Raw genomic sequence first — 57671 nt, forward strand, 5'->3', positions numbered from 1 at the left:
GCTTTAGGCTTTAAACCTTATACCCCAGAAATCTATATGTCTTTACAGAGTATATCTGAAGGGGGGGCAGGTCAGCTTGCTGGTCTTGAGGTTGGTGATGTTCTGACACATATTGATGGTCATCCAATCAATGACTGGCAGGAGGTCGTAACGGCTATCCAAAACAGTCCAGAAAAACCGCTTCAACTGAAAGTGGATAGACGAGGTGAAGAGTTATCACTGGTTCTAACACCTCAAGCAAAGAATGTTGCTCAAGGGAAAGTGATTGGTTTTGCTGGTATCGCACCTGAAGTCGCAGATTGGCCTGAAAATTATCGCTTTGATCTCCAATATGGTGTATTTGAATCGGTTGGCAAAGCAGTCGAGAAAACAGGGCAAGTTATTGGTTTAACCGTCAATATGTTGAAGAAACTTATTGTGGGTGATGTTGGTCTGAATAACTTAAGTGGTCCAATTTCGATTGCCAAAGGCGCAGGAACGACAGCCGATTACGGTCTGGTTTACTTCCTAGGCTTCTTAGCACTGATTAGTGTGAATTTAGGGATTATAAACTTGGTGCCATTACCGATGTTAGATGGCGGACACCTATTATTTTTTGCTATTGAGGGAATTACCCGTCGCCCGGTACCAGAAAAAGTACAAGAAATGGGCTATCGAATTGGCGGGGCAATCATTTTTTCTTTAATGGCAGTGGCATTATTTAACGATTTTACGCGCCTGTGATTGATTAGCATTAGGCAAAAGCGGTAGTAAGGAATAATTCAAATACATATGGCAATGAAAAAGATCCTTTTCGCGACACTGCTCGCAACCAGCGTGTCGGCGAACAGTGCCGAAAATTTTGTCGTACAGGACATTCAGATCAACGGATTACAACGTGTGGCACTTGGTGCAGCTTTGTTGAAAATGCCAGTTCGTATCGGTGATTCTGTTGACTCTCAAGATGTTGCAGGGATTATCAAAGCGTTATACGCATCAGGTAACTTTGAGGATGTGAAAGTTCTTAGAGATGGTGATGTGTTGGTCGTTGAGGTGAAAGAACGCCCGACGATAGCTACGGTCTCTTTTTCTGGTAACAAGGCAATTAAAGAAGAGCAACTTCAGCAAAACCTTGATGCTTCAGGCATTCGGGTGGGCGAAGCATTAGACCGCACTACGCTGAGCAACATTGAAAAAGGTCTTGAAGACTTTTACTACAGTGTCGGTAAATACAACGCGACGGTTCAAGCTGTTGTTACGCCTCTGCCACGCAACCGTGCGGATTTGAAGTTTGTTTTTACTGAAGGTGTGTCTGCAAAAATTCAGCAGATCAACTTTATTGGTAACCAAGTCTTTTCTGACGAAGAGCTTTTGTCTCGTTTTAACCTCAATGTTGATGTTGCATGGTGGAACTTCCTTTCTGATGATAAGTATCAGAAACAGGTTCTAGCTGGCGATATCGAGGCTCTTCGTTCTTATTATCTTGACCGTGGCTACTTAAAGTTTCAGGTTGAATCGACCAACGTTTCTATCTCTCCAGATAAGAAAGGGGTATACATCGCGTTGAACCTGACTGAAGGTGAACCTTATACAGTCAAGGGCGTAAAATTCCGTGGTGAACTTATCGGCAAAGAAGATGAGTTTAATGCCCTGATCCCGTTTGAAGATGGTGAAACCTATAACGGCTCTGCCGTTACTCAGCTTGAAGAGGGCGTAAAGCGGGTTCTTGGTGAGGCTGGGTACGCGTATCCTCAAGTTCGTACGATTCCAGAGTTTAATGACGAAACCAAAGAAGTATCGCTAGTTGTCAACGTAGAAGCTGGGAAACGTATTTATGTGCGTGACATTCGCTTTGTTGGTAACAACGCGACTCGTGACGAAGTGCTTCGTCGTGAAATGCGTCAAATGGAAGGAAGTTGGTTAAGTTCGAAAGCGATTGATACCGGTAAAGCGCGTCTAAGCCGTTTAGGTTTTTTCGAAACCGTAGACGTACAAACGGTTCGAGTGCCGGGCAGTGAAGACCAAGTTGACCTTGTTTATAACGTTAAAGAGGCCAACTCTGGTAGTGTCAACTTTGGTATCGGTTACGGTACTGAATCTGGCGTAAGTTTCCAAGTCGGTTTGCAACAAGACAACTTCCTAGGTACGGGTAACCGTGTTGGTATCAGTGCAATGACTAACGATTACCAAAAGAACGTCACCCTAGAATATCGAGACCCATACTGGAACTTAGACGGTGTAAGTTTAGGTGGTAAAGTTTTCTATAACCAATTTGAGGCTTCAGAAGCCGGTATTGTTGACTATACCAACGAAAGTTACGGTACCAACTTGACCTGGGGTTTCCCGTTTGATGAATTAAACCGTTTCGAGTTTGGTGTCGGTTATACTCATAACAAGCTCGGTAATTTATCACCTTATTTGCAAGTTGAACGCTTCCTGGTCGCGCAAGCAAGCAATGTCGATAGTGATGGTAGTCTGATAACGAATGATTTTGATATCAACTTATCGTGGACACGTAATAACCTTAACAAAGGCTATTTCCCGACAGCAGGTAACTATCAACGCGCATTTTATAAGATGACTGTACCTGGCTCTGACGCACAGTTCTTCAAACTGCAGTATGATGTTCGTCAGTACTTCCCATTAACTAAGAAACATGAGTTTGCATTGTTGCTTCGCGGTCGATTGGGGTATGGTAACGGTTATGGTCAAACGGATGGCAATGATAATTTGTATCCGTTCTATGAAAACTTTTACGCTGGTGGTTTCACTAGTCTAAGAGGTTTTGGTTCAAACTCAGCTGGCCCGAAAGCGGTGTATCGTGACTACTCGAGTTCAAATAACGGTACGGACATTGCTTCTGATGAGTCAGTGGGTGGTAACGCCGTTGCTTTAGGTAGTGTGGAGTTAATCTTCCCGACCCCATTTGCATCGGATGAAGCTAGAAACCAAATCCGTACCAGTATCTTCTTTGATATGGCGAGCGTCTGGGATACAGAATTTGATTACCGTGACGGCGGAGCAGGGTATGGTAATGAGTACTACTACGACTACTCCGATCCGACAAACTACCGCTCGTCTTATGGTGTCGCATTACAATGGATGTCACCGATGGGCCCACTGGTGTTCTCGTTGGCTAAGCCAATTAAAATTTACGAAGGTGATGATGAGGAATTCTTCACATTTACCATCGGTAAAACATTCTAATAGAGGAAAGTATTTTGAAAAATATGATGAAAGCTGCTGGTGTTAGTCTTCTTGTTCTTAGCTCATCAATGTTCGCAAATGCAGCTGAAGCAGCGCAGAAAGTGGGTTATATCAATACTGCTCAAGTATTCCAAGCACTACCACAACGTGAAGTTGTGCTGCAAAAAATGAAAGCTGAGTTTGAAGATAAAGCGGCGGAACTGCAGAGCATTCAAGCGCAAGCTAAAACTAAAATTGAAAAACTTAAGCGTGACTCTTCTCTAATGAGCCAAGATGAAGTTGAAAAACTGCGTATTGAAATTGGTCAGTTAGACAGCACATATAAAATCAAGGCTCAAGCACTGGATAAAGCTTCTGCAAAACGCGAAGCGGAAGAAAAACAAAAGCTATTCCACGTGATTCAGGAAGCTGTGAAGAAAGTGGCAGAGAAAGAAGGTTACGATATGATCATTGATATCAGTGCTATGCAATACGGTAAGCCTGAGTTCAATATTTCAGATAAAGTAATTAAAACAATCAAATAACTAGCTCTTATAGACAAAAATAGCAATTAGACATGAAAACACTGACTTTAGCTGAATTAGCAGCAATTACTGGCGGTGAGTTATACGGTGATAGCAACGCTGTTGTTCATCGTGTCGCTCCAATGGACAGCGCACAAGAAGGCGATGTGACCTTCTTGTCGAATCCTAAATACAGCAAGCACTTAGCCCAATCAAAAGCGACAGTGTTAATGGTGAAAGAGTCAGAGCGATCGCTGTGTCCGTCGAATGTTTTGGTGGTTGCTGACCCTTACGTTGCCTTCGCTAAAGTAGCGCAAGCGTTAGATTTGACGCCTGCACCGGCTGAAAATGGTGTGGCTGCAAGTGCCGTTGTCGCTGAAGACGTCGTCATGGGAACCAACGTTTCTATTGGTGCTAATGCCGTTGTCGAGTCAGGTGTTGAGCTGGGTAACAATGTTGTTATCGGTGCTGGCTGCTTTATTGGTAAAAATAGCAAACTGGGCAACAACACCAAACTTTGGGCGAATGTCAGTGTTTACCACGATGTTGAAATCGGTTCTGACTGCTTGATTCAATCAAGCACAGTCATTGGCTCTGACGGTTTTGGTTACGCGAATGAACGTGGTGAATGGGTCAAAATTCCTCAAATCGGTTCTGTTAAAATTGGCAACCGTGTAGAAATTGGTGCATGTACCACCATCGACCGTGGCGCTCTAGACGATACCGTGATTGAAGATAATGTAATCTTAGATAACCAACTTCAAATCGCCCATAACGTGCACATCGGATATGGTACAGCCATGGCTGGTGGTACAGTTGTCGCCGGAAGCACTCACATTGGTAAGTACTGCATCATAGGCGGTGCAAGTGTTATCAATGGCCACATTACCATTGCTGATGGTGTCACTATCACAGGTATGGGCATGGTAATGCGCAGCATCGAAGAAAAAGGTATGTACTCGTCAGGTATTCCTTTACAGCCAAACAAAGAGTGGCGTAAGACAGCAACTCGTGTTCATCGTATTGATGAGATGAACAAGCGTCTTAAAGAAGTTGAAAAGCAATTAGCGCAAAAAAACGACGCTTAAAGGCATATTTTACAGACCTTTGTCGATAAGGCTCGCAAAGTGCGAGTCTTTTTCTTCTATACTCAAATGACCTCAAGATACAGGTTTCAGAGCTTCACCAACGAGTTCAGTTCAAGATAAATAACGGTAGGAATGGCGTTCCCTTTCAACGTTATTTAGCGCAGTAATGGGCTCGTTGATGAGCTCCCGAAGGGCGAGTTTTATTCGCTCTTATGCTGCGTTACCGCTTTTCTACGTAGAATGGCTATGTATTCGAATCAGTGCCTTGTCTAAGAGCGAATAAATTCTCGTTGAACAAGCATCTTGAAGTCACTTGAGTATATAATGCCGAAAAGATTTTTTGAAAATTTAATGAATAGGAATATGACTTTGACTACTGAAAAGAAAACGATGAATATCACCGAAATTCAGGAGCTACTTCCTCATCGCTATCCGTTTTTGTTGATTGATCGCGTAACAGATTACGAAGAAGGCAAATATCTGGTAGGCCTTAAAAACGTTTCAGTAAATGAACCTCAGTTTACTGGTCATTTTCCACAGCTACCGATTTTCCCTGGAGTACTGATTCTTGAAGCTATGGCTCAAGCTACGGGTTTGCTAGCGTTTAAATCTTTTGGCGCATCGAAAGAAAATGAACTTTACTACTTCGCAAGTATCGATAATGCAAAATTCCGCAAGCCAGTTGTTCCGGGCGACCAACTGATTATCGAAGTAGAATTCTTGAAAGAACGTCGTGGTATCGCTCTGTTTAATGGTGTTGCGAAAGTAGACGGTGAAGTTGTATGTTCTGCTGAACTAAAATGTGCACGTAGAGAGTTTTAAGATGATTCACGAATCAGCAAAAATTCATCCAAGCGCAGTAGTAGAAGAAGGTGCGGTGATTGGTGCAAACGTAACTGTTGGACCTTTTACTTACATAACTTCTGGCGTGAAAATTGGCGACAACACAGAAGTGATGTCGCATGTTGTTATCAAAGGTAATACGGTTATCGGTAAAGAAAACCGTATTTTCCCTCACGCTGTTATTGGCGAAGAAAACCAAGATAAGAAGTACGGCGGTGAAGATACAACAGTTGTTATCGGTGATCGCAACGTTATCCGCGAAGCGGTGCAAATTCATCGTGGCACGGTGCAAGACAAAGCGACCACTATAGTGGGTAACGACAACCTACTTTGTGTTAACGCGCATATCGCTCATGACTGTGTTGTCGGCAATAACACTCACATTGGTAACAATGCGATTCTTGGTGGACACGTAACCGTTGGAGACAACGCAGGCGTAATGGCGCTATCTGCTATTCATCCATTCTGTAGTGTAGGTGCTTATGCTTATGTTGGTGGCTGTTCTGCGGTTGTTCAGGACGTACCTGCATACGTACTTGCACAAGGTAACCACGCAACGCCTTTCGGCTTGAACCTAGTGGGTTTGAAACGCAATGGTTTTGAAAAAGCGGAGATTCGAGCAATTCAAAAAGCGTACAAAGAGATCTACCGTTCAGGTAAAACGCAAGCAGAAGTGTTACCAGTATTGAAAGAGATGGCGCAAGAGTGGCCTGCTGTAGAACGTTTCATTTCCGTTTTGGAAACCACGGAACGTGGCATCATTCGTTAATTTTCGATTGAAATGACGATTGGAAAAGATCGCAGCTTAATTGCTGCGGTCTTTTTGTGTTTTAAGGCTAGCGATATTCAATTGCTATGCTCACTTTCTTCCACAATTTAAGGCGAAAAGTATGTCTGAAGCGAGAAAGCCGCTGCGCGTAGGTATTGTTGCTGGAGAGATGTCCGGTGATACGTTAGGTGAAGGCTTTATCAAAGCAGTTAAGCAGCAGTACCCTGACGCAGAGTTTGTCGGTATTGGTGGTCCGAAAATGATAGCTCAAGGGTGCGAGTCACTCTTTGATATGGAAGAGTTGTCTGTAATGGGCTTGGTAGAGGTGCTTGGTCGTTTATCTCGTCTACTGAAAGTCAAAGCTGAATTGGTTAAGTATTTTACCGCTAACCCGCCAGATGTGTTTGTGGGCATCGATGCACCAGACTTTAACTTACGCCTTGAGTTGGATCTGAAAAATTCGGGTATCAAAACAGTACATTATGTCAGCCCGTCAGTATGGGCTTGGCGCCAAAAGCGCATTTTTAAAATTGAAGCGGCGACCAACCTTGTTTTAGCATTTTTACCGTTTGAAAAAGCCTTTTACGATAAGTTTAATGTTCCTTGTGAATTTATCGGCCATACCCTAGCGGACTCGATTCCGCTGCAAAATGATAAATTGCCAGCACAAGAACAGCTTGGCCTTGACCCTACACGCCGTTGGTTAGCTGTATTGCCGGGGAGTCGTGGTGGTGAGATGAAAATGCTCGCACAACCATTTATCGAAACCTGTCAAAAATTGCGTCAGAAATACCCTGATCTTGGCTTCGTTGTTGCCTTAGTCAATCAGAAGCGTCGAGAGCAGTTTGAAGCCGCTTGGAAAGAGGTTGCTCCAGAACTGGATTTTGTATTAGTGGACGATACCGCGCGTAATGTAATTACCGCTTCAGATGCGGTGCTATTGGCTTCAGGTACGGTGGCGCTGGAATGTATGCTGTTAAAACGCCCTATGGTTGTTGGTTATCGCGTCAATGCATTAACGTATTTCTTGGCGAAACGATTAGTAAAAACACCTTATGTGTCGTTACCTAACATATTGGCAGAGCAAGAGCTGGTGAAAGAGTTGCTGCAAGATGATTGTACCGTTGAAAACTTGGTGCATCATGTCAGCCAGCTCTTGGATGGCGATAATCAAGCGATGCTGGAAAAATTTGCAGAAATGCATCAATGGATTCGAAAAGGTGCAGATGAACAAGCCGCTCACGCTGTGCTGAAATTAATAGAGAAAGCGTAATTATGTCGACGAATAAGACTACCTCGAAGAAGCCTGCTCAAGAGTTACCTCCGTTTGAAATACCTCAAGGCTACCAGTTTATTGCTGGTGTTGATGAAGTAGGACGAGGTCCTCTCGTTGGAGATGTGGTGACCGCTGCTGTGATTTTAGATCCTAACAACCCAATTGAAGGTTTGAATGATTCTAAAAAACTGAGCGAAAAAAAACGTCTTGCGCTTTTACCGGAAATTAAAGAAAAAGCTCTCGCTTGGTCTGTTGGACGTTGTAGCCCAAAAGAAATAGACCAATTGAATATCTTCCAAGCCACTATGGTTGCGATGCAACGTGCGGTTGAAGGTTTAGGCATTAAGCCTGATTTAGTACTGATTGATGGGAATAAAGTGCCACAGTTACCGATGGACGCGATTGCCGTTGTCAAAGGTGACTTACGAGTGGCGCAGATCAGTGCCGCTTCAATCATTGCTAAAGTCGTGCGCGATCAGGAAATGGAACAGCTAGACAAAGAATTTCCGCAGTTCGGTTTTGCTAAACACAAAGGTTATCCAACCAAAGCACATTTCGAGGCTATTGAACAACACGGTGTGATTGAGCAACACCGCAGAAGTTTTGGTCCCGTAAAACGCGTATTAGGCTTGGAATAAGCCCTGCAATACGTTTGGTATTGACGTAGAATACCTTCCAATAAAAGCGAATATTGAGTATCTAGGACAGAATTGAATGTCAGACCCTAAGTTTATCCACTTACGCATTCACAGTGATTTCTCCATGGTTGACGGCCTATCAAAAGTGCCTCCTTTGGTTAAAAAAGTGGCTGAAATGGGCATGCCGGCTATGGCATTAACCGACTTTACCAACTTGTGTGGCTTGGTTAAGTTCTACGGAACCGCCCATAACTGCGGTGTGAAACCCATTATTGGTGCTGATTTCACCATGCGCTCAGAAGAGTTTGGTGATGAGCTGACCCGAATTACTGTCTTGGCGAAAAATAATGTTGGTTATAAAAACCTGACTCTCCTTATTTCAGAAGCTTATCTGCGTGGTCATGTTCAACACCAACCTGTGATTGATAAAGAGTGGCTAATTAAATACGCGGAAGGTTTGATTATTCTATCCGGAGCCAAACAGGGTGAGATTGGTAAAGCTCTGCTTAAAGGCAACCAGCCACTGGTGGATAAATGCGTCGAGTTCTATCAAACCTACTTCGCTGACCATTTCTATATTGAGTTGGTAAGAACAGGTCGTGCGGATGAAGAAAGCTATCTTCACTTTGCATTGGAAGTGGCGGAAAAAGAAGGTTTACCGGTTGTTGCCACAAACGAAGTGGTGTTCCTGACAGAAGAGTTCTTTGATGCACACGAGATTCGCGTGGCTATCCACGATGGCTACACATTAGAAGACCCGCGCAGACCCAAACTTTACAGCCCACAGCAATATTTACGCTCTGAAGAAGAAATGTGTGAGCTATTTGCTGATATCCCAGAAGCACTGCAAAACACGGTCGAGATAGCTAAGCGTTGTAACGTGACTGTTCGATTGGGTGAATACTTTCTTCCAGCGTTCCCGACGGAAGGGATGCTGGAAACGGAATATCTGGTTAAGAAGTCAGAAGAAGGTTTGGAAGATCGTCTGGAGTTCTTATTCCCTGACCCAGAAGTGCGTGCTCAGCGTCGTCCTGAATACGATGAACGTCTGCAAGTTGAACTTGAAGTAATCAACAACATGGGTTTTCCAGGTTACTTCCTGATCGTAATGGAGTTCATTCAGTGGTCCAAAGACAATGATATTCCGGTAGGACCGGGGCGTGGTTCTGGTGCCGGTTCCTTGGTGGCATACGCACTGAAAATTACCGACTTGGATCCACTTGAATACGATTTGCTGTTCGAACGTTTCTTGAACCCAGAACGTGTATCCATGCCCGATTTCGATGTCGACTTCTGTATGGATAAGCGTGACCAAGTTATTGATCACGTTGCTGAAATGTATGGTCGTGATGCGGTATCGCAGATCATCACTTTCGGTACTATGGCGGCAAAAGCGGTTATCCGCGATGTAGGGCGTGTGCTTGGTCACCCGTTTGGCTTTGTCGATCGTATATCAAAACTCATTCCGCCAGATCCCGGTATGACGCTGGAAAAAGCCTTCAAGGCAGAACCCGCATTACCTGAGTTATATAACTCCGATGAAGATGTCAAAGAGCTGATTGATAAATGCCGAATCTTAGAAGGTTGTACGCGAAATGCAGGTAAACACGCTGGTGGTGTAGTAATTTCGCCAACCACAATTACTGATTTTGCGCCTATCTATGCAGATTCAGAGGGGCATTTCCCTGTTACTCAATTTGATAAGAATGACGTTGAAACTGCGGGTCTGGTTAAGTTCGACTTCTTGGGACTACGAACCTTAACCATTATCGACTGGGCGTTGGGCTTGATTAACCCTCGAATGGCGAGAGAAGGTAAAGAGCCTGTACGCATTGAGTCTATTCCATTAGATGATCCTGCGTCCTTCCGAGTGCTGCAGAATTCAGAAACCACGGCGGTATTCCAGCTTGAATCTCGCGGTATGAAAGATTTGATCAAGCGTCTTCAGCCCGACTGTTTCGAAGATATCATCGCATTGGTGGCACTGTTCCGTCCGGGACCTCTGCAATCAGGCATGGTAGATAACTTTATCGACCGTAAACACGGCCGAGAAGCTATCTCTTATCCGGATGAAACCTGGCAGCATGAATCTCTCAAAGAGACGCTTGAACCAACCTACGGCATTATCTTGTATCAAGAACAGGTAATGCAGATTGCTCAGATCCTTGCGGGTTATACGCTTGGTGGCGCGGACATGTTGCGCCGTGCAATGGGTAAGAAAAAGCCTGAAGAGATGGCAAAGCAGCGTGCAGTGTTTGAAGAAGGCGCGATAAAAAACGGCGTTGATGGCGAATTGTCGATGAAGATCTTCGATCTTGTAGAGAAATTCGCTGGTTATGGCTTTAACAAATCGCACTCGGCAGCCTATGCTTTAGTATCGTATCAAACACTGTGGTTGAAAACGCACTTTCCTGCGGAGTTCATGGCAGCGGTAATGACCGCTGATATGGATAACACCGAAAAAGTCGTTGGCTTGGTGGATGAATGTATCAGGATGGGGTTGAAAGTCCTGCCGCCAGATATTAACTCTGGCTTATACCGCTTTAATGTCGATGAAACAGGTGCCATCGTTTATGGTATCGGCGCGATCAAAGGGGTAGGTGAAGGCCCAATTGAAGCAATACAAGAAGCGCGAGAAAAAGGTGGTTACTTCAAAGACCTATTTGATTTCTGTGCTCGTATTGATTTGAAAAAGGTCAACAAGCGCGTAATTGAAAAACTGATTCTAGCGGGAGCATTGGATCGTTTAGGTCCACACCGTGCGGCTATGATGGCCTCACTGAACGATGCGGTGAAATCGGCAAGCCAACATCATCAGGCAGAGGCCTTTGGTCAGGCAGATATGTTTGGTGTATTGACGGACGCGCCGGAAGAAGTCGAACAAAAATATACCCAAGTTCCTGAGTGGCCAGAAAAAGTTTGGTTAGAAGGTGAGCGTGAAACATTGGGGCTTTATTTGACAGGGCACCCAATTAACGCATACCTGAAGGAACTTAATCGATATACTAGTTGTCGTTTAAATGAAGCGACGCCAACGCGTCGTGATCAATCGATTACAGTGGCTGGTTTAGTCATTGCAGCGCGTGTGATGACGACTAAGCGCGGGACCCGAATTGGTCTGATGACTTTGGATGACCGTTCCGGTCGCATGGAGGTGATGTTATTCTCCGATGCGCTTGAACGGTATGCAGAATTGTTAGAAAAAGATAAAATTTTGGTGATTTCCGGACAGGTCAGCTTTGATGACTTCAACGGTGGCCTTAAAATGTCGGCGCGCGAAGTCATGGACATGGGCAGCGCACGTGAAAAATATGCCCGTGGCTTATCAATCTCGATAGAGCAATCTCAAATTGATGAGCAGTTTTTTGAGCGTTTTAGTGAAATACTTACGCCTCACCGAGCAGGAACGGTTCCTGTCAATGTATACTACCAGCGCCCTGATGCGCGAGCACGTCTAGTACTTGGTACAGAATGGCGTGTCACACCTAGCGATACATTGTTAGACGAATTGCAACAGCTACTTGGCAATGATCAGGTAGAACTTGAATTTAACTAAAATTCAGCAATGCCAAAGGCATGCTGAGTAAAAAAGGATAGGTAGATGAGCCTAAATTTTCTAGATTTTGAAAAACCAATTGCCGAACTTGAAGCTAAAATTCAGGCACTGCGTGACGTCTCTCGTCACGGTGGTAACGACTCAGTTGACCTCGACAAAGAAATTGCACAACTAGAAAAGAAAAGCTTAGAGCTGAAAAAGAAAATTTTTGGTGACTTAGGTGCATGGCAAGTAGCGCAATTAGCGCGTCATCCAAAGCGTCCATACACGCTTGATTATATCGAGCATGTTTTTACTGAGTTTGATGAACTAGCTGGTGACCGCGCTTTTGCAGATGACAAAGCTATCGTGGGTGGTATCGCTCGTTTAGAAGGTCGTCCTGTGATGATTATCGGCCACCAAAAAGGTCGCGAAACTCGTGAGAAAGTAAAACGTAACTTCGGTATGCCAAAGCCTGAAGGTTACCGTAAGGCACTGCGTCTGATGGAAATGGCTGAGCGTTTTAACATGCCAATCATTACTTTCATTGACACTGCTGGTGCATACCCAGGTGTTGGTGCTGAAGAGCGTGGTCAGTCTGAAGCTATCGCAAGAAACCTCAAAGTGATGTCAGGTTTGAAAGTACCTGTTATCTGTAACGTTGTCGGTGAAGGCGGTTCAGGTGGCGCATTGGCTATTGGTGTGGGTGACTACGTAAACATGCTTCAATACTCTACGTATTCAGTAATCTCTCCAGAAGGTTGTGCATCAATCTTGTGGCGTGATTCAGATAAAGCGCCACAAGCAGCAGAAGCTATGGGTCTAGTTGCTCCTCGCTTGAAAGAGCTAGAACTGATCGACGAAATCATTGAAGAGCCTCTAGGTGGTGCGCATCGTAACCACGAAGAGACGGCTGCGAACATGAAAGCAACATTGCTACGTCAGTTAGCAGATCTAGAAAATCTGGATACAGATTCTCTACTTGATCGCCGTTACCAGCGTCTATTGAGCTATGGTTACTGCTAATTGTTGATTGAACACTTAGTAAACTGAAGCTAATTTCGTTGCTAAAGGGTTGGATTGATTCCAACCCTTTTTGTTTATCTGGCTTAACGTTACACTTAACCTCAGTTTCTTATTGATAGCCTTACTGGTTGAATGACCGATTATGCTCGATTTGTACTCTCACTTTTGCCAACAGTTGAACGCATACTCTTCCCACCGTTTTGTACTCGCTTTGAGTGGTGGTGTAGATTCTCGTGTTCTGCTGTCATTGCTCGTACGTTTTCGTGAGGAATTCGGAGTATCGGTTGCTGCAGTGCATGTTCATCATGGATTGAGCAGCAATGCTGACCATTGGACCGAGTGTTGTCAGGCATGGTGTGACAACTCCGATATCCCTCTGTTTGTTGAACGAGTAAATCTGGATACTCAATGCGGAGAGAGCATTGAAAAGCTTGCTCGTGATGCTCGCTATTCGGCTTTATCTAAATATGTACAAGCGAATGATGTACTGCTTTTAGGTCAGCACGCCGATGATCAGATAGAAACTTTCCTACTCGCCCTTAAACGAGGAAGCGGACCAAAAGGTTTGGCTTCTATGGCTCATTCTGCGCCATTTTCAAACGGTTTGATGTTACGGCCGCTATTGAACGTTAAACGCGCAGATATAGAGGCTTTTGCGGCGGAAAATCATCTAACTTGGGTCACCGATGAAAGCAATGATGATGTTCGCTACGAGCGCAATTTTATTCGTCATCAAATCACACCTATTCTCAGTCAACGCTGGCCATCAATTCATCAAGCGATTCAACGCAGTGCGGAGTTGTGTGCTGAGCAACAAGCTTTGCTCGATGAACTATTACGAGATGAAGTCGGACAAGCATTTCATAGTGACGAAAGTTTGAAACTCGATGTGTTAAGTACGAAAAGCGATGGTGTACGTCGGCAAATCATTCGTCAATGGTTAGCCAATCATCAAATGGTGATGCCAAGCCGCAAACACACAGAGATGATTTGGCAGGAGGTCGCTTTAGCCACTCCTGATGCCAATCCTAAGCTCAAACTTGGCGAGCGTGAGATCCGCCGTTTTGATCATCGTCTATATTGTGTTGAAGAGAACCGAGACATTTCAGACTGGAAAAGCCCAATTGTGCTTGAGCAAAACCTGCCATTGCCAGATGGGTTAGGTGCTTTGAATCTTACTTTGCAGAAGGGAGAGATTCGCCTCCCTGAAAGGGTGGAAGATCTGTGGGTGAGTTTTAATCCGGAAGGATTAAGTGCATGTCCAGTAGGAAGAAGCGGCTCAAGAAAGATGAAGAAGCTCTTTCAAGAATACGGTGTGCCGAGTTGGCTAAGACGCCGCACGCCGATACTCATGTATCAAGATAAAGTGGTAGCGGTGGCAAATTTGTTTGTTGATCGTGATTTCAGTGGGCAAGATTGCACGCTGGTTTGGGACAAGCGTTAATTTTCGTGCCAGAATTAACCCTAGTAGTAGCAGTGATATAAAAAGAAAATTCAATAACATAAGGAAGAGCAATGAATAAATTAGCATTGAGTGTTGTTTTAGGTCTTGGACTTCTAGCGGGTAATGCAGTCGCTGGAGACGTGGCCGCAGGGAAGGCAAAATCAGCGGTGTGCGCAGCGTGTCATGGTGCAGATGGTATTGCGGTTATTCCGGGGTATCCAAACCTTAAAGGTCAAAGTGAACAATACATAGTGTCTTCTATTAAAGCTTATAAAGCAGGTCAGCGCACAGGTGGACTTGCTCCTGTCATGCAAGCGCAAGCTTCTATGTTGAATGATGCAGATATTGCTAACTTAGCCGCTTATTTTTCAAGTTTGAAATAAGTTTTAAGCGACTTAATTATTTGATTGTTTTCAAGGGCTAGCGGATAATGCCGAGCATTGATACAAGTTTAAGGGATGAACATGAAAAAAATTGAAGCCATTATTAAGCCATTTAAACTCGATGATGTTCGCGAAGCGTTAGCTGAAGTGGGTATTACGGGTATGACGGTATCCGAAGTCAAAGGTTTTGGTCGTCAAAAAGGTCACACGGAACTGTATCGTGGCGCAGAATACATGGTCGATTTCTTGCCAAAAGTGAAGCTGGAAATTGTTGTTAACGAAGATGTTGTTGACCAATGTGTCGATACTATTATCGAAACCGCTCAAACAGGCAAAATTGGTGATGGTAAAATTTTCATTACTGATGTCGAGCGTGTTATCCGTATTCGTACTGGCGAAGAAGACGAAGACGCAGTTTAGAAAAAAGGAGCAAATGCTCCTTTTTTTACATCTCATTGCAGATGAAATTCAGATATCTTGTTTCCCCAACCATAATTTACCTCTGACCTGAACTCGTTATGAAAAAGCGCTATTGGCTGTTATTTGGCTTGTTGAGTTGCCTAGCGATAGTCTTCTCTGGCTATAAGCTGGTTTTTAACGTTCCAGAAAACCCTCAACTGCTGACTGTTGGTGAAAATAGCATCGGGCAACCGCTAGTCTGTTATCAGGACGACAATGCTTTGCCTTTAGACAAACAAGGCTATCTGGGCCTTCTAGTTTGGAATATCTATAAGCAGAACAGAGAAGGCTGGAGCGAAGAACTTAGCCGTTTAAGTTCAGATGCGCAGTTACTACTGTTACAAGAAACCAGTCTTAATTCAGGATTAAAACAATGGCTATCATCGCAAGGATGGGAAGGTAATCAAGTCAATGCGTTTAGAGTGATGGGAGAGTCTGCAGGGGTTATTAATCTTGCTCGGACGACGCCTAACTTAGCGTGTGGTTATACAGAGATGGAACCTTGGTTAAGACTTCCTAAATCAGGCATCTATGCTCTATACCCTCTTAGTAACGGGCAAGTACTCGCGGTCGTGAATTTGCATGCGGTTAACTTCACCTACGGCACAGATGAATATCAGGTTCAGTTAAAGGCGTTAGCCAGCGAATTGAGTCAGCATACAGGTCCCATCATTGTTGCAGGAGATTTCAATAGTTGGAGTGAGGAGCGAATGACTGTGATGAAGCAAGTGCTTACTTCTTTTAGTCTGAGTGAAGTCCAGTTTTCTCCTGATCATCGAGTGCGTTTTATTAGCGGACTGCCGTTGGATCATGTTTTTTATCGGGGCTTAAAGCTGGAAAATGCAAAAGCGCCCGAATCGGACGCTTCTGATCATAACCCTTTACTGCTTAGTTTTAGCTTATTGCAATAGTGATAGCCCAAATACCGTAGTAAGCAACCCACGGTAGGGTAGCAATAACGATTGCTTGAGCGCGTTCTATTCGCGTCCAAGTGATTACTGCTGCATAACCGAGGAAGATATACCAAGGCAATAGCAGAGGGAATGAACTGGTAAAGGGTGACCAAGGGTTGGTAAGCGGCAGCTTAATTAAGCCATTCAAACTGTTAAGATCGGCAGCATAGCTCATTACTTGTCCATGCTTTAATAGCATGCTTGCATAGCTGGCAAGATCGCCGATGACTGCAGGAAAAATGACAACAGAGCTTGCTGCAAACCATTTCCAGAAACCGAGTTTCGCCGAGCCTTGGCGAGTTGCTAGGTTAAACCACAGAGCCAGAAGAATAATGGTCAGGGTACGGCTCATCACGTCACTGATGATTTCACTCGCCAGTAAAGTATCAGCTTCTAGTAAGTGGATCAGGTCGGGATTAGTCGCTTCCATCTGAGCAGATAAGCCTGTTTTTAGCCATTCGAAATCGACGTTGGCGAAATAAGCCCCCCAGAACAGGAACGGGGTGATCAGCAGTACAATAAATGGTTGCCATCCCCATGCACTTCTCTCATACAGTGCAGCAAAGCAGTCTTGAGGTGAACGAAAAATGTCCACCAGCATAATTAAAGGATTACTGGACGGGTTCATACACTGACCTTAGTGACATCGACATAGAGTTTTAGATTCTGACCTGGTTTCAGGTATTTGTGGTTAGACAAGTCGTTCCATTTCACTATGTCTGTTGTTTTCACTTTAAACTTGCTGGCAATCGCACTGAGAGTATCGCCGTTACGCACTTTATAGAAAACTGTACGAATGATTGCACCATCGGTATTGTTTTTCCAAATCACCAGCTTCTGTCCGATACTTAAGGTATCTCGTGGCCCCATTCCGTTCCATTTCGCCAGTGAAGTAGTTGACACATTGTGTTTACGGGCGATTGTCCAAAGGTTGTCACCTCGCGTAACAGTATGAGTCAGTTTGTATTTGCCTCTGGCAATAGATTGGGTTTTCTGCAGACGGTTATTGGCACTCAGAACATACGCTTTCTCATCTTTCACCGATGTTGGAATCATTAAATATTGTCCAACACGGATAGCGTTGCCTGAAAGATTATTGGCTGTCTGAATTATTTTTGTTGTCGTGTTGTGATGCGCAGCAATCACGCTTAGGCTGTCGCCGCTTTTCACTTTATAGCGAACTAACTTCATGCCTTCACCACGGTGCTTTTCTGCATTCGCACGGAAGGTGTCTGCTTTATCTACTGGCAGGAGTAACTGGAATGGACCGTCCGGTGCGGTTGCCCATTGATTGTATGCTGGGTTATAGCTTTGAAGCTCTTTTACATCCAATCCGGCGTATTTTGCTGCGATAGCAAGATCGAGTTGTTCTTGAGGATTGACTAACTTCAGCACGGGTTTATTGGCAATGGCTGGAAGTTTAACTCCGTATTTTTCCTGATTCGCGATGATGTCTGCAAGGGCGAGTAGCTTTGGTACATAACCGCTGGTTTCTTCCGGCAAATCGAGCGAGAAGAAATCGATAGGTTTTCCTAACTTTTTGTTTTTACGAATAGCACTTGAAACTCGGCCACCACCACTATTATAAGCTGCGATAGCGTGTTGCCAGTCTCCGTCAAAACGTTTACTTAGATTGGTCAAATAAGTCAAAGCTGCATCGGTTGATGCATCAACGTCGCGACGACCGTCGTACCAAAAGTTCTGCTCAAGGCCGTACATCTTCCCAGTTGCAGGTACAAACTGCCACAGGCCAGCAGCGCTGCCGTGTGAATAAGCAAATGCGTCAAAAGCACTTTCTACAATTGGCAAAAGGGCTAATTCTAGTGGTAAGCCTCTTTGCTCAATTTTCTCTGTAATGAGGTATAGGAATGGTTGTGCACGTTCAGCCACTTTCTGTAAATGGCCAGGGTGCTTTAGGTACCAAGTACGGTAGTAATCGACCGATTTTTGCTTTGGAATACCCATGGTGAGTTGCATGGCAATGCGTTGCCAAACATCTTCTTGTTCTTGTGGCGTAATCACGACAGGTTCAACAACACGCTCAACGGGTACTGGTTTCGAAGATACCGTTGGTTTCTTAGTGACTTGTTGTTGAGGCGTGTTTACTTCAACGTCGTTTTGTGTGGTTTGTTCTGCTGTCTGATTCAGTTGGCATCCCGCCAATAAGAGAGCCAACAGACAGCTGGTTTTTACTCGCATGCAAAACAATCTTTTCAATAAATGGCTGGAGATAATACTTGCCTATTTATTACCCTGACAAGGGGCAAATTCCTAAAAATCGTTTTTCCATTCGCGTAATGCGGTAAATATTGATATAGGATCATTTTGTTTCGTACGATTTGCTACCGATTTGATTACGCTTGCTTCTCTTGTACGTAAGAAGGGGTTTATCCATTTCTCTTTTCTTAGCGTGGTTGGAATGGTCGATTTGTTTTGAGCTCGAAGACGAATTACTTCATCGCGATAAATTTGTAACTGTTCGTTATTTGGTTCAACAGCAATAGCAAAGGCTATGTTGCTCGCGGTGTATTCATGAGCGCAATACACTTCGGTTTCTTCAGCTAAGGCTAGGATTTTTTCTAACGAATTAAACATCTGTTCCATGGTGCCTTCGAATACGCGCCCGCAGCCGCCTGAAAAAAGCACATCTCCGCAAAATAGTTTTCCATCACCCGCATAGCCAATATGCCCTAAGGTATGCCCCGGTAATCCGAGCACCAAAAAACGTTCGTCAAATAACTCAATTTGGTCACCCGCTGTGACTTTTTGGGTCAAATAAGGCACTGGGTCATCACTTGGGCCAATGATATCAAGGTTCGGATACTGCTTCATAAGCTCGCGAATACCGCCAGTATGGTCCTTATGATGATGGGTAATTAAGATTGTTTCTAAAGTGAGATTATGTTGCTCCAAATATGCGAGAACAGGCGTTGCATCGCCCGGATCAACAACAGCACAACGGTTGTCGCTATTTTGAATCAGCCAGATGTAATTATCGTTAAATGCGGGTATGCTTTTGATCTGTAACATGAGTTGTCTCCAGTCACCTAGGTGAAGCGGGTTAGCGATGAAACCAGCACGCAGCGAAAAAAAAATTGAGAAACCTCATTCTTGGTCTCAATTGAAAAATGGTCAATGGGTTAGTGAGTCTATCCAAACACGGCTCGACGAGTGGTGCCCGAAACTCTTTGGTTATCATATGCTAAAACTGGGCGGTTTGAGTTGTGAGCTTGCCAGTTGTAACTGCAATATTCAACACCAAGTCCATCTTGATATACAAAATCCATTGCATACGGTGATTGCCGATGAGTTCGATTTACCTTTCTTCGAAAAAAGCATAGATACAGCAATCCTTGCACATCAACTGGATTATTGTAGTGACCCGCATAGAATGTTGCGAGAAGTGGACAGAGTGTTGATTGATGATGGTTACATTATCATCACAGGGTTTAATCCAATCAGTTTCACGGGACTGGCGAGTTTGATGCCGTGGCGTAAAAACAATTTGCCTTGGAGTGGTCGCATGTTCACTCCTAATCGAATTAAGGACTGGTTAGGACTGTTGAACTATCAGGTGATTGAATGTGACCAATATGCGCTGTTTCCGATGCAGAGGTACCGCACATTCTGGACTTGGTTGGAAAATGGCAGAGGGGAGTTAGGTTCAACGTTTTGCAGTTTGTATTTTATTGTTGCCCGTAAGCGAACCTATCCACTCAAACCGATTAAACCACATTGGCGTTTGAAACGGCGGCTTTCTCCTGTTGGAGTGAACTACCGCATCAAACACGATGAACAATAGCGATTATTCTGGCTGATAACCCACATCTTCTTCCGTTGGGTTTTCAGCGGCCGCTCGTGCTAATTCGTCACACATTTCGTTTTCTCTGTGTCCTGCATGACCTTTTACCCAATGCCAGTCAACTTGATGGCGAGCGGTCTCATGGTCAAGCGCTTGCCAGAGGTCGGCATTTTTGACGGGTTTATTGGCAGAGGTTTTCCAATTGCGTTTTTTCCAGTTGTGGATCCACTGAGTGATACCTTGGCGCACGTACTGACTGTCCGTTGTGAGAATGACATGGCAAGGTTCTTTGAGGGTTTGCAGTGCAACAACGGCTGCAAGCATTTCCATGCGGTTGTTCGTGGTGAGCTTATAGCCTTTTGCCAGCGTTTTTTCGTTGCTCTTGTAGCGTAGAACAACGCCATAACCACCGGGGCCAGGGTTGCCTAAACACGATCCATCAGTGAAAATTTCCACCTGTTTCTTCATGATTTGATACTATTGGGTTACGCACACATTTGGCATAGTCTGACATATATATCCTTATGAATACTAGTAGCAATTCTGAATACGACCGCATTGTGGTTCTCGATACCGAAACCACGGGTATGAACCTAGAAGGCGGTCCTCATTACGAAGGTCACCGAATTATTGAAATCGGTGCGGTGGAGATCGTGAATCGAAAACTCACAGGTCGCCACTTTCATGTTTATCTCAAGCCTGACAGACCGATTCAAGATGAAGCGGTAGAAGTTCACGGTATTACCGATGAATTCTTGATTGATAAACCGGAATATCGCGATGTTCATGAAGAGTTTCTGGAGTTCATTAAAGACGCTGAACTGGTCGCTCATAACGCGCCCTTCGACGTCGGTTTCATGGACTATGAATTTTCTAAGTTAGGTGGCAGTTCACTTAAAACTGAACAGATATGCAAAATCACCGATACCCTTGCCATGGCGAAGAAAATCTTCCCCGGCAAACGTAACAACTTGGATATTCTCTGTGAACGTTACGGCATAGATAACTCGCACCGAACGCTCCACGGCGCTTTGCTCGATGCTGAGATTCTGGCTGACGTTTATTTGCTGATGACCGGTGGACAAACGTCACTCCAGTTTAACGCAGGTTCACAAACCGATGGCGAGAATGGTGCAGGATTGATTAAACGAGTTGAAAGTGGACGAAAAGCGCTAAAGGTATTGATGGCTACCGCCGATGAAATAGAAGCGCATCAAGAGCGTTTAGATTTGGTTGCGAAGAGTGGTTCTTGCCTTTGGCGTCAATAAGAGTGGTCTATTTTAGGAGATGATATGTTGAGGATTGGAATTGCTCTTTTAGGGCTCCTCTTGAGTTTGAATACTTTCGCTAGCCGTGAATCCTCACTTTCTTTGTTAGATAACCGATTTCGTGTTGATCCTACCATCACTCAAATAACGTTTGTCATCTACCGAGAGAAAGGTTCTCAGCCAGTGGTTCTGGTACGCCCTGACGGAAAAAAGTATTACGCAACGCGAAACCCAGATAATGTGCGTTGGTATCAAGAACCCTCGATGGACATTATTTCTATCGACAACCCAATGCCGGGGCCATGGCAAGCCATTGGTAAAGTGTCGCCTAAAAATAATGTGAAGCTGATTTCTCATTTGCAACTGACCTCAGACACATTTCCAAACCGAGTTTATCAAGGTGAGGAAATGAAATTCACTGCTCGGCTAACTTCCGATGGTAAACCATTACTGCTTAAAGACTTCCTTGACCGAGTGAATCTCAAAGTTACTTTTCGTAAATATATCGAAGATGAGCAAAGCTTGGTAAAAGAAGCGCGTCCAGTGCCGACGGTTATTGGCGAATTTGCGGATGACGGACAAGGGTTAGACGAGAAGCCCGGTGACGGTGTTTTCACTGTGAAGCTCAATATGACGCCTGAGCCCGGTAAGTATCGTGTGCGAATTACTTCTGGTAACGGTGTGTTTTTACGTGCACTTGAGCAGGAAGTACTGGTATACCCGTCGCCACTCACTTCGAGCTTTATTCAATCTCGTGTTGCAAACGAGCCTCATCAGGTGGTGATCAGTGGTGAACAGGGCATGATTGAACCCGGTTCGCTTGCCGCGCATATTCGCCATCAATCGCCTGACAATAAAGAGTTTCTTGTGGAAGGTGTTGCTGAACCTGATTCATTAAAGATGACTCTCACTGTTCCCTACGATGGGGATTTGGGTAACTACGCATGGGACGGTGGTGTTTATGCTACCGATTTGGCATCTAAGCGTCCGCTGTATTTCCCAATTAAAGAGAGTTCTTACAGTGTGGTTCAAGAACTCGATCTTGAACAAGCTCGTTTGATGCAGGAAGCAGAAGCGGAACAGCGTCGTAAAATTGCGCAAGAAGAGCTGTTACAGAAGGTGCGTGAAGAGCGTCGTACTAAGTACATCATCTATATCGCTATCGGTAACGTGATTGTGATTCTTCTGGCGCTGGTGGGTTGGTTTATTATGCGTAAGTTTAAAGCGCGTAAGGAAATGCTGCCTGAAATGCAGCTAAATATGCCAAAGAAATAACATAGATCTGATAATAGAAAAGGGAGGTTAAACCTCCCTTTTTTACGTTTTAACGATTTGTTTTATCGCTTCGTTTTTCTCTAAGCGACTTGTTCCAGTTTAGTTTTTGTCTTTTTTGCTGCAAGCTCAGACGGCGCAAAGTCATCGACATTAATGGTGTATAAGCGGTGGCTTTCAGCCTCAACTAAAAGCTCTGCTTCTTGTTCATTGATGATCTTGTTTGCTAATCCTTCTGCTGCAATTTTATCCAGTTGAGTGAATGGATAACGTTTATCAAGCGCTTTACATACCTTATTAAAAATAGGTTCAGCTTGAAGGACAACGCTCAGTGCCAGTTCTATTCGACCTGCTGGGTTATGCGCCGTAGGGGCTAAATACTGGTTACGGCCAAGGCGTGTACGCGTTGCACTTGGTGTTTGAAGTATTTGCGCCAGCTTGCTGTCCAGCTTGTCGTTTGGTCCTTTACGAACACGACCAAAAGGCAGAATTAAAACACGCAATACTTTTCCAATTACTGGATTAGGGAAGTTTGCAAGAAACTCATCTATCGCCACTTCTGTTTGTTTCAAGCTGTCTTGTAATCCCCAATGAACCAATGGCAAATCTTCAACCGGACGATCATCGTTCTCAAAACGTTTCAGTGTTGCTGAGCTCATGTATAGCTGGCTCAAGATATCACCCAGACGGGCTGATAAACGCTCTTTGCGTTTTAAAGAACCGCCCAAAACAGCCATTGAGATGTCAGCTAAAAGTGCTAAGTTCGCACTGTAACGGTTTAGCTGCTGGTAGTAGCGTTGTGTTGCATCTTTAGTTGGTGAGTAAGAGCCGATACCATCAGTTAGACCTAACCAGACACTGCGAATTAAGTTGCTGATGGTAAAACTTACGTGGCCAGCCAATGCGCTATCGAATTGTTCAACAGCATTTGAACTTTCAGAGTGTGCGGCTTCCATCTCTTTTAATACATATGGATGGCAGCGAATCGCGCCCTGACCAAAGATGATCATTGAACGAGTCAGTATGTTTGCGCCTTCTACAGTAATTGCAATCGGCGAACCCTGATAACCTCTCGCTAAGAAGTTTGAAGGACCTAAACAGATACCTTTACCGCCAACAATGTCCATTGCATCAATAATGGAACGTTGACCACGGTGGGTACAGTGGTATTTCACAATTGCAGAAATCACTGATGGTTTCTCACCAAGGTCGATACCAGCAACGGTCAAATTACTTGCCGCGTCCATCACATACGCGTTACCAGCCAAGCGTGCTAACGGCTCTTCAATACCTTCCATTTTACCGATAGGTTGTTTGAACTGACGACGAATACGAGCGTAAGCACCCGTTGCCAAAGCTGCGCTTTTTGTGCCACCCGTTGAGTTTGAAGGTAGAGTGATACCACGTCCAACCGATAGACACTCAACCAACATTCTCCATCCTTGGCCTGCCATATCTGGGCCACCGATGATGAAATCGAGTGGAACAAAAATATCGTTACCGCGAGTAGGACCATTTTGGAACGGGACATTGAGCGGGAAGTGGCGGTTACCAATTTCCACACCTTTTAAATTTGTTGGGATAAGTGCACAGGTAATGCCAATATCTTCCTTGTCACCAAGTAGGTGTTCTGGGTCTTGCAATTTGAATGCTAAACCCAAGACGGTAGCTACTGGTGCAAGGGTAATGTAACGCTTGTTCCAGGTTAGTCTCATACCAAGAACTTCTTTGCCTTCCCATTGGCCTTTACAGACAACGCCGAAATCTGGAATAGAGCCGGCATCTGAACCTGCTTCAGGACTGGTAAGAGCGAAACATGGGATCTCTTTGCCTTCTGCTAGTCGAGGTAGGTAGTGGTCTTGCTGTTCTTTAGTGCCATAGTGTTGCAGTAGTTCACCCGGGCCTAATGAGTTGGGTACGCCCACGGTTGATGAAAGTACACCAGATACCCCAGTCAGTTTTTGCAACACTAAAGACTGCGCATAAGCCGAAAACTCTAAGCCACCGTATTTTTTCTTGATGATCATGGCGAAGAATTTGTTGTCTTTCAGATATTGCCAAACCTCTGGAGGAAGATCGGCCAGCTCGTGGGTCACTTGGTAATCATTAACCATTGCACAGACTTTATTCACCGGACCTTCAAGGAAAGCGCGTTCTTCTTCACTTAATTCCGGTGCAGGAATGTCGTGCAATTGCTGCCAGTTCGGTTTGCCTTTGAACAGCTCTGCCTCCCACCATACTGTGCCTGCGTCTAACGCTTCTTTTTCTGTTTGCGACATAGCAGGAAGTACTTTTTTAAACACAGTTAAAGCTTTTCCGCTAATTGCTGCTTGGCGAATAGAAGGGACAGTAAAAAGCGCGATTGCTGCTAAATATAAACTCCAGCCGATTATACCTACAGGGCCGAATAGTGAGAGCACCAGCATAGTGATGGTGAGTGCAGCGAGTGATACAAACAATGAAGTTCTGTGATACAGGCAAGCGCTTAGTATTGCAAAGAACCCTAATGTTGAGAGCAAGATGTCCATGTTAATGTCCTTATAGTCATGCTGTTTATTTTTTCGAATTGTCAGCATTCATTTTTATGAGCTTTCTAAAGTTGTCATAGTGGTCTAACCAGTAAAGTGTAAATGAAATATTAATAAAATGTAAAACCATTAAATGTTCAAAAAGTGATCTAAGTAGAGTGAATATTCTAAAGTGTGCGCTCTGATTCGATTCTAGAGAGGTGAAAATTGTTCTCAACGTGGAATTATTGAGGCTTATCTATCGACAGAATCACAGGTTTGGGTAAACTCAATAATGTCCTAGCTCTCAGAGAAGAGAGTTCATCTGCAAGCAGATTTAAGAAGAGAATAACTATGTATCAGGATCTAATTAGAAGTGAACTAACAGAAGCCGCTGAAGTGTTGAACAAGTTTTTGAGTGACGATCACAACATCGCTCAAATTGAAGCAGCTGCTAAGCTTATTGCTGATTCATTCAAACAAGGTGGCAAAGTGTTGTCTTGTGGTAATGGTGGATCACACTGTGACTCAATGCATTTTGCTGAAGAGTTAACGGGTCGTTACCGTGAAAACCGCCCTGGTTACCCTGGTATTGCCATTTCTGATCCAAGCCACCTTTCTTGTGTGAGTAATGACTTCGGTTATGATTTTGTTTTCTCGCGTTATGTTGAAGCGGTTGGCTCTGCGGGTGATGTCCTGTTCGGTTTATCGACTTCTGGTAACTCAGGCAACATCTTAAAAGCAATCGAAGCTGCAAAAGCGAAAGGTATGAAGACTATCGCTCTTACTGGTAAAGATGGTGGCAAAATGGCTGGTATTGCAGATGTTGAAGTTCGCGTACCACATTTTGGCTACGCAGACCGTATCCAAGAAGTACACATCAAAATCATCCACATCATTATTCAGCTTATTGAAAAAGAAATGGAATAATTGATGTTTATCGAGCTGGTTTTTATATAACAAATTATATAGGCCAGCTCGAAACATGATCGCTAGTCAGGAGTTCAAGGGTAGTAGGAGAGAGAGTTAAGATGTGTGAATTGCTCGGAATGAGCGCCAATGTCCCGACTGATATTTGTTTTAGTTTTACTGGTTTGATTCAACGTGGTGGAAATACCGGACCGCACAGAGATGGTTGGGGAATCACGTTTTATGAAGGTAAAGGCTTTCGAACATTTAAAGATCCCAATCCTAGTTACCAATCGAAGATTGCACAGTTAGTCCAAGAATACCCAATCAAAAGCTGCGCGGTGATAAGCCACATTCGCCAAGCAAATAGAGGTGGTGTCAATTTAGAAAATACACACCCATTTACTCGTGAGTTATGGGGGCGCTATTGGACATTTGCTCACAATGGGCAACTAACTGACTATCAAGGTTTGCCAACAGGTCGTCATCGTCCTGTCGGAGAAACAGACAGTGAAGCGGCATTTTGCTGGTTACTCGATAAGTTAGAGAACCGTTACCCTGAACCACCGAAGGATATGCATGCGGTTTTTCGCTATATCTCTTCGTGCTGTGATGAACTGCGCGAGAAAGGTGTGTTCAATATGTTGCTGTCTGATGGTGAATACCTGATGACATACTGCACGAATCATCTTTACTGGATCACTCGCCGAGCGCCATTTGGACGAGCCGCTTTGCTCGATGAAGATATTGAAATCAACTTTCAAGAAGAAACAACACCGAATGATGTGGTTTCAGTGATTGCGACTCAGCCTTTAACCGGAAATGAGCAGTGGCAAAGAATGAAGCCGGGTGAATTCAATATTTTTCACTATGGTGAACTGTTCGAAAGTAATAGCGCAGATTTAGCCGATGTGGCATTTGCTGCGCCTAAGCCAGGAAACCAAGCGCCCACAGAGCCGATTTAGTGAACAGCTATAAGAAACGAATATGAAAAAGGGTTGATGCAGTATCAACCCTTTTTGCTAACTCTAAGCTTTAACTAGCGTTATTCGCTAGCATAACCGTGCATGCCTAAAGGCTCGCCGTCTAAGAATGCTTTGCCTTCAATCATCTCAAGTCTGCCTTCAACGAACCACTGAGTCACTAACGGATAGATGCGATACTCTTGATTTTGAACGCGTTCTGTCAGTGTCTCTACAGTATCTTCATCAAAAATAGGCACTCTTGCCTGAAGAATCACGGGACCACCATCAAGTTGTTCAGTTACAAAGTGAACACTGGTGCCATGCTCTTCGTCACCTGCGTGGATAGCACGCTGGTAAGTATTCAGTCCTGGGTACTTAGGTAACAGTGAAGGGTGAATGTTGATCATACGTCCTAAGTAGTGACGTACAAATTCACTGCTTAGGATTCGCATATAGCCCGCTAAAATTATAAGGTCAGGCTTATATTCATCAATTTGCTCCATCAGGGCATGGTCGTAAGCATCACGAGTCTCATACTCTTTTGGATCGACAAATACCGCCGCAGCACCTGCTTTTTTAGCTCGCTCTAAGCCATAAGCAGTTGCTTTATTCGAAAAAACAGCCGTTACTCTGCCTTCACTAATGCTTGACTCACAAGCATCGATGATCGCTTGTAAATTGGTGCCATTTCCTGAAATTAAAACAACAATACTCTTCATGGATTAATTGATCTCTACTTGCTCTTCACCAGCTTGAGCTGCTGCAATTTCACCGATAACCCATGCGTTTTCGCCTTCTGCTTTTAGAAGGTTAACAGCGGCTTCTGCTTGGTCTTGTGGAAGGGCAATGATTAGACCAACACCACAGTTAAACGTACGGTACATTTCGTGTGTATCTACGTTGCCTTTCTCTTGTAGCCATTTGAAGATTGCAGGCCATTCCCAGCTCTTACCATCAATAACCGCTTTGGTACCTTCAGGAAGTACGCGAGGGATGTTTTCCCAGAAACCGCCGCCAGTGATGTGGGAGATGGCGTGAATGTTGTGTTCTGCTATCACTTTGAGACCTGACTTGATGTAAATCTTAGTAGGCTCAAGAAGGTGTTCACCAATCGTTTTACCTTCAAGAAGTTCATTTTTGTCAGCAGCAGAAACTTCTAGAATTTTACGAACTAGAGAGTAACCGTTTGAGTGTGGGCCACTAGAACCTACAGCAATTAATGCATTACCCGCAGCTACTTTAGTACCGTCGATGATGTCTTCTTTTTCTACGACACCAACACAGAAACCAGCTACGTCGTAATCTTCGCCTTCATACATTCCCGGCATTTCAGCTGTTTCACCACCAATTAGGGCACAGCCTGCTTGAATACAGCCTTCTGCAATACCAGAAACAACGTCAGCTGCAGTATCTACATCCAGCTTACCTGTTGCGTAGTAATCAAGGAAAAATAGTGGTTCAGCACCTTGTACAATCAGGTCATTTACACACATAGCCACTAAGTCAATACCAATGGTGTCGTGCTTTTTCATATCCAAAGCAAGACGAAGTTTGGTACCAACACCATCTGTACCAGAAACCAGTACAGGTTGCTTGTATTTGGTTGGAAGCTCGCACAATGCACCAAAGCCACCAATGCCACCCATTACCTCTGGGCGACGAGTACGCTTTACAGCACCTTTAATTCGTTCAACAAGTGCATTGCCAGCATCGATATCTACGCCAGCATCTTTGTAGCTAAGTGAAGTCTTGTTACCGCTCACGGGGAAGTTCCTCGGTCTAGTTGGATATGAAAACGGCGCTATTCTACAGGGCTTAAAACAAAAAGGAAAACGTTTGCGTCAGTTTTTTATCGGTATTTTTGGTCGGTAAAGTTGAAAAAATAGGTGTATAATCCCGAGGTTTATTTAAATTGTGCCGGAGATGGAAATGAAAGTTGTTGAAGTTAAACACCCTCTTGTTAAACATAAAATTGGCTTGATGAGAGAAGGTGACATCAGTACTAAGCGCTTTCGTGAGTTAGCAACAGAAGTAGGTAGCCTACTGACTTATGAAGCAACTGCAGACTTTGAAACTGAGAAAGTAACCATTAATGGATGGAATGGTCCTGTTGAAGTTGACCAAATTAAAGGTAAGAAAGTAACTGTAGTTCCAATCCTACGTGCTGGCTTAGGCATGATGGATGGTGTACTAGAGCATATTCCTAGTGCACGTATCAGTGTTGTCGGAATTTACCGTGATGAAGAAACGCTAGAACCTGTACCGTATTTCAACAAACTGGCTTCAAACATTGAAGAGCGTATTGCGCTTGTTGTTGACCCAATGTTGGCTACTGGTGGTTCTATGATCGCGACCATCGATCTTCTAAAAGAGAAAGGTTGTAACCAAATCAAAGTATTGGTTCTTGTGTCTGCGCCAGAAGGTATTGAAGCGTTAGAAAAAGCTCACCCAGATGTGGAACTTTACACTGCGGCTATTGATGAGAAATTGAATGACAAAGGTTACATCGTTCCGGGTCTTGGCGATGCTGGCGATAAGATCTTTGGTACTAAGTAATTTAGTTTACTTGTAAAAAAGGGAGCTTCGGCTCCCTTTTCTGTTTTTTCTGCTTCTGACGAGCTATTTACTTCTTCAGCCCTAGGGTTCCACCGACTCTAGGTGTATTTGACGGCTTATTATTGCCTCTCGCACTTTGTTGATTCGGTTTGCTATGTTGAGGTTTACCTTGCTGAGCTCTGCCTTGGTTGTCACTTCTTGCTTTGCCTTTCTTTGAGTTTGGCGCATGGCGGAAGGTATCAGCGTTGTGACCTTGATAAGTTTTGTCTTTGAAAGAGCTCGATTTCTGGTTTCTGCGAGCTTTTGATTCGCGGTTTTCTTCTCGGCTATCGAACAATTTCGCATCTGTCGCTTTGCGAATATTGTGGCCTTTAGCGTCAACTTTTGATGCTTCTTCAGTACCAGTAGAATCTTCACACATCGTCAGAATCTCTGCCACTTCAGCGTCAGTCAGATAGCGCCATTTCCCGTTTGGAATGCCATCTAAAGAAATATTCATAATACGCACACGGCGCAGTTTAAATACTTCATACCCTAAAGCTTCACACATACGACGAATTTGACGGTTGAGACCTTGAGTCAGAATGATACGAAAGGAAAACTTGGTCTCCATTTCTACTTTACATGGCAAGGTCACTGTATCGAGAATTCTCACGCCAGAAGACATCTGCTTAATAAAATCAGGAGTGATTGGTTTATCGACACGAACTACGTACTCTTTCTCGTGGTTGTTGCCAGCGCGCAGGATCTTGTTGACGATGTCACCATCATTAGTCAGGAAAATCAAACCATCTGAAGGTTTATCTAAGCGTCCGATAGGGAAAATACGGCTCTTATGGCCGATAAAATCGACAATATTCCCCGGAACATCTCGTTCAGTAGTACAAGTGATGCCAGTAGGTTTGTTGAGCGCGATATAGATAGATTTTTCTTTGCTGCGAAGTGACTTACCGTCAATCAGTACTTCATCTTCATCGGTGACTTTGGTACCCATTTCTGGGACTTTGCCATTGATGGTGACTCGACCTTGGTCAATTAACTTGTCGGCTTCACGACGAGAGCAGTAACCTGTTTCGCTGATGTATTTGTTTAGGCGTTTGCCTTCAGATTGTGACATGTTGTCTCCTGTAACGTTTCACAACGGCTTTTTTTGAAAACGATGATAAGCATTGTTTTCAAAATAAATAATGCTTTCGAAATAAATAATGTGTTCAAAATTTGGCGAGGGCGCATTCTAACAGGTATCTATACTTAGCCAAGGCGTTTCTGATGGCGCTCTCTGTTTTCGTTTTTCTTCTCAACACTTTTCTTAAACAATACGTAAAGAGCCCCCGTGCCGCCGTGGAAGCGTTGTGCGCTGTGAATGCATTGCACTTCTTTCATCTGGGTTAACCAGTGTGCGACAAAACTTTTCATCAATGCCGGAGGATTAGAACGTTCGCCTTTACCATGCACGATAATCACGGTTCTGATATCCATTCGCATGCATTGATTCACGAAGGCTACCACTTCGTCACGTGCTTGTTTGAGCGTCTTCCTGTGTAAATCGAGACGAGCCTGAATAGGGTATTTCCCCAAGCGCATTTTTTTGTAGACCCCATCCTGAACACCATCACGCTTAAATTCAACGTGATCATCTGGTTTGAGCATCGGAGCATGGTCTATAGAAAGATAATCGGGGTCATTCTCTGAATGGGTAATGGCAGCTTCTCGTTTAGCGAGTTGCGCCTCGGTAACCTGATGAGACTTACTAAGCTCTGCGGTATCTTGTTTGATCGGTCTTACATCACCCATCATTTGATGAAATAGTTCGAAATCATCTTGAGACTCAAAGTCATCGTTAGACATAGTGCTATCTCGAATTAATCACGGAATGTCGGAAGTATAACAATCGAGATTACTCAAGCAACCTGTTCTGTTTGTTGTAGCCAAAGAGTGTTTGTGATTAACGGTAGGGGAAAAGGTTAGGAAAAGCCTAGCAACCAATCAGTAACGTCGAAAGGGGCAAGATAACGGGCAATAAAAAACCGGAGTGGACAAGTAATCAACTCCGGTGCAAAGCGTGATTCTATTTAAAAATAGATGCTAAGCGATCTAGTGAGGAGATTTGTCGTTAAGCACTTTGTAGATGAAATAGCTGCCATAAAATAGCATCAGCCCTATAGCGCCGAATATAACCAGCATTGAAGATAACCCAACTGCATTACCGAACAGGAGATCTAGCCATAAGTCCATAGTATTTCCTCCAGAAGTGCTTGAGACACTGCATAAGTTAAATTCTGGATAAAAAACCGACACTGATCTGGATCAATTGTGATTGATAGGTTGTGTGATTGTTTCTTTTGGTGTGTATTCGGTCACATTTTATTGCTGATTGATTGGTTTTTGAGCGAACGAACGGAAATTAAGAAAAAGTTAATTAAATGACTTGCGTAACAAAATAGAATCCGTAATATACGCATCCGTTCCCATTGAACGGAACAATCTCGGTGAATAGCGCAGCTTGGTAGCGCATCTGGTTTGGGACCAGAGGGTCGGGGGTTCGAATCCCTCTTCACCGACCATATTTAGAAAAAGGCTCTAGTCGAAAGACTGGAGCCTTTTTCGTTTCAGCGTATTTTAAGGATTCGAACAGAGTGGGGTTCGCCTGAAGTTTAGGATCTGGCTCTTCACTGACCGTATTTAGAAAAAGGTTCTAGTCGAAATACTGGGGCCTTTTTCGTTTTAGAGAATTTCAAGGATTCGGACAGAGTGGGGTTCGCCTGAAGTTTAGGAACTTGCTCTTCACTGACCGTATTTAGAAAAAGGTTCTAGTCGAAATACTGGGGCCTTTTTCGTTTTAGAGAATTTCAAGGATTCGGACAGAGTGGGGTTCGCCTGAAGTTTAGGAACTTGCTCTTCACTGACCGTATTTAGAAAAAGGTTCTAGTCGAAATACTGGGGCCTTTTTCGTTTTAGAGAATTTCAAGGATTCGGACAGAGTGGGGTTCGCCTGAAGTTTAGGAACTTGCTCTTCACTGACCGTATTTAGAAAAAGGTTCTAGTCGAAATACTGGGGCCTTTTTCGTTTTAGAGAATTTCAAGGATTCGGACAGAGTGGGGTTCGCCTGAAGTTTAGGAACTTGCTCTTCACTGACCGTATTTAGAAAAAGGTTCTAGTCGAAATACTGGGGCCTTTTTCGTTTTAGAGAATTTCAAGGATTCGAACAGAGTGAGGTTCGTCTGAAGTTCTGGATCTGGCTCTTCTTCGACCGTATTTAGGTAAAGGCTCTAGTCGAAAGACTGGAGCCGTTTTCGTTTGAGTAAATCTTAAGAGGTCGAACAGGGCGGGGTTAAAAGAACTCGCAGTTTGCTTTTTGGCTTCGGTTTCGCTGTGTGATTTTGAAACCTTTCTTTTCTAGTAGCTCAATAAAACTCTGTTGGCCTATTAAGTGGAGAGCACCAACGATCATGACATATTTACCTTTTGGATTAGGTAAAAACTTGCCTGAGCTTATCTTATTGGCCCAATCTTGGTTACGATTAATAACAAAGGCTTGCTCCATTTCTGGCGACATCTCAGTCAGGTGCATCATTTTTTCAAGGTTCAGTCTATCGCCCGCTTTCCAGCTCTCTATCATGCAGTGAGTCATAGTTTCATTACTTTCCCACTCATCGATAATACTAACTAACAGCTCTTTACCATCTTCTGGCTGTCGGGTTAACAGATCAATTTGAAATTGCATCGTTTCTAAAGGTACCAGTGGAACCTTAGTTTCTATTGCTTTCTGCATCAGATGAAGGTCGACACCATCTTTTGTTTCGTAGCCGAGTTTTTGCAATTGTAAGAACTGAAGTGATAAAGCGGCACTCCAGGGTGGAAGTGTATGGAGTTGCTGAACATTCAGTCCAAACTCAGAAGCGATTTGGTCAAGATTAAACAATTGCTCTTGGGAAAGTACTTGCTCTGCCTGTTTGGAGGCGGGGGGATAGACAATTTGCTGTTGCTGGGTTGTATCTGACTCAACAATTAGCCCGTCACTGTTATTGAGTGCTTGGTAGATATCATCAGGTAGGGGGAACATGGATGGTTCCCCTACGTGTACAGAGCCGATAATGGTGAGGCTGACTTTGCCGTTTGTTGCGTTCCAGAACAAAGGTTCTGCTTGAGCAGAAAAGACAAATAAAGGTAGCAACCAACGAAGCGTTTGAGTAATGCCAGACATGCTGTTCCTTATACCAATTCTAAAACTAGGATAAAAACCTTACTTTAGAAGAGATTAGCTTAGTTGTACTCAGAACGCTTTATTTAATCGTTGATGACTACCTTCGCTCTCCCTTGGATATGTTTAATATCATTCGACTAGTGAAAGCGTGTTTTGACGAGTCGTAGTCGGTTGGCATTACTTACAACGGTAATGGAAGACAACGCCATAGCTGCCCCAGCGACAACTGGGCTCAATAAAAATCCAAATGCTGGATAGAGCACTCCCGCCGCAATAGGGATACCAAAGGTGTTATAAACAAACGCACCGAACAGGTTCTGCTTCATGTTTTTGATGGTGGCTTGTGATAGCTCGATGGCGCTGACTACCGATAACGGTGATGAGTTTAGTAGGGTCATTTGCGCGCTTTCTATCGCCACATCACTTCCGCTGCCCATTGCGATACCAATATCAGCTTGAGCGAGGGCTGGTGCGTCATTAATACCATCTCCCACCATAGCTACAATGCGGTTTTGTTGTTGTAGCGATTCAATATGCTGAGCTTTCTGGTCAGGCAAAACCTGCGCAATGACCTGGTCAATGCCCAGTTTGCTGGCAATGGAATTCGCAACGCTTTGGTTATCACCTGTCAGCATTACGGTATGAATCCCCATCTCGTTAAGCGCCTGAATTGCTTGAGATGCACTTTCTTTTATAGGATCGGCTATTGCAAACAGACCAATCAGTTGTTTGTCGAGAGCTATGGCAACTGGTGTCCAAGCATTTGAAGAGAACTCATCAAGCGTTTGCTGTGCTTCTGTTAGGTCGATGGCTAAAGACTGGAAGTAACCGACAGAACCAATATGTACTATTCGGCCTTGATATTCTGCTTGGATGCCTTGCCCGCGAGAGTTAACGAAGTTGTTAATCGTTGCTGCTGTGATTTCATTCTCTTTGGCATACAGACACACCGCTTTAGCTAAAGGGTGTTCTGATTGTAATTCCAAGGCATAAGCGAGACTTAACACTTGTTGTTGGTCTGCATTAAAAGCCACAAGCTGTTGGACGCTCGGTTTGCCTTGAGTAAGAGTGCCGGTTTTATCAAACACAACCGTATTGATTTTGCTGGCAGATTGCAGAACGTTGGCGTCTCGAATCAAGATTCCCATTTCAGCCGCTTTACCCACACCAACAGTGACCGACAATGGTGTTGCCAAACCAAGCGCACAAGGACAGGCAATAATCAGTACAGTGGTTGCAATGACCAACATGTAGCTGGCTTTTGGATCTGGACCAAACCTGTACCAAATTAGCGCAGAAAAAATAGCGATTAACACCACAGTCGGAACAAATACCGCCGAAATTTGGTCAGCCATTTTTGCGATGGCAGGTTTACTACTTTGAGCCTGACGAACCATCTTGATGATGCGCGAGAGCATGGTTTGCGACCCAATACCTGTGGCTTCAATTAATAAGCTACCATCCTGATTGATGGTTCCGGCGGAGACATGACTTGAAGCCGTTTTATGTACTGGAATCGGTTCGCCGGTCAGCATGGATTCATCAACATAAGAGCTGCCTTCTAATACCACACCATCTACCGGAGATTGTTCCCCCGGTTTTACACGCAAAGTCATCCCTTGTTTGATATCAGCGATAGCAATAGTTTGCTCTGTTGTCTCACCGTTATTGGTTACAACCAGAGTGGCTTGTTGTGGTTGCAAATTGATTAGAGCTTGCAGTGATTGCGTAGTCTTAGCTTTAGCTTTGGCTTCGATGTAATGACCGAGAGAAATCAAACCGATGATCATTGCTGTCGCTTCAAAATAAACGTGACGAGCATTATCTGGGAACCAGCTTGGCGCAATGACGACCAGTGTTGAATAGAACCAAGCCGCACCTGTGCCCAAAGCAACGAGTGTATCCATAGTGGCACGGCGGTGAGTGAATGCTTGCCATGCGCTGGTGAAAAAGCCTTTCCCTGCGGTAGACAAAAGTGCAAGACAGAGTAATCCCACCATACCCCAAGCCATTTGGTCGCTGGTGGTCTGGATCATCATGTTGCCACCGAATACACCCCAGGCCATTAAAGGCACACCCATAACTAAACCAAGAAACGCATTACGTTTATGTTCTTTTTGGATATTTTCTAAATGGAGTTGCTGTTTCTTTTGTTGCTCGGCAGGATCATCAACCCATTCAGCCTGATATCCTGCTTGGCTAACAGCTTCAACCAATGCCGATGTGACATCTTGATTTGAAATGACCAAAGCACTTTGTTCAGCCAGATTGACCTGCGCTTTTTCCACTCCTGAAACGGAGAGTAGGGATCTCTCTACGGATGAAACACAGCTTGCGCACGTCATACCTTTAATCAGTAAGTGAGTATTTACTAAATCGTCAGTGTGAGTTGGCATTAGCTCCGAAGGTTCGGGGTCAACTGATGGTGTCGCCGCAGTTACGGGGCTAGGTTCAGCAACTTTCTCTTGCTGAGAAACTTCACCAGTGGTTACTTCTTCGCTCTTTCCTTCTTCATCAACTTGAGGAGCGCTGGTGAGAGTTGCTTTGTAACCAACTTCTGCCACTCGGTTAATAATTTCTTCGTGTGAGCTTGAAGTAATTAGTGACAACGATTCTTTAGAAACATTCAGACGAGCAATATCGTCAAAGGTCTGCAAATGCTGAGTGAGCTTATTTACACAATTGCCACAGTTTAGCCCTTGCAGGCTAAATAGCAGGGTGTTGCCTGCGTGATAGCCCAGCGATTCAATACTGTCGATGACCTTTTCGAGCGGAGAGTTGACATCTAACTCGATAAAAGTGGGTGATAGGGTTTGAATTTCAACCGTAAAATCAGTGTTGAGTTGACGTTCAACTTTTCGTGTGCAGCCCATACAATTCAAGCCCGATAAAGGTAATGCGTAATGGCCCATTTTCTTTTCCTCCAATCGACAGTAAGAAAAGCATAAACCTTGACCTAAAGGTAAGGTCAAGCGGTATGGCGAAATAATAAACGTCGTTTGTTACTTGTCTTTCTCAAAGGAGATTGAATATGAATTAATCTTCCATTGTGGATTTAGTCATCAATGGTAAAATGGCGCCAAATTTTATCCTTTCAGTCGCAGTGGCTTAATGTGCCACTGTTGTTTTTATATCTAAGGAAGTCAAATGACGGTTAAAACTCGTTTTGCCCCAAGTCCTACGGGCTATCTTCACGTTGGTGGTGCACGTACAGCACTTTACTCTTGGTTATACGCAAAAAGCCAAGGCGGTGAATTTGTTTTACGTATTGAAGACACTGACCTTGAACGTTCTACTCAAGCTGCAGTAGACGCGATTCTTGAAGGTATGAGTTGGTTAGGTTTGGAATGGGATGAAGGTCCTTACTACCAAACAAAACGTTTTGATCGTTATAACGAAGTGGTCGATCAACTTCTAGCTCAAGACAAAGCTTACAAATGTTATGCGCCTAAAGAGCTTCTCGACGAGATCCGTGCTGAACAAGAAGCTAATAAAGAGATGGCTCGTTATGATGCGAACCACCCAAAAATCAAAGCGGTAAATGAAGCGGCGAAAGAGGGTGATCCTTGCGTTATTCGTTTCCGTAACCCGAAAGAAGGCAGCGTAGTATTTGATGACCAGATCCGTGGCCGTATCGAAATTCGTAATGACCAACTTGATGATCTGATTATCCGTCGTACTGATGGTTCTCCAACTTACAACTTCTGTGTTGTGGTTGATGATATCGACATGGGTATTACTCACGTTATTCGTGGTGAAGACCATATTAACAACACGCCTCGTCAAATTAACATTTACGAAGCGATTGGCGCGACAGTACCTACTTTTGCTCACTGTGCAATGATCCTCGGCGACGACGGAGCTAAGCTGTCTAAACGTCATGGTGCGGTATCGGTAATGCAGTACCGTGATGAAGGTTACTTGCCTGAAGCGTTGATCAACTACCTCGTACGTCTTGGTTGGGGCCATGGCGACCAAGAAATCTTCACTCAAGAAGAGATGATTAACTTGTTTAGTCTGAATGCGATTTCTAAATCTGCATCAGCGTTTAATACTGATAAGCTACTTTGGTTGAACAACCACTACATCAAGTCTTCAGATCCTGAGTATGTGGCGAAGCACCTTGAATGGCACTTCGACAACCAAGGTATCAACAAAGACAATGGTCCTGCATTAGCAGAGATCGTGACTCTTGTCGGCGAGCGTTGTCATACACTTGTTGAGCTTGCTCAACAAGCTCGTTACTTCTACGAAGATTTCTCTGAGTTTGAAGCAGGTGCAGCTAAGAAGCATCTACGCGGTGTAGCAAAAGAACCTCTTGCTCTTGCACTAAGCAAACTTGAAGCTTTGACTGAGTGGACAACTGAAGCACTACACCAAGTGATTGAACAAGTATGTGCAGAACTTGAAATCGGTATGGGCAAAATTGGTATGCCTCTACGTGTAGCAGTCACTGGCGGCGGTCAATCTCCTTCTGTAGATGCAGTGATGCAGCTTATTGGTCAGGAGCGTGTAATTGCACGTATCAAGATGGCTCTAGCATTTATCGAAGAGCGTGAAGCGAACGCTCAGTAGTAACGGTTCATCCACAAAACCACAGCATTATCGCTGTGGTTTTTTTATGTCTGAAAAGTAGGGTTATTCATTATATTTCATGTTGTTATGCCCGTATTCTAAAGGGTTTATTTCGGTTAACAAAAATAATAAACTTGATCAATGTCACAGAGTGTTCCATTAATTATAGTGATATAGAATAGTGTTTCTTTAATTGAGAGAGTCGCATTCTGTGTACGAAAGAGTTTCATCAAGAAATTCAGAGATAAAAAACGGTAACGTGTAGAAGGAAATAACTTGAAAAAATTAGCCGTATTAATTTCAATGTCATTGGCAGTAGGTTCAACTGCAGCGTTAGCAGAGGTATACGTCGGCGGTAAAATCGGAACGTCTTGGTTGGATGATGCCTGTTTAGCGGGCGATGTGTGTGATGATGATGGAGGCGTCACTTTAGGTGGTTATTTAGGTTACCAAGCTTACGATTGGCTGTCGTTTGAACTGGGATATGATTACCTAGGTAAATTTTCGGGTACGGGATTAGATGATGACTCCGTGACTGCAATTACTCTGGCACCACGGTTTAGCTTGCCACTCAATGATGATGTCGCTTTGTATTTGAAAGCTGGTGGCGCTTATGCTGAATATGGTTCAAAAGACGATTTTTCTTACTTGGGCGCCGCGGGTGTTGAGTTGAAGCCTCTGGATCAAGTTTCCATTCGTTTGGAATATCAGGCGATCACTGATATCAATAATGACTATATTCGAGCACAAGCGAACACTATTACACTAGGTTTTACTTATAAGTTTGGTCATAGTAAAACGACCGAAGCAGCCCCTGTCGCGGTCGTTGAAGAACCGATGGTTGAAGAAGTTGTAGAGCAACCTGCAGAGCCAAAAGTGGTTAAAAAGTCTTTTACTGCTAAAAGCTTAGATGGGCATAGTTTTGCTCATGATAGTAGTGAATTAACGGAAGAGGCGAATAACCAATTAGATAATCTAATTGAATTTATGAAAGAATATCCTGAATCAAACGTTGAAATTTCAGGATATACGGACTCTTCAGGCAGCGCTGCTTACAACCAGACGCTTTCAGAAAAACGCGCTCAAGCCGCTGCTGATGCGATTATTGCGAAGGGCATCGATGAGTCGAGGATCACGGTAAAAGGTGAAGGCGAAGAAAACCCTATTGCTTCTAATCAAACGCCAGAAGGACGTGAAAAAAACCGCAGAGTTGAGTTTTATATCCCCGAGTTTGAACATCAAGTCTCAGAGTAATCTTTGAATTAACGACTAGAGATGAATCGGAAATCATTCGTGATTTCCGATTATTTTGCTGCCATGAAAGAGTTCAAGGCAGCTACTTTAAGTCGATGCTGCTTAAGCGCCCCATATAAATAAGAATATCTAAACAGTCTTTATGAGCTTCTAGCAGTGCCTTTTTTGTTTTGGTATACGCGGCGAGTTTACCGTGTTTATTGATAGAGCAAACGACGCTCTTAAAGGTACATTTGCCTTTATTGTCGTAATCACGCCAAGCAGCAATATAACAAGCATCTCGGCTATCGGGGTTATCGCTTGTTGGGCGAGGTTTGTAGATAATTTTAGGCTCTAAGCTATGAGGTAAACGCGTCATCAGGTACGGGTCTTTTAATATACGTCGCCAGTGCTTGCCCCACATTTCTCTGCCTAATTCGTTTCTCAGCTTAATCGCTTTTTTCAGCCCTTTTGTTTCTCCTAGGCGTATGTAACCGACCGATCTGTGAAGAACACTATCATCGGGGGTATGAATATGAATCTTGTAAGCCGTTTTAGCTTTAGAGATAAATCGGTGGCCAGTATTGGTTTCTAGGTTACTTTTCTTCATAGGCTAGGGGTTTCCCTTACAGCTTGATGGGTTCTAGATGGCGATTCTTGTCCCAAATTCAGCACTTAGACGTGCCGAAAGTAAGAAGAGTTTAGCGATCACCTAGAAGCAGCAAGAGTCTTAGGGTTATCAATATTTTTATTAATAGTAATTTTAGATGAAATCCCGAATAACGAGAATAAACAGTCTAGTTGAATGTTAATTTTTTATATCAAAATTGAGTAAAGATTCTGCGAGATAAACATTTACACGTTTATCTCGAAAGAGTTTTCATAGATGCCTAATTAACCATGTTGTTCAATATGCGATCTGATGGAATGTAGATAATGTAACAGCTATGCACCGAGGTGAATGTTTGTCACATTTTGCCATATTTGCCATACCGAATACCTTCTCGTAACTATATTGTTAATATTGTGTATCTTGTCATTAACCTTTGTTTGTTGGGCTTTAGAGCAAGAGATATACAACTCTATATATCTATTTTAATAATAAAAATGAGCAAGTAAGGACGCAATTGGCTATGTCTACTCATAAAGGAAAAGAAGTGACCTTCTCCCAATCGGAGTTTTTGGTCTCAACAACGGATACAAACAGTATCATCACTTATGCTAATGATGAGTTCTGCCGTGTGGCGGGTTTTACCGCTCAAGAACTGATTGGCAAACCTCACAACATTGTTCGACATCCTGACATGCCTAAAGCGGCTTTTGCAGATATGTGGGGGCAGCTAAAAAAAGGTAACAGTTGGCGAGGGATGGTCAAAAACCGTTGTAAGAATGGAGACTACTACTGGGTTGATGCATTCGTAACACCCATCTACGACAAAGACAAAATCATTGGCTACCAGTCTGTCAGACATTGTCCGTCACGCAAAGATATTGCCTCTGCGGAGCAGTTATATAAGCGTATTAATAATGGAAAGAAACCCTTCCCAGTCACAGAACATATTTTATTTCAGAGAATCGCCGCTGCGATAGTCGCAATAGCTTTGTTGGGCAGCGCTTATTGGATAGCAGGATTGACGATGTTTGCATTAATTTTGGCATCACTCGTTATTTTCAGTGGTTTGTTTTTTGACGAAATTTTCAAATTGCCTGCTTTGATGCAAAAACAATCTGATACGGTAAACAGCCCTTCCAGAGTCGTTTTTTGCGGTACAGGATTAAGTGGCAAAGTGGCCTATAACGTCGATATTCAATTAGCCAAAATTAGAACAATCTTGGGAAGAAGCTCGGATTCAGGTAAGGCATTAGTGGGCATTTCTGAGCAGTTAAAATCTACCAGCGAATCGTCCTTAGAAAGCTTGAAAGCGGAGAGTGAACTTTTGGAGCAGCTTTCAACAGCGGCTACCCAAATGAATGCATCAATACAAGAGGTAAATAACGCCACTTTAGATACTCGAGAATTCGTCAGAGAAGTGAAATCTAAGTGCAGTAACGCCGCTGAAACACTCTCTAGAAATGGAAAAAACCTAAACGAGTTGTCCGACGATATTGGAGCTGCCGCTCAAAGTTTGCTTCAGTTAGTAGAAGATACCAACAAAATTTCAGGTGTGATGGCAGAAATTCAGGGTATTGCTGATCAAACTAACTTGTTGGCATTAAACGCGGCAATTGAGGCGGCAAGGGCTGGCGAACAAGGTCGAGGCTTTGCTGTTGTTGCTGATGAAGTTCGCACACTCGCGGGCAGAACGCAGATTGCGACACAGAATATTCAGAGTTCAGTAACCAATCTTCAAAGCTCAATGCAGACGTGGCAAAAGTCGATGATGACTAATCAAGATAAGTCACAAAGTTGTAATAGTGAGGCTCATACTGTTGAGGATATCATGTCCAGTGTCATTGATATGATGTCGTTACTTGAGGATAAATCTATTCAGATTGCTACTGCGATGGAAGAACAAAGTGCGGTGACTTCTGAGATAAGTCAAAACGTTCATCATATTCAAGCTGTATCTAACAAGAACGTATCTCTGGTTGGTCAAGCGAGTGAGAATGCTTGTGAAGCACATTTAAGCGCTAACAATATTAATGCGTTAAGTTGTAACTTCCGATAGTTATAACCCTTGTCAATCTCTTACATACAAAAGACTAACGGCGCTAGGTTAGTCTTTTGTATCTCTAAACAAAGAGTTGTGAAAAGTTAAAGTGTTTTAAGCATGCAGATTTCGCAACTGCCATGTCCGGTGTTACCGATACTTCCCTCTATATGTTCAAAACCCATTTGTTCATATAAAGAAACCGCGGAGCTCAATTCTTCGAGGGTTTCTAAATAGCAGTACTTGTACCCGAATTCTCTTGCCTTTTTAATCGATAAATCAATTAAACATCTTCCGAGACCAATACCGAGCACGGATTTATCCAAATACAGTTTTTGCATTTCGCCATACTCTTCACTCGCTCCTAATAGCTGAGCGATACCTACACCGCCGACTACGTGATCATTAAGTGTTGCTACCCAGTAACCGGATTTTTCTGAGGTATAGGCGTTACTCAGACTGGCTAAAGCTGGATCGTGTAAGCTTACGCCTTCTAGATGGTCAATTTTATTGTCTATGAAACTATTACGAATGACCTCAGCAATGGCGTTATTGTCTTCAGGCGTGATAGGCCTTATTGTGATGTCTAGACCACGAAGTGAAATGCGAAGATGTTCTGCCTCTTGCTCATTCATTTTTATAATTCCTTTGATGTTTCTGGTATCCCATCATCATATAAACAAAGAAATTTTAAGCAATCACTTCTGAACTCAAATCATTGACATGAACTGAATCTATTTATGAGTATCGTTTGGTGATTATTTCACTTACTTCATGTTTTTATCAAAAATGAGAATTATTTCTTGCATTAATGCGGTGTATTCGTTACTTGTCACATTGTGTAAGCCATTGTTACACTTACAATACGTAATCTTAATTAGTTTTAGCTAATTTATTAAGTTCTAATTAAGTGAGTGAGATCATATTTATGGACAAATTGACCTTAGTTAGCAGAATTGATTTTTGCTTTTTTAAGGAAAGCAGAGAGCTAAAATGAACCCTGAAAAAACAATAAAACATTATATTTATGTTTTTGGTTTAATAATAATTTTGCTATTTCTACTTGCTAAGTATTACCGAGACTCAATTGGTGTTGTTGACCGAGTTTCTGCTGGAATAAGCGAAATCGTTCTAGAAAACATAAAGTATTATGAAGATGAAATTAGTAGAACACTGCCAATTGACAATTGCTCGGATTTTCTAAATAAACATGCAAAACTTCTATTACTTGATCGAAATGTGAGAAGCTTAAATATAACTGACCATAGTCGGATTGTTTGTTCATCTATTGCTATGTTAAACGGTGTTAACACAAAAATTAGAGAGGAAAAATCTGGGAATGTGAGATTGTTTTATGTTCCTAAAACACCTTACAGTGAGTCTTTGGAGAAAAAAAGTGTAGGGGCTTTTTTACTTAAAATATCTTACAGCCCTACGTACAGTACAATGATTGCTTTATATCCTGAATCACTAACCGAAATAATAGATGATTACGATGAATATGATGTATATGTCAGTTTTGAAAATGCTGCTATATATAAAAATAAATTAGTTGAAGAAAAAAATAGGCTGATTGGTAGTCTTTATAAAGTTGATTTCAATATAATGCTATCCTCGTTTTTTAAATATGTAATGATGCACCACAGTTTTAGTATCATATTTTGGACGGTTTTTTATTTTTTGTTGTTAAATATAAAAGTTCCATTTTTTGAGAAGTTTACAATTAGATATTGGAATATTAATAAAGCTATTAAACGATCCGAATTTCATCCTTACCTTCAGCCTATATTAGACATCAATGGAACGTTAACTGGCGCAGAGGTACTTGCTCGTTGGGTTCACCCCAAAAAAGGTGTCATTTCACCTGTTTGTTTTATTGATGAAGTAGAAGCAAACGGAAAAATAACAGAGATAACTAGAATATTAATGAAAAAATGCTCTACCCATTTGCACGATGTAGAGTTCATGAGAAAGGGCGATTTTTATTTAGGGTTTAATGTGTGTGCAATTCAATTTGACTCTAAAAATTTGTATGAAGATGTCGTCCGGTTACAAAATGAGTTATCTTCAAAACCTATAAAGATAGTGTTGGAAATCACTGAAAGAAAAGAATTTGAGAACGAAGTTTTCATCTCTTATATAAACAGGTTGAAAGATAGAGATATTAAAATTGCTCTTGATGACTTTGGCACAGGTCATTGTTCTATGAAATATTTGATTAATTCAAATGTTGATATTATTAAGATTGACCGAACGTTTGTGAATACTATTTCAGAAGGGCCAAACACTCATGTGTTAGATGCAATTATTAACTTAGCTAAAACTACAGAAATAGGTATTTTAGCTGAAGGTATTGAAAACCAAGAACAATTTGACTATTTATATTCCAAGAATGTAACTCGTTATCAAGGTTTCTATTTCGACAAACCAATGCCCATTGAAGAGTTTGTTAAAAAATATTTTTCATAACATCATCTAATCAGTTGTTTGAGATAACGATTACAGACTCAATGCAGACGTGATTGAAAATTAATTGGAAATAGATGCGCTCTATATGTGGACATAAACAAAAACGCCTTAGCTTGAATGTTAGCTAAGGCGTTGTTTTATTTGGCGCTCCCGACAGGATTCGAACCTGAGACCTGCCCCTTAGGAGGGGGCCGCGCTATCCAGCTGTGCCACGGGAGCAGGGCTCCTATATTACTCAATTATTTGAATAAGTTAACCACTGATAAACACTTTTAGTACTGTTTGTGCATAACGTCGCCAATTTGCACGCTCGATAGCAGCTCTGGCTGATCAATCATCAGCTCAGCGTCGTTTTCATAAACACGTGATACCGTCAAAGTGATATCACTTTGGGTAACTTTATTACGTGGCAAACCTTTTTGATCAATGAATGCGCCTGTGTGCCATAGTTGTAGTTTATCGCCTTCTTGAACGCCGTGAATTCTGCCTAAATCCATGGTTATTGTGTTGCCAAATTTAGCGACCACTTCTGGTAGAGTAATTTTGCACGAAATTTCAGACTCTAAGTCCAACATTATGTTTCGGCTTACTCTAAGTAGCATATCGCCATAAGTAGAAGCCCAGAAGCGTGCGCTTCGTGTATCGATTTGGCTGGTTTTGGCAAAAGGCCAACGGGCGACTTCACGGTAGTTATGTTTAAATACTTCACTGCCTGTTTTGCCATCGAATACTTTCATTTCTAAGGCAAACTGACGGTTAATGACATCGTCCTGTAGGAGTTTCTGCTCGATGGTTGCAGTAAGGTCCGTAATTACGCCGCCAATGATGTACTGTGCACCAGTATCTTGGGCAATCATTTTGATGCGCTCAGGATTACGTGCGTTGATGTCATAATTAGTGGTTCCTACAGAGACAAAACTTCCTGACTCCTGACCGATTTGTCGGTTTACCACTTCGGCAAAATCATCCCCCAAACTATAAATTTGTCCCATTACCGCTTGTTGAGGTGATGCTAAATCAATATTGCCGACTAAGAAGGTCTTTTTATATTGGTTCTGCTGGCAACCTGCTGCCGATGGGTAGATGTCAATGCGTGCGCGGACACTCATTACATCGTTTCGAGAACTTGTCTGCTCAATCAGAATGTACCTTACTTCGTGGTTTGAAAACTGGTATTCGGTGCGTTCTGATTGTAATAGCGGCATTAAGTTGCTGATACTGCCAATATCTGCCCCGGCAAATTTTACCGCCTTATAAATGGCGTTTTCTAATGCGTGGAGCCGAGCGGCACTTTCTGTCGAAACAACAGCGGCAGTACCTGTCACTTCATACCATTCAGCGTAAGCTTTGGGTACGCTGAGTGTCGCTGAAAGTATTGAAATTAAACAATAAATAATTTTTTTCATTATGAGTTACCAGTTAGGTATAAATTTTGCTTCTTAATTCGTAGCTGATGTAGGTATCGCGTTTCTGAATAGTAGACGAATTTAGAAAAGCAAAGAGTGTTCCAGTTTCATCAGTGAGAGTGAAATGGAACCGATGCCTTAGTATATCTGGAGATGAAGAGAATGAAAAAATGGCTTCCTTTAGTGCCAGCAGTTTTTTTGACTGCATGCGCCTATGCCCCGATTTATAACGGAAAAGAGCCGTACTCTGGTTCACAATTTATGTTGATGGAGAGCCCAAGACATACTTTGGATTTCTTCGTAGAGAGTATGACTGAAGATTTAATGATATCGAATACGAGTATTACTGCACGTAATGCTATTGCTGTGACCTCATTTGTTGATCTACAAAATATGGATACAACAAACTGGTTGGGAAATTCGGTATCTGAAGGGTTTATTTACCAGTTCCAACGCCGTGGTTTCAAGGTTGTTGACTACAAAACTACTGGTACGATTCAAGTCACGCAGCAAGGCGATTTTGCTTTTAGCCGTGACTGGAAAGACTTAGCTCAAGAGCAAGAAATCCAATATGTGTTAACTGGCACTATGCTTCGTCAAGATGGTGGCGTTCTTGTAAATGCTCGTGTTGTTGGTTTGCAATCTCGTATTGTGGTGGCGACTGCGCAAGGCTTCCTACCTGCTGATCGTATTGGTAGAGATTTAGATACCCTGAACAGTATGCGTACTCAAGATGGTGTTCTCATTCGTTCTGATCCAACGATGAAGCAACCTTATACAGTCATTCTGCGTCCATAGGAGTTTATGATGAAACAATGGTTATTCGTCCTAGTGACAGCATTTGTAATGATGGGGTGTCAGCCTCTTCAAACAACAAGATCCGATGATTGGTTAACGGCTGTGGGTTACGCGAGTATCAGTGAACAGAAGGGCCGCGATGTTGAAGAAAAGAGCGTACGAGCGATGCGAGCTTCAAAAATTGATGCTTATCGAGAGTTAGCTGAACAAGTGTACGGAATGCGTGTCAGTGGCCGTGCCGAGCTAAGCGATCAACGTCTTGGTACAGAACGTACCAGCGGTGAAGTTGACGGGGTCATTCGTGGGGCAGAAGTGGTTCGTAGTTATAAAGTTGGTGACAGCTATGTAACGGAATTACGCCTAGACATCAATAAAATGAACATGCTGCGTGATTACGGTGAAGTTCAGCAGGTGCCTGAAAAACGTCAGCAAACCTTGTTCTAACAGTCTGTGTTCTTAATCTTTTCGTTTTAATTATAACTCTCCAGATACTTAAATTCGACATACGAAAAAGCGGCAAATATTGCCGCTTTTCTATTTTGTGCTTTTATTGCCGTCGCTTGTCATCAATACAGTGGTATTAATACTGCGACGTGTCGGTTACGCCTTGAGATTAGTTCCCAGAGTCGAAACGGATTGAGTGCGGCCTGTTGCGCTGTAAGTCATGCCAACTTTGCCTAAGCTTTGCTGCATCATGTTATTGAGCTTATTAAAGCTAAGTTGTGCGCGGTTTAGGGCTTCGCCATTGATTAGGTTAGCTTGCTGGCAATCGTGAATCACAGATCGAATTTGATTGGTTAACTCATTGAGATAGCTATCCTCTGTCAGGCTCGAGACATGAGGATGACCAGCAATTCGTTGATCCGTCGTTTGCAGTTGGTTAACCAAAACGGTTTTCTGTTTGGCAAGCGTCTCTATATCTGAAGATACTCTTGAAGTAATCGCGATTTTCTCTTTTTCCAACAGCACTGATAATTCTTGTGCGTTTTTAAGTTGGAATTCGATCAAGTCTTTTAGTGCTGCCATAACGTAAACTGCCTATAAATCGAAGTGGGTTAGTTAAAACCACCCAATTCTTTTTCAAATCTGATCATATTGTCGGCCAGTTTCTCTGAATCAACAACATAAGATCCGTTTGCAATCGCTTCTTTAATCGCAGCAACTTTGGCGCTGTCGAAGCTAGGGGTGGACGTCATATCGTTATGCAATTCACCAATGGCTTTTCCCTGATGGCTAAGCGATACAGAATCTTGCTTAACAGCACCACGGGTGGTTGCACTTGATGTTGATGAAGATGCATCTGAATTAGAACGTGCAGGAGTACGATTCGTCGTGTTTAACGAATGCCCTGAGCGTATGTTATCAATGCCTGCCATAAATGAGCCTTTTTAAAATATGAATCTGTACTGTCAATATCGACAAGTAGGAGAATAACTTTAGCAATTTTATGGCTTCGTGACGAAATTAACGCTTTTATTGCTAAGTAACTAAAACTGAACGGTTACTTCGCCAATACCACTGACTTGCGCATCTATTATACGGTTAGATTTATCATTTTTCACTTTTATCTGTTCACCGAAGCTTCCGTCAGATAATGCTGTTCCTTTAGTAGTAATATTCATACCACTGGCATTTGCTTGGATAAGTACACTGTCATTTCGGCATACCACACAGATATCATTTTGTTCGATAACATCACCTAACTTCACGTTTTTCTTGGTTTTTGCTCCGACCACTCGCTCTATCGAGGAAAAACCTTGCCGTCTAAAGCGCAGCAGATCTACCATACTGATAGTTATATCGTTTTCTGTTAAAACTTGTCCTCTGCTAATATGATTAGCAGCGGTAACCATCGGAACTCGCATTGTTAAGCGGACGGGAACATAAATTTTCCAGTTATCCGGTTCGCATTCGACCAACACTGTGATATTGCTGGCAGAGGCGTTACTGGAGGACGACGAAGTCGTCAGAGTGTTTGGACAATCGGTGGCGAATATACGTTCATCTATGTTTGCAGCATTCACCACGAGCTCGCCTCCTTCAGCGACCTCAACGCTGCTCAAAACATGATTTTCAGCGGCATTTTGAATCATTTTTACTTGCTCTGGTGTCGCAGCAAATAAAGAAAGACTAAAGAAAGCTAACAAAAAACCGATAGAGTTAAAAAAAATATTATAGAAAGCTCTACACTTAGATATGGAATGTAGATGTAAACAGATCTTCGGATGCATTGTTCGTGTCTCTCGTTTCTTCATAGCTTGCTGTAGACTACCACTTTTTTATGAACATAAGTTTGAGATGGAGATGTGCTTATGACGGGTATTCTTGATTCTGTGAATCAGCGTACGCAACTTGTCGGCCAAAACCGACTAGAATTACTGACTTTCCGTCTTAACGGACGCCAACGTTATGGCATTAACGTTTTTAAGGTCAAAGAAGTTCTACAATGTCCTAAATTGACGGCTATGCCTAATCTGCACCACTTGGTTAAAGGGGTTGCTCATATTCGCGGTCAAACGTTATCTGTCATTGACTTAAGCTTGGCCATCGGTGGCCGTCCAACTCAAGATGTTCAAAAAAGTTTTGTCGTTATTGCTGAATTTAACCGTACGATACAGGCTTTTTTAGTAAGCTCTGTTGAACGTATTATCAATATGCATTGGGAGGCAATACTTCCTCCTCCTGAAGGCGCTGGTAAAGGGAATTATCTAACAGCGGTGACTAATATTGATAATGAACTGGTTGAAATTCTCGATGTAGAAAAGATCCTTGCAGAAATCGCACCAGTTGATGAATCAATGGATGCTAGTATCGGCCAAGAAATCGCGGAAGCGGAGCAAGAAAAGGCGATTGTTCGACGTATTTTAATCGCGGACGACTCAACCGTGGCTCGTAAGCAGGTTCAACGTGCGATTGAGTCAATTGGTTTTGAATGTATTTTGACCAAAGACGGCAAAGATGCATATGAAAAGCTGTTAGAAATGGCAAAAGAAGGTAGTATTTACGAACAAATCTCTTTGGTGATTTCGGATATTGAAATGCCAGAGATGGATGGCTACACCTTAACGGCAGAAATACGCCGAAATAATGACTTAAAAGATCTCTACGTTATATTGCACTCATCACTGAGTGGGGTATTTAACCAAGCAATGGTTGAGCGAGTAGGTGCGAATGCATTTATTGCTAAGTTTAACCCCGATGAGCTTGGTAATGCGGTTAAGGCTGCGCTAGTAAAATAAAGAGAAATGAATGACTGCTATTACTATAAGCGATCAAGAATATCGCGACTTTTGCCGATTTCTGGAATCTCAATGCGGTATCGTATTAGGAGACAGTAAACAGTATTTGGTGAGAAGTCGTCTCAGTCCACTTGTGACTAAATATAAGTTGACTAGTTTGTCTGACCTGTTGCGCGATGTAGTAACAGGGAGAAATCGTGATTTGCGTGTGGCAGCAGTTGATGCGATGACAACCAACGAAACTTTGTGGTTTCGTGATACGTATCCGTTTACTGTGCTTGCTGAGCGTTTGCTTCCCGAAATGGCGGCAAAAAAACGCCCTATTAAAATTTGGTCGGCAGCGAGTTCCTCTGGTCAAGAACCTTATTCAATGGCAATGACGATTCTTGAAACTCAGCAACGTCGCCCTGGTTTGCTTCCAAGTGTATCGATCACGGCAACCGATATTTCTGCAAGCATGCTGGATATGTGTCGTGCTGGTGTGTATGACAATCTCGCTTTAGGACGTGGTTTGTCTTTAGAGCGTCGTCGTGCATTCTTTGAAGATGCAGGGGATGGACGTATGAAGGTAAAAGATAGCCTCAAGCGTCTGGTGAACTTCCGTCCGCAAAACTTAATGGAAAGCTATGCATTGCTCGGCAAGTTTGACATCATTTTCTGTCGAAATGTATTGATTTACTTTTCGCCAGATATGAAAGCAAAAGTGTTGAATCAGATGGCAAACAACCTAAATCCCGGTGGTTATCTGTTGCTCGGTGCATCTGAGTCTCTTACTGGGCTAACGGATAAGTTTGAAATGGTGCGTTGTAATCCGGGCATCATCTATAAGCTCAAATAAGCCATAAGCTTCAAACCCATTATTTTTTTAAAGCCCAGCCAAGCGCTGGGCTTTTTCTTTCCTTTCTGCTTCTCTGTTCTATACCTAAAGGGAGACATTCCAAATCTCCAAATTAATAAGTTTGCTATAGCCAAAAACGGCGTGCTTTTTGCAAACTGTTTTTTGCAAGCTAAAAGGTTGCAACACGAAAAAAGATTAATTGTGAATTGGTAAATTAAAAGTTGGTACGCTAATTGCTTTTAATCTATGACTAACGGTCAGTTCTTATTAAAGAGGCAAAGTATGGCTATTTCTTTCAACAACGCACTCGGTATACACCAGCATACGGTGGGTGTTCGTGAACGCAATGCAGAGGTTATCTCTACTAACATTGCACAAGCGAATACACCAGGGTTTAAAGCGAAAGGAATGGACTTCAAAAAGGCTTTGCAGGCGGCAAGTTCGGGGGCAAGCATTGGTCTTAGCCGTACGGACGGTCGGCACATTCCTGCCTCTACGACTGTGACAGGGGAAATGCTTTACCGCGTTCCAACTCAACCTGACACTGGTGATGGCAATACAGTGGATGTGGATTTAGAGCGTAACTTGTTTATGCAAAACCAGATTCGCCACCAAGCATCACTTGACTTCTTAGGAAGTAAATTCAAGAACTTAACGAAAGCAATTAAAGGGGAGTAATTTAGATGAGCTTATTTAATGTGTTCAATGTGACAGGTTCCGCGATGAGTGCAGAGTCTGTTCGTCTAAATACAACCTCAAGTAACCTTGCTAACGCGGACAGTATCAGTAGCTCTGCTGAGGATACTTATAAAGCGCGTCATGCAGTGTTCGGTGCGGAGTTAAGTAAAGCACGTTTTAACCGCGACCCAAACGTGCCTGTGAAAGTGTTAGGTATTGTGGAAAGTGATAAACCGCTATCAGCGGAGTTTAACCCTGATCACCCACTTGCGAATGATGAGGGCTATATCTACAAGCCTAACGTCAACGTAATGGAAGAAATGGCTAATATGATTTCTGCATCGCGTTCATACCAAACGAACGTACAAGTTGCAGACGCAAGTAAACAAATGCTGCTGCGTACGCTGCAGATGGGTCAATAAGGATAAGGAGTTAGCGTATGGCCGGAATCGATAACGTTGGTCAAAGCGGCTTGTCCTATGTTGACCAGCTGAAGGCTCTTCAAGATCAGAAGAAACCGAATGAGACCACAGGTAAACAAGATCTTAAACAAGAAGATTTTCTTTCCCTGCTCACGAAGCAACTTTCTCAGCAAGACCCTTTTAAGCCGGTTAGCAATGACCAGATGATTGCGCAAATGGCATCATTTGCGACGGTTGATGGTATTGGCAAGATGAACACTCAGTTTGAGAGTTTGAACTCGGCAATGACATCTAACCAAGCGCTACAAGCATCGTCACTGGTAGGTCGTGATGTATTGGTACCAGGTGCTGCAGGCGTTAAGAAAGATGATGCAGGCATGGCGGCAATGGTTAAGCTTCCTAGTTCGGTAGAAAACTTGTTTGTTCGTATCGAAGACGAAATGGGGCAGCTAGTTCGTACTATGGACGTAGGAGCTAAACCGGCCGGTGACAACCGTGTCGAATGGGATGGAAAAGATCAGAACGGTAATCCATTGCCGGCCGGCAAATACAAAGTGAAAGCGGCTGGTTTACTCGATGGAACAAGTACTGAATTTGGCGTATCTACTTACGCTAACGTCAATAGTGTTCTGCTTGGTAAGGGTGATGGTAACGTACTACTCAATCTAGCTGGTTTCACATCACCAGTGAAACTTGCTGAAGTACTTGAAGTTGGCAAAGCATAGAATGCTAGCTAGATAGGAGAATTTGGAATGTCATATGTATCTCTTAGCGGTTTATCCGCAGCTCAGTTAGACCTGAACACAACCAGTAACAACATTGCGAACGCAAACACATTCGGCTTTAAAGAGTCACGTGCTGAGTTCGGTGATGTTTACTCAAGTTCTTTATTTACTAACGCTAAAACCACTCCGGGTGGTGGTGTACAAGCGAATAAAGTTGCCCAACAATTCCATGAGGGTTCAAGTGTTTACACTAACAACCCAATGGACTTACGTATCTCGGGCACTGGCTTTTTCGCAGTATCTAAAGATCGCCTTATTCCACAGCAAAATGAATTGACGCGTAACGGTGCTTTCCACCTGAACAAAGACAACTTCATGGTGACGTCGAATGATGAGTTCCTACTGGGCTATCAAGTAAACCCTGATACTGGCGATGTGCTTTCTTATGAACCACAGCCAATGAACATTCCAGCAGAGTTTGGTAAGCCAAAACAAACGGCAAACATTGAAGTTGGTGTAAACCTTCCAGCAAATGGTGAGCTGAAAGATCCTGCGCTGTTTGACTACAATGACCCTGAAACTTATAACCGCTCAACGTCATCGACCATTTATGACTCAATGGGACAGTCGTATAAGCTAACTACGTACTATTTGAAAGACCAAAGTCAGCCAAATACGTGGCAAACTTATTACACCGTGACTGACAAAGAAGGCGAGAAGCCTTTGAACATCACCGGTGGTGATGCGACAACCGCAAGTGGTCAAGTCGGTCATACCATGAGGTTCAACAATGACGGTACGTTAGCAAGTTTAAATAACGGGCAGCCAATTGTTTCTGATCCACTAGGTGCAGGTGCAGACCCTGTCAACCTAAATGGCGCAGATGTAAACCAAACACTCTCTTTTGGTCTCGATTCAGCAACTCAGTTTGCCGCACCGTTTGAATTGACTAAGTTCGATGAAGATGGCGCTACAACGGGTTTCTTAACTAAGATCGACTTTGACGAAAACGGTAGTGTGTTAGGCACATACTCAAACGGTGAAAACATCACCTTAGGTCGAGTTGCGTTAGTACGTGTATCTAACGAACAAGGTCTGGATAAAAAAGGTGGTACTCAATGGGATTCAACTCAGTTCTCTGGTGACAAGATCTGGGGCGAATCAAACAAAGGCTCTTTCGGTTCCATCAACAACGGTACTCTAGAGCAATCCAACATTGATATGACCCAAGAGTTGGTGGATTTGATCTCTGCTCAACGTAACTTCCAAGCAAACTCACGTGCGCTTGAAGTTCACAACCAGCTACAACAAAACATCCTGCAGATTCGATAATACGATCTTCGTATATGGTCATCTGGTCTATCAAGCCAGCGGCAACGCTGGCTTGATAGGATTGCCAGCTTGCCACATTGCCGCGGCAAATCTCCCCGTAATACCCCTCTATTTTCTATAACCTTCTGTTTTATATTAAAAATAAAACTTGGCACACCTATTGCTTTATAACTCGTAACAGATGAATTTTGGAGCAAATTATGGACCGTGCATTGTTTCTCGCCATGAGTGGCGCAAAGCAGAATATGCAAGCTATGCAGCTAAGAGCGAATAACTTGGCCAACGTAAGCACAACAGGTTTTCGTGCTGACTTAGCACAAGCGCGTTCGATGCAAGCATACGGTGATGGTCTGCCTAGCCGAGTGTTCAGTATGACTGAGCGCCCTGGAAACAATTTCCAGCAAGGCAGCGTTATCACAACGGGACGTGATTTGGATGTCACCATTCAAGGTGATGGTTGGATTGCCGTTCAAGACAAAACGGGTGCTGAAGGTTTAACTCGTAACGGCAACTTGCAGATCGATCAAACCGGTTTACTGCTTAACGGCAATGGTCATTTAGTGCTGGGTGAGACGGGCGCACCGATCACTTTGCCGGTGCCTGTGGCAAAAGTTGAAATCGGCAACGACGGTACTATCTCTGTTCGCCCACAAGGCGCTCCGGCAGATGCTATGGAAATTGTTGACCGTATTAAGCTTGTTCGTCCAAACAACCAAGATTTATATAAAGATGTAAATGGTCTTTTCCGCGCGAAAGATCCAAACGCGGCATACGATGCAGATGCCAATGTGAAAGTTCTGACCAGAGCCTTAGAAGGCAGTAACGTCAATGCGGTGGGTGAAATGACCAGCCTAATCGAGTTACAGCGTCAGTTTGAAATGCAAGTCAAAATGATGAGCACGGCAGAAGACATGGACAAATCGTCCGATTCTCTGCTTCGTATGAGCTAACCAATTGAAAGGAAATTAGTATGCAGCCGGCATTATGGGTAAGTAAAACAGGCCTCGACGCGCAGCAAACCAATATTGCTACGATCTCGAACAACTTAGCGAACGCCTCGACGATTGGTTTCAAAAAAAGTCGTGCTGTGTTTGAAGATTTGTTCTATCAAAACATTAATCAACCTGGTGGTCAGTCATCTCAGAATACTGAATTGCCAAGCGGTTTGATGCTAGGTGCAGGTTCTAAAGTGGTGGCGACTCAAAAAGTACACACCAATGGTAATGCACAGACAACAACCAACAGCCTCGACATGATGATCGAAGGGGATGGTTTTTTCCAAATCCTGATGCCAGATGGCAACATCGGCTATTCACGAAATGGTCAGTTCACCCTGAATGATGAAGGTGTGATTGTAACCTCAGGTGCAGGCTACGCGTTGGATCCTGAAATTGTGGTTCCTGAAGACGCTATCTCCATCACTATCGGTAACGATGGTGAAGTGTCAGCTCGTATTCGTGGTCAGCAAGACAACCAGGTATTAGGGCAGATCACCACGGTAGATTTTATTAACCCAGGTGGTTTAGAGCCAATTGGTCAGAACCTTTATTTGCCGACAGGGGCAAGTGGTGATCCTCAAGAGGGCGTCCCAGGTTTAGATGGCTTAGGTAGTATTCGTCAGTCAATGCTGGAAAGCTCAAACGTTAACGTGACTGAAGAGCTGGTGAATATGATTGAAGCTCAACGTGTCTACGAGATGAACTCAAAAGTGATCTCGGCAGTAGACAAGATGATGAGCTATGCGAACCAGCAGCTATAACCTAATAGCAATAATCTTGGCTCATAAAGAGTGATTGAGAGAGTGTGATGATGAAACGTTTACTTAGCCTAATTTTTGTTTTGACGGTTTCTGGCTGTGGACTACTTCCAGAAGAGATCGAAACCTCAGATGTGACTGCTGGTACCACAGTTGTCGATGCAGTGGAAGGTGATAAGTCCACCGAGAGTGATTCAGGGCTGGTGGATACGCTACGTAAACGTACTGATCCTGTTGCTGGTGATCCTGCATGGGCTCCTATTCACCCTAAAGCCAAGCCTGAACATTATGCGGCAGAGACGGGGTCACTATTTAATTTAGCGAACTCAAGTAGCTTATACGATGACTCTAAGCCTCGAGGAATCGGTGACATCATTACTGTTAATTTGGATGAGAAAACCAAAGCGGCAAAGAGTGCTGATGCAGATTTGAATAAAACGAACGATGCTTCCATGGATCCTCTCGCTGTTGGCGGGAAAGATTTAACCGTAGGTGAATATAACTTCTCCTACGCTTTGAAAAATGACAATAAATTCAGCGGCAGTGCTGCAGCCAACCAGAGCAACAGTCTCTCAGGTTCAATTACAGTAGAAGTGATTGAAGTACTGGCAAACGGTAACCTAGTGATTCGCGGCGAAAAATGGTTAACCTTTAATACTGGTGATGAATACATTCGTTTAAGTGGCACCATTCGTCCTGACGATATCGATTTTGATAACACCATCGCTTCAACCCGTATTTCTAATGCTCGAATTCAATATTCTGGTACCGGAACGAACCAAGATATGCAAGAACCTGGATTCTTGGCACGATTTTTTAATGTGTCTCTGTAGATTAAGCTCTACAGTCGAAGAATTGACAGAATTAAGTTGATATCGATGAGGCCTAATTGGCCTCATTTGTTTTTTGAACTCAGGTCGGCAGACCTAACGTTAACGGTAACCCACAATGAAAAAACTCACTTTGTTATTGATGATGCTAGTGACAGTAAGCGCCAACGCTGCTCGCATCAAAGATGTTGCTCAAGTAGCAGGTGTGCGTAGTAACCAATTAGTGGGCTACGGTTTGGTGACTGGTTTGCCGGGCACAGGTGAATCCACACCTTTCACCGATCAAAGCTTCAATGCCATGCTGCAAAGCTTCGGCATTCAATTGCCACCTGGCACTAAGCCGAAAACCAAAAACGTTGCCGCTGTTATTGTGACTGCCGATTTACCCGCGTTTTCAAAGCAGGGACAAACGGTCGATATTACGGTGTCTTCGATTGGTTCGGCAAAAAGCTTACGTGGTGGCACGCTAATGCAGACTTTCTTAAAAGGTTTGGATGGGCAGGTTTACGCTGTAGCGCAAGGCAACTTAGTCGTTAGCGGTTTTAGTGCTTCAGGTGCTGACGGTTCAAAAATAGTGGGTAATAACCCAGCTGTCGGTATGATTTCTGGCGGTGCGATTGTAGAACGTGAAGTACCAACACCATTTGGGCGCGGCGATTTTATTACTTTCAACTTGATGGAATCGGATTTTACTACTGCTCAGCGTATGGCTGATGCAGTGAATAATTTCCTTGGTCCTCAAATGGCATCAGCGGTTGATGCTGCATCTGTACGTGTTCGTGCACCTCGTGATGTGAGCCAGCGAGTAGCGTTTCTTTCTGCGATTGAAAACTTAGAATTTAACCCAGCAGACGGTTCGGCAAAGATCATTGTTAACTCTCGTACTGGAACAATTGTTGTGGGACAGCATGTTCGCCTAAAACCTGCGGCAGTCACACACGGTGGTATGACAGTGGCAATCAAAGAGAATCTCAATGTCAGCCAACCTAATGCTTTCTCTGGCGGTCAAACCGTGGTTGTTCCTAATTCAACTATCGATGTACAAGAGAAACAAGGCAAGATGTTCAAACTTGAGCCGGGCGTGACTTTAGATGAACTTGTTCGTGCAGTAAACGAAGTCGGCGCAGCGCCT

Annotated in this window: 54 protein-coding genes and 2 tRNA genes (2 of these 56 only partly in view); 37 read left to right on the forward strand and 19 right to left on the reverse strand. The window is 43.3% G+C overall.

The window, feature by feature from the left end:
• From rseP to HUO09_RS01040, 14 genes are all read left to right on the forward strand, one after another.
• Positions 1–723, forward strand: partial view of a sigma E protease regulator RseP gene (gene rseP, locus HUO09_RS00975; protein ID WP_188232738.1) — the 3' portion only. The gene continues 636 nt to the left of window position 1, outside the view; the window shows 723 of its 1359 coding nt (coding positions 637–1359); its start codon lies beyond the left edge, outside the window; its stop codon occupies positions 721–723.
• Positions 724–771: 48 nt separating this feature from the next.
• Positions 772–3186 carry an outer membrane protein assembly factor BamA gene (gene bamA / locus HUO09_RS00980; RefSeq protein ID WP_188232739.1) on the forward strand — a complete coding sequence of 805 codons (2415 nt, stop codon included), beginning with the start codon at positions 772–774 and terminating at the stop codon, positions 3184–3186.
• 14 nt (positions 3187–3200) lie between these two features.
• The gene (locus HUO09_RS00985; RefSeq protein WP_167411547.1) at positions 3201–3710 is read left to right on the forward strand and encodes an OmpH family outer membrane protein; all 510 of its coding nucleotides are present in this window, start codon (positions 3201–3203) and stop codon (positions 3708–3710) included.
• 32 nt (positions 3711–3742) lie between these two features.
• Complete coding sequence (gene lpxD / locus HUO09_RS00990) at positions 3743–4777, forward strand: UDP-3-O-(3-hydroxymyristoyl)glucosamine N-acyltransferase (RefSeq protein ID WP_188232740.1); 1035 nt, start codon at positions 3743–3745, stop codon at positions 4775–4777.
• 390 nt (positions 4778–5167) lie between these two features.
• Positions 5168–5599, forward strand: a complete 432-nt coding sequence (gene fabZ / locus HUO09_RS00995; protein WP_171137392.1) for a 3-hydroxyacyl-ACP dehydratase FabZ — start codon at positions 5168–5170, stop codon at positions 5597–5599.
• 1 nt (position 5600) lies between these two features.
• Entirely contained in the window at positions 5601–6389 is a 789-nt protein-coding gene (gene lpxA, locus HUO09_RS01000) for an acyl-ACP--UDP-N-acetylglucosamine O-acyltransferase (RefSeq protein ID WP_167411545.1), read from the forward strand.
• Positions 6390–6510: 121 nt separating this feature from the next.
• Positions 6511–7662, forward strand: a complete 1152-nt coding sequence (gene lpxB, locus HUO09_RS01005) for a lipid-A-disaccharide synthase (protein ID WP_188232741.1) — start codon at positions 6511–6513, stop codon at positions 7660–7662.
• Positions 7663–7664: 2 nt separating this feature from the next.
• Positions 7665–8303 carry a ribonuclease HII gene (gene rnhB, locus HUO09_RS01010; protein WP_167411543.1) on the forward strand — a complete coding sequence of 213 codons (639 nt, stop codon included), beginning with the start codon at positions 7665–7667 and terminating at the stop codon, positions 8301–8303.
• A 76-nt stretch (positions 8304–8379) separates the two neighbouring features.
• On the forward strand, positions 8380–11859 hold the full coding sequence (dnaE, locus tag HUO09_RS01015; RefSeq protein ID WP_188232742.1) for a DNA polymerase III subunit alpha: 3480 nt from the start codon (positions 8380–8382) through the stop codon (positions 11857–11859).
• A gap of 45 nt (positions 11860–11904) precedes the next feature.
• Positions 11905–12864 (forward strand): acetyl-CoA carboxylase carboxyl transferase subunit alpha, encoded by a 960-nt coding sequence (gene accA / locus HUO09_RS01020; protein WP_167411541.1) that lies wholly within the window; start codon positions 11905–11907, stop codon positions 12862–12864.
• A gap of 142 nt (positions 12865–13006) precedes the next feature.
• Positions 13007–14308 (forward strand): tRNA lysidine(34) synthetase TilS, encoded by a 1302-nt coding sequence (gene tilS / locus HUO09_RS01025; RefSeq protein WP_188232743.1) that lies wholly within the window; start codon positions 13007–13009, stop codon positions 14306–14308.
• A 71-nt stretch (positions 14309–14379) separates the two neighbouring features.
• On the forward strand, positions 14380–14691 hold the full coding sequence (locus HUO09_RS01030) for a cytochrome c (protein ID WP_188232744.1): 312 nt from the start codon (positions 14380–14382) through the stop codon (positions 14689–14691).
• A gap of 81 nt (positions 14692–14772) precedes the next feature.
• Positions 14773–15111, forward strand: a complete 339-nt coding sequence (gene glnB / locus HUO09_RS01035; RefSeq protein ID WP_042480092.1) for a nitrogen regulatory protein P-II — start codon at positions 14773–14775, stop codon at positions 15109–15111.
• Between the two features lie 98 nt (positions 15112–15209).
• Entirely contained in the window at positions 15210–16061 is an 852-nt protein-coding gene (locus tag HUO09_RS01040) for an endonuclease/exonuclease/phosphatase family protein (RefSeq protein ID WP_188232745.1), read from the forward strand.
• Here the strand turns inward: HUO09_RS01040 and HUO09_RS01045 are convergent.
• From HUO09_RS01045 to gloB, 3 genes are all read right to left on the reverse strand, one after another.
• Positions 16045–16731, reverse strand: coding sequence for a YIP1 family protein (locus HUO09_RS01045; RefSeq protein WP_188232746.1), 687 nt, complete (start codon positions 16729–16731; stop codon positions 16045–16047). The two genes, HUO09_RS01040 and HUO09_RS01045, sit on opposite strands and share 17 nt — an antisense overlap.
• Positions 16728–18302 carry a LysM peptidoglycan-binding domain-containing protein gene (locus HUO09_RS01050; protein WP_188232747.1) on the reverse strand — a complete coding sequence of 525 codons (1575 nt, stop codon included), beginning with the start codon at positions 18300–18302 and terminating at the stop codon, positions 16728–16730. The genes HUO09_RS01045 and HUO09_RS01050 overlap by 4 nt, the downstream gene beginning before the upstream one ends.
• Before the next feature lie 72 nt (positions 18303–18374).
• On the reverse strand, positions 18375–19133 hold the full coding sequence (gene gloB / locus HUO09_RS01055) for a hydroxyacylglutathione hydrolase (protein ID WP_188232748.1): 759 nt from the start codon (positions 19131–19133) through the stop codon (positions 18375–18377).
• A 37-nt stretch (positions 19134–19170) separates the two neighbouring features.
• On the opposite strand from gloB, the gene HUO09_RS01060 reads away from it, so the two are divergent.
• A complete protein-coding gene (locus HUO09_RS01060) occupies positions 19171–19905 on the forward strand; it encodes a class I SAM-dependent methyltransferase (RefSeq protein WP_188232749.1) in 735 nt (244 codons plus the stop codon).
• A gap of 3 nt (positions 19906–19908) precedes the next feature.
• Here HUO09_RS01060 and rnhA read toward each other — a convergent pair whose 3' ends face one another.
• A complete protein-coding gene (rnhA, locus tag HUO09_RS01065) occupies positions 19909–20373 on the reverse strand; it encodes a ribonuclease HI (RefSeq protein ID WP_102940344.1) in 465 nt (154 codons plus the stop codon).
• A 56-nt stretch (positions 20374–20429) separates the two neighbouring features.
• Between rnhA and dnaQ the strand changes: the two genes are divergently transcribed.
• Together dnaQ and HUO09_RS01075 are read left to right on the forward strand one after the other, a co-directional pair.
• Entirely contained in the window at positions 20430–21173 is a 744-nt protein-coding gene (gene dnaQ / locus HUO09_RS01070; protein ID WP_167411534.1) for a DNA polymerase III subunit epsilon, read from the forward strand.
• Positions 21174–21197: 24 nt separating this feature from the next.
• Positions 21198–22448, forward strand: a complete 1251-nt coding sequence (locus HUO09_RS01075) for a TIGR03503 family protein (protein WP_167411533.1) — start codon at positions 21198–21200, stop codon at positions 22446–22448.
• An 80-nt stretch (positions 22449–22528) separates the two neighbouring features.
• On the opposite strand, the gene fadE is transcribed toward HUO09_RS01075, so the two are convergent.
• Positions 22529–24973: an acyl-CoA dehydrogenase FadE gene (gene fadE, locus HUO09_RS01080; RefSeq protein ID WP_188232750.1), complete on the reverse strand. Its 2445-nt coding sequence runs from the start codon at positions 24971–24973 to the stop codon at positions 22529–22531.
• A 333-nt stretch (positions 24974–25306) separates the two neighbouring features.
• Here fadE and lpcA point away from each other — a divergent pair, with 333 nt between their 5' ends.
• Positions 25307–25882, forward strand: coding sequence for a D-sedoheptulose 7-phosphate isomerase (gene lpcA / locus HUO09_RS01085; protein WP_167411531.1), 576 nt, complete (start codon positions 25307–25309; stop codon positions 25880–25882).
• A gap of 101 nt (positions 25883–25983) precedes the next feature.
• Positions 25984–26826: a class II glutamine amidotransferase gene (locus HUO09_RS01090; RefSeq protein WP_188232751.1), complete on the forward strand. Its 843-nt coding sequence runs from the start codon at positions 25984–25986 to the stop codon at positions 26824–26826.
• Positions 26827–26906: 80 nt separating this feature from the next.
• On the opposite strand, the gene purN is transcribed toward HUO09_RS01090, so the two are convergent.
• Together purN and purM are read right to left on the reverse strand one after the other, a co-directional pair.
• A complete protein-coding gene (gene purN / locus HUO09_RS01095; RefSeq protein ID WP_188232752.1) occupies positions 26907–27545 on the reverse strand; it encodes a phosphoribosylglycinamide formyltransferase in 639 nt (212 codons plus the stop codon).
• Positions 27546–27548: 3 nt separating this feature from the next.
• Entirely contained in the window at positions 27549–28589 is a 1041-nt protein-coding gene (gene purM, locus HUO09_RS01100) for a phosphoribosylformylglycinamidine cyclo-ligase (RefSeq protein WP_188232753.1), read from the reverse strand.
• A gap of 166 nt (positions 28590–28755) precedes the next feature.
• Here purM and upp point away from each other — a divergent pair, with 166 nt between their 5' ends.
• Complete coding sequence (gene upp, locus HUO09_RS01105) at positions 28756–29382, forward strand: uracil phosphoribosyltransferase (RefSeq protein WP_167411527.1); 627 nt, start codon at positions 28756–28758, stop codon at positions 29380–29382.
• Between the two features lie 67 nt (positions 29383–29449).
• On the opposite strand, the gene rluF is transcribed toward upp, so the two are convergent.
• From rluF to HUO09_RS01120, 3 genes are all read right to left on the reverse strand, one after another.
• Positions 29450–30499 (reverse strand): 23S rRNA pseudouridine(2604) synthase RluF, encoded by a 1050-nt coding sequence (gene rluF / locus HUO09_RS01110; protein WP_188232754.1) that lies wholly within the window; start codon positions 30497–30499, stop codon positions 29450–29452.
• A 134-nt stretch (positions 30500–30633) separates the two neighbouring features.
• On the reverse strand, positions 30634–31230 hold the full coding sequence (gene smrA / locus HUO09_RS01115) for a DNA endonuclease SmrA (protein WP_167411525.1): 597 nt from the start codon (positions 31228–31230) through the stop codon (positions 30634–30636).
• A 246-nt stretch (positions 31231–31476) separates the two neighbouring features.
• Positions 31477–31617, reverse strand: coding sequence for a DUF3149 domain-containing protein (locus tag HUO09_RS01120; RefSeq protein WP_042480052.1), 141 nt, complete (start codon positions 31615–31617; stop codon positions 31477–31479).
• Positions 31618–31869: 252 nt separating this feature from the next.
• On the opposite strand from HUO09_RS01120, the gene HUO09_RS01125 reads away from it, so the two are divergent.
• A tRNA-Pro gene (locus HUO09_RS01125) sits at positions 31870–31946 on the forward strand.
• A 768-nt stretch (positions 31947–32714) separates the two neighbouring features.
• Here HUO09_RS01125 and HUO09_RS01130 read toward each other — a convergent pair.
• Both HUO09_RS01130 and HUO09_RS01135 read right to left on the reverse strand, forming a co-directional pair.
• The gene (locus tag HUO09_RS01130; RefSeq protein WP_188232755.1) at positions 32715–33587 is read right to left on the reverse strand and encodes a TraB/GumN family protein; all 873 of its coding nucleotides are present in this window, start codon (positions 33585–33587) and stop codon (positions 32715–32717) included.
• A 137-nt stretch (positions 33588–33724) separates the two neighbouring features.
• Positions 33725–36499, reverse strand: a complete 2775-nt coding sequence (locus HUO09_RS01135; protein ID WP_188232756.1) for a heavy metal translocating P-type ATPase — start codon at positions 36497–36499, stop codon at positions 33725–33727.
• Between the two features lie 235 nt (positions 36500–36734).
• Between HUO09_RS01135 and gltX the strand changes: the two genes are divergently transcribed.
• Entirely contained in the window at positions 36735–38162 is a 1428-nt protein-coding gene (gene gltX / locus HUO09_RS01140; protein WP_167411522.1) for a glutamate--tRNA ligase, read from the forward strand.
• A gap of 276 nt (positions 38163–38438) precedes the next feature.
• A complete protein-coding gene (locus tag HUO09_RS01145) occupies positions 38439–39416 on the forward strand; it encodes an OmpA family protein (protein ID WP_167411521.1) in 978 nt (325 codons plus the stop codon).
• An 82-nt stretch (positions 39417–39498) separates the two neighbouring features.
• Here the strand turns inward: HUO09_RS01145 and HUO09_RS01150 are convergent, their stop codons facing one another.
• Positions 39499–40005, reverse strand: coding sequence for a Fe3+-citrate ABC transporter substrate-binding protein (locus HUO09_RS01150; protein WP_042480042.1), 507 nt, complete (start codon positions 40003–40005; stop codon positions 39499–39501).
• A 523-nt stretch (positions 40006–40528) separates the two neighbouring features.
• On the opposite strand from HUO09_RS01150, the gene HUO09_RS01155 reads away from it, so the two are divergent.
• Positions 40529–42064 carry a PAS domain-containing methyl-accepting chemotaxis protein gene (locus HUO09_RS01155; protein ID WP_167411520.1) on the forward strand — a complete coding sequence of 512 codons (1536 nt, stop codon included), beginning with the start codon at positions 40529–40531 and terminating at the stop codon, positions 42062–42064.
• 86 nt (positions 42065–42150) lie between these two features.
• Here the strand turns inward: HUO09_RS01155 and HUO09_RS01160 are convergent, their stop codons facing one another.
• Complete coding sequence (locus HUO09_RS01160; RefSeq protein WP_167411519.1) at positions 42151–42681, reverse strand: GNAT family N-acetyltransferase; 531 nt, start codon at positions 42679–42681, stop codon at positions 42151–42153.
• 358 nt (positions 42682–43039) lie between these two features.
• Between HUO09_RS01160 and HUO09_RS01165 the strand changes: the two genes are divergently transcribed.
• Positions 43040–44515, forward strand: coding sequence for an EAL domain-containing protein (locus tag HUO09_RS01165; RefSeq protein ID WP_188232757.1), 1476 nt, complete (start codon positions 43040–43042; stop codon positions 44513–44515).
• A gap of 142 nt (positions 44516–44657) precedes the next feature.
• Here the strand turns inward: HUO09_RS01165 and HUO09_RS01170 are convergent.
• Both HUO09_RS01170 and HUO09_RS01175 read right to left on the reverse strand, forming a co-directional pair.
• Positions 44658–44734, reverse strand: a tRNA-Arg gene (locus HUO09_RS01170).
• Positions 44735–44787: 53 nt separating this feature from the next.
• Positions 44788–45921: a flagellar assembly protein FlgT gene (locus tag HUO09_RS01175; protein ID WP_188232758.1), complete on the reverse strand. Its 1134-nt coding sequence runs from the start codon at positions 45919–45921 to the stop codon at positions 44788–44790.
• Between the two features lie 162 nt (positions 45922–46083).
• Between HUO09_RS01175 and HUO09_RS01180 the strand changes: the two genes are divergently transcribed.
• On the forward strand, positions 46084–46719 hold the full coding sequence (locus tag HUO09_RS01180) for a FlgO family outer membrane protein (protein WP_042480013.1): 636 nt from the start codon (positions 46084–46086) through the stop codon (positions 46717–46719).
• A 9-nt stretch (positions 46720–46728) separates the two neighbouring features.
• Positions 46729–47163 (forward strand): flagellar assembly lipoprotein FlgP, encoded by a 435-nt coding sequence (gene flgP / locus HUO09_RS01185; RefSeq protein ID WP_167411514.1) that lies wholly within the window; start codon positions 46729–46731, stop codon positions 47161–47163.
• A gap of 156 nt (positions 47164–47319) precedes the next feature.
• Here the strand turns inward: flgP and HUO09_RS01190 are convergent, their stop codons facing one another.
• From HUO09_RS01190 to flgA, 3 genes are all read right to left on the reverse strand, one after another.
• A complete protein-coding gene (locus tag HUO09_RS01190; protein WP_167411513.1) occupies positions 47320–47745 on the reverse strand; it encodes a flagella synthesis protein FlgN in 426 nt (141 codons plus the stop codon).
• A gap of 29 nt (positions 47746–47774) precedes the next feature.
• Positions 47775–48095: a flagellar biosynthesis anti-sigma factor FlgM gene (flgM, locus tag HUO09_RS01195; protein ID WP_167411512.1), complete on the reverse strand. Its 321-nt coding sequence runs from the start codon at positions 48093–48095 to the stop codon at positions 47775–47777.
• Between the two features lie 111 nt (positions 48096–48206).
• A complete protein-coding gene (gene flgA, locus HUO09_RS01200; protein ID WP_167411511.1) occupies positions 48207–48974 on the reverse strand; it encodes a flagellar basal body P-ring formation chaperone FlgA in 768 nt (255 codons plus the stop codon).
• A gap of 57 nt (positions 48975–49031) precedes the next feature.
• Here flgA and HUO09_RS01205 point away from each other — a divergent pair, with 57 nt between their 5' ends.
• The 10 genes from HUO09_RS01205 to HUO09_RS01250 form a co-directional block, all read left to right on the forward strand.
• On the forward strand, positions 49032–49958 hold the full coding sequence (locus HUO09_RS01205; protein ID WP_167411510.1) for a chemotaxis protein CheV: 927 nt from the start codon (positions 49032–49034) through the stop codon (positions 49956–49958).
• A gap of 10 nt (positions 49959–49968) precedes the next feature.
• Positions 49969–50796, forward strand: coding sequence for a protein-glutamate O-methyltransferase (locus HUO09_RS01210; RefSeq protein WP_167411509.1), 828 nt, complete (start codon positions 49969–49971; stop codon positions 50794–50796).
• 282 nt (positions 50797–51078) lie between these two features.
• Entirely contained in the window at positions 51079–51474 is a 396-nt protein-coding gene (flgB, locus tag HUO09_RS01215) for a flagellar basal body rod protein FlgB (protein WP_102940319.1), read from the forward strand.
• A gap of 5 nt (positions 51475–51479) precedes the next feature.
• Positions 51480–51896, forward strand: coding sequence for a flagellar basal body rod protein FlgC (gene flgC, locus HUO09_RS01220; protein WP_042479998.1), 417 nt, complete (start codon positions 51480–51482; stop codon positions 51894–51896).
• Positions 51897–51913: 17 nt separating this feature from the next.
• Positions 51914–52621, forward strand: coding sequence for a flagellar hook assembly protein FlgD (gene flgD, locus HUO09_RS01225; protein ID WP_102940318.1), 708 nt, complete (start codon positions 51914–51916; stop codon positions 52619–52621).
• A gap of 27 nt (positions 52622–52648) precedes the next feature.
• Positions 52649–53953: a flagellar hook protein FlgE gene (gene flgE / locus HUO09_RS01230; protein WP_167411508.1), complete on the forward strand. Its 1305-nt coding sequence runs from the start codon at positions 52649–52651 to the stop codon at positions 53951–53953.
• Positions 53954–54153: 200 nt separating this feature from the next.
• On the forward strand, positions 54154–54903 hold the full coding sequence (gene flgF / locus HUO09_RS01235; RefSeq protein ID WP_167411507.1) for a flagellar basal-body rod protein FlgF: 750 nt from the start codon (positions 54154–54156) through the stop codon (positions 54901–54903).
• Between the two features lie 20 nt (positions 54904–54923).
• Complete coding sequence (flgG, locus tag HUO09_RS01240; protein WP_167411506.1) at positions 54924–55712, forward strand: flagellar basal-body rod protein FlgG; 789 nt, start codon at positions 54924–54926, stop codon at positions 55710–55712.
• A gap of 50 nt (positions 55713–55762) precedes the next feature.
• On the forward strand, positions 55763–56542 hold the full coding sequence (gene flgH, locus HUO09_RS01245; protein ID WP_167411555.1) for a flagellar basal body L-ring protein FlgH: 780 nt from the start codon (positions 55763–55765) through the stop codon (positions 56540–56542).
• A 115-nt stretch (positions 56543–56657) separates the two neighbouring features.
• Positions 56658–57671, forward strand: partial view of a flagellar basal body P-ring protein FlgI gene (locus HUO09_RS01250; RefSeq protein WP_188232759.1) — the 5' portion only. The gene runs 72 nt beyond the window's last position; the window shows 1014 of its 1086 coding nt (coding positions 1–1014); its start codon is at positions 56658–56660; the stop codon falls past the right edge of the window.

It is taken from the genome of Vibrio sp. Y2-5, assembly GCF_014596725.1.
Taxonomy (GTDB): Bacteria; Pseudomonadota; Gammaproteobacteria; order Enterobacterales; family Vibrionaceae; genus Vibrio.

What these genes read in the sequence shown, in the direction of transcription:
- HUO09_RS01135 (WP_188232756.1), bottom strand. Translation starts at nt 36,499, where the DNA reads ATGGGCCATTACGCATTACCTTTATCGGGCTTGAATTGTATGGGCTGC.
- rluF (WP_188232754.1), bottom strand. Translation starts at nt 30,499, where the DNA reads ATGTCACAATCTGAAGGCAAACGCCTAAACAAATACATCAGCGAAACA.
- HUO09_RS01165 (WP_188232757.1), top strand. Translation starts at nt 43,040, where the DNA reads ATGAACCCTGAAAAAACAATAAAACATTATATTTATGTTTTTGGTTTA.
- HUO09_RS01210 (WP_167411509.1), top strand. Translation starts at nt 49,969, where the DNA reads ATGACTGCTATTACTATAAGCGATCAAGAATATCGCGACTTTTGCCGA.
- HUO09_RS01130 (WP_188232755.1), bottom strand. Translation starts at nt 33,587, where the DNA reads ATGTCTGGCATTACTCAAACGCTTCGTTGGTTGCTACCTTTATTTGTC.
- HUO09_RS01075 (WP_167411533.1), top strand. Translation starts at nt 21,198, where the DNA reads ATGTTGAGGATTGGAATTGCTCTTTTAGGGCTCCTCTTGAGTTTGAAT.
- lpxB (WP_188232741.1), top strand. Translation starts at nt 6,511, where the DNA reads ATGTCTGAAGCGAGAAAGCCGCTGCGCGTAGGTATTGTTGCTGGAGAG.
- fadE (WP_188232750.1), bottom strand. Translation starts at nt 24,973, where the DNA reads ATGGACATCTTGCTCTCAACATTAGGGTTCTTTGCAATACTAAGCGCT.
- flgM (WP_167411512.1), bottom strand. Translation starts at nt 48,095, where the DNA reads ATGGCAGGCATTGATAACATACGCTCAGGGCATTCGTTAAACACGACG.
- flgF (WP_167411507.1), top strand. Translation starts at nt 54,154, where the DNA reads ATGGACCGTGCATTGTTTCTCGCCATGAGTGGCGCAAAGCAGAATATG.
- lpxA (WP_167411545.1), top strand. Translation starts at nt 5,601, where the DNA reads ATGATTCACGAATCAGCAAAAATTCATCCAAGCGCAGTAGTAGAAGAA.
- purN (WP_188232752.1), bottom strand. Translation starts at nt 27,545, where the DNA reads ATGAAGAGTATTGTTGTTTTAATTTCAGGAAATGGCACCAATTTACAA.
- flgA (WP_167411511.1), bottom strand. Translation starts at nt 48,974, where the DNA reads ATGAAGAAACGAGAGACACGAACAATGCATCCGAAGATCTGTTTACAT.
- HUO09_RS01060 (WP_188232749.1), top strand. Translation starts at nt 19,171, where the DNA reads ATGAAACCAGCACGCAGCGAAAAAAAAATTGAGAAACCTCATTCTTGG.
- HUO09_RS01175 (WP_188232758.1), bottom strand. Translation starts at nt 45,921, where the DNA reads ATGAAAAAAATTATTTATTGTTTAATTTCAATACTTTCAGCGACACTC.
- HUO09_RS01045 (WP_188232746.1), bottom strand. Translation starts at nt 16,731, where the DNA reads ATGAACCCGTCCAGTAATCCTTTAATTATGCTGGTGGACATTTTTCGT.
- HUO09_RS01040 (WP_188232745.1), top strand. Translation starts at nt 15,210, where the DNA reads ATGAAAAAGCGCTATTGGCTGTTATTTGGCTTGTTGAGTTGCCTAGCG.
- gloB (WP_188232748.1), bottom strand. Translation starts at nt 19,133, where the DNA reads ATGTTACAGATCAAAAGCATACCCGCATTTAACGATAATTACATCTGG.
- lpxD (WP_188232740.1), top strand. Translation starts at nt 3,743, where the DNA reads ATGAAAACACTGACTTTAGCTGAATTAGCAGCAATTACTGGCGGTGAG.
- rnhB (WP_167411543.1), top strand. Translation starts at nt 7,665, where the DNA reads ATGTCGACGAATAAGACTACCTCGAAGAAGCCTGCTCAAGAGTTACCT.
- flgE (WP_167411508.1), top strand. Translation starts at nt 52,649, where the DNA reads ATGTCATATGTATCTCTTAGCGGTTTATCCGCAGCTCAGTTAGACCTG.
- flgG (WP_167411506.1), top strand. Translation starts at nt 54,924, where the DNA reads ATGCAGCCGGCATTATGGGTAAGTAAAACAGGCCTCGACGCGCAGCAA.
- flgD (WP_102940318.1), top strand. Translation starts at nt 51,914, where the DNA reads ATGGCCGGAATCGATAACGTTGGTCAAAGCGGCTTGTCCTATGTTGAC.
- HUO09_RS01205 (WP_167411510.1), top strand. Translation starts at nt 49,032, where the DNA reads ATGACGGGTATTCTTGATTCTGTGAATCAGCGTACGCAACTTGTCGGC.
- HUO09_RS01030 (WP_188232744.1), top strand. Translation starts at nt 14,380, where the DNA reads ATGAATAAATTAGCATTGAGTGTTGTTTTAGGTCTTGGACTTCTAGCG.
- flgH (WP_167411555.1), top strand. Translation starts at nt 55,763, where the DNA reads ATGAAACGTTTACTTAGCCTAATTTTTGTTTTGACGGTTTCTGGCTGT.
- glnB (WP_042480092.1), top strand. Translation starts at nt 14,773, where the DNA reads ATGAAAAAAATTGAAGCCATTATTAAGCCATTTAAACTCGATGATGTT.
- fabZ (WP_171137392.1), top strand. Translation starts at nt 5,168, where the DNA reads ATGAATATCACCGAAATTCAGGAGCTACTTCCTCATCGCTATCCGTTT.
- HUO09_RS01050 (WP_188232747.1), bottom strand. Translation starts at nt 18,302, where the DNA reads ATGCGAGTAAAAACCAGCTGTCTGTTGGCTCTCTTATTGGCGGGATGC.
- HUO09_RS01190 (WP_167411513.1), bottom strand. Translation starts at nt 47,745, where the DNA reads ATGGCAGCACTAAAAGACTTGATCGAATTCCAACTTAAAAACGCACAA.
- lpcA (WP_167411531.1), top strand. Translation starts at nt 25,307, where the DNA reads ATGTATCAGGATCTAATTAGAAGTGAACTAACAGAAGCCGCTGAAGTG.
- smrA (WP_167411525.1), bottom strand. Translation starts at nt 31,230, where the DNA reads ATGTCTAACGATGACTTTGAGTCTCAAGATGATTTCGAACTATTTCAT.
- flgC (WP_042479998.1), top strand. Translation starts at nt 51,480, where the DNA reads ATGAGCTTATTTAATGTGTTCAATGTGACAGGTTCCGCGATGAGTGCA.
- dnaE (WP_188232742.1), top strand. Translation starts at nt 8,380, where the DNA reads ATGTCAGACCCTAAGTTTATCCACTTACGCATTCACAGTGATTTCTCC.
- dnaQ (WP_167411534.1), top strand. Translation starts at nt 20,430, where the DNA reads ATGAATACTAGTAGCAATTCTGAATACGACCGCATTGTGGTTCTCGAT.
- HUO09_RS01120 (WP_042480052.1), bottom strand. Translation starts at nt 31,617, where the DNA reads ATGGACTTATGGCTAGATCTCCTGTTCGGTAATGCAGTTGGGTTATCT.
- HUO09_RS01090 (WP_188232751.1), top strand. Translation starts at nt 25,984, where the DNA reads ATGTGTGAATTGCTCGGAATGAGCGCCAATGTCCCGACTGATATTTGT.
- HUO09_RS01180 (WP_042480013.1), top strand. Translation starts at nt 46,084, where the DNA reads ATGAAAAAATGGCTTCCTTTAGTGCCAGCAGTTTTTTTGACTGCATGC.
- rnhA (WP_102940344.1), bottom strand. Translation starts at nt 20,373, where the DNA reads ATGAAGAAACAGGTGGAAATTTTCACTGATGGATCGTGTTTAGGCAAC.
- gltX (WP_167411522.1), top strand. Translation starts at nt 36,735, where the DNA reads ATGACGGTTAAAACTCGTTTTGCCCCAAGTCCTACGGGCTATCTTCAC.
- tilS (WP_188232743.1), top strand. Translation starts at nt 13,007, where the DNA reads ATGCTCGATTTGTACTCTCACTTTTGCCAACAGTTGAACGCATACTCT.
- upp (WP_167411527.1), top strand. Translation starts at nt 28,756, where the DNA reads ATGAAAGTTGTTGAAGTTAAACACCCTCTTGTTAAACATAAAATTGGC.
- flgP (WP_167411514.1), top strand. Translation starts at nt 46,729, where the DNA reads ATGAAACAATGGTTATTCGTCCTAGTGACAGCATTTGTAATGATGGGG.
- bamA (WP_188232739.1), top strand. Translation starts at nt 772, where the DNA reads ATGGCAATGAAAAAGATCCTTTTCGCGACACTGCTCGCAACCAGCGTG.
- HUO09_RS01160 (WP_167411519.1), bottom strand. Translation starts at nt 42,681, where the DNA reads ATGAATGAGCAAGAGGCAGAACATCTTCGCATTTCACTTCGTGGTCTA.
- accA (WP_167411541.1), top strand. Translation starts at nt 11,905, where the DNA reads ATGAGCCTAAATTTTCTAGATTTTGAAAAACCAATTGCCGAACTTGAA.
- HUO09_RS01150 (WP_042480042.1), bottom strand. Translation starts at nt 40,005, where the DNA reads ATGAAGAAAAGTAACCTAGAAACCAATACTGGCCACCGATTTATCTCT.
- flgB (WP_102940319.1), top strand. Translation starts at nt 51,079, where the DNA reads ATGGCTATTTCTTTCAACAACGCACTCGGTATACACCAGCATACGGTG.
- HUO09_RS01155 (WP_167411520.1), top strand. Translation starts at nt 40,529, where the DNA reads ATGTCTACTCATAAAGGAAAAGAAGTGACCTTCTCCCAATCGGAGTTT.